At 71.2% G+C, this 55,800-nt stretch carries 51 protein-coding genes and 1 pseudogene (1 of these 52 only partly in view); 23 read left to right on the top strand and 29 right to left on the bottom strand.

All coding sequences use genetic code 11. The features are described from left to right. A partial coding sequence (locus VFV21_RS07190; RefSeq protein ID WP_329668752.1) for a LysR family transcriptional regulator substrate-binding protein occupies positions 1 to 577 on the top strand: 577 nt, incomplete at its 5' end. Positions 578 to 660: 83 nt separating this feature from the next. On the opposite strand, the gene VFV21_RS07195 is transcribed toward VFV21_RS07190, so the two are convergent. After that, the gene (locus tag VFV21_RS07195) at positions 661 to 1,230 is read right to left on the bottom strand and encodes a lysophospholipid acyltransferase family protein (RefSeq protein ID WP_329668753.1); all 570 of its coding nucleotides are present in this window, start codon (positions 1,228 to 1,230) and stop codon (positions 661 to 663) included. Positions 1,231 to 1,244: 14 nt separating this feature from the next. Beyond that, positions 1,245 to 1,670, bottom strand: coding sequence for an alternative ribosome rescue aminoacyl-tRNA hydrolase ArfB (gene arfB / locus VFV21_RS07200; protein WP_329668754.1), 426 nt, complete (start codon positions 1,668 to 1,670; stop codon positions 1,245 to 1,247). A 125-nt stretch (positions 1,671 to 1,795) separates the two neighbouring features. On the opposite strand from arfB, the gene VFV21_RS07205 reads away from it, so the two are divergent. The 5 genes from VFV21_RS07205 to plsB all read left to right on the top strand — a co-directional run bounded on the left by VFV21_RS07205 (position 1,796) and on the right by plsB (position 9,218). Continuing rightward, complete coding sequence (locus VFV21_RS07205) at positions 1,796 to 3,778, top strand: UvrD-helicase domain-containing protein (protein ID WP_329668755.1); 1,983 nt, start codon at positions 1,796 to 1,798, stop codon at positions 3,776 to 3,778. Positions 3,779 to 3,989: 211 nt separating this feature from the next. After that, entirely contained in the window at positions 3,990 to 4,907 is a 918-nt protein-coding gene (locus VFV21_RS07210; protein WP_329668756.1) for a 5'-nucleotidase, lipoprotein e(P4) family, read from the top strand. Positions 4,908 to 4,917: 10 nt separating this feature from the next. Further along, on the top strand, positions 4,918 to 5,619 hold the full coding sequence (pyrF, locus tag VFV21_RS07215) for an orotidine-5'-phosphate decarboxylase (protein ID WP_329668757.1): 702 nt from the start codon (positions 4,918 to 4,920) through the stop codon (positions 5,617 to 5,619). 93 nt (positions 5,620 to 5,712) lie between these two features. Continuing rightward, entirely contained in the window at positions 5,713 to 6,645 is a 933-nt protein-coding gene (locus VFV21_RS07220) for a hypothetical protein (protein ID WP_329668758.1), read from the top strand. Positions 6,646 to 6,659: 14 nt separating this feature from the next. Beyond that, the gene (gene plsB, locus VFV21_RS07225; RefSeq protein WP_414638510.1) at positions 6,660 to 9,218 is read left to right on the top strand and encodes a glycerol-3-phosphate 1-O-acyltransferase PlsB; all 2,559 of its coding nucleotides are present in this window, start codon (positions 6,660 to 6,662) and stop codon (positions 9,216 to 9,218) included. A 9-nt stretch (positions 9,219 to 9,227) separates the two neighbouring features. Here plsB and VFV21_RS07230 read toward each other — a convergent pair whose 3' ends face one another. Further along, a complete protein-coding gene (locus VFV21_RS07230; protein WP_329668759.1) occupies positions 9,228 to 9,434 on the bottom strand; it encodes a YdcH family protein in 207 nt (68 codons plus the stop codon). A gap of 63 nt (positions 9,435 to 9,497) precedes the next feature. Here VFV21_RS07230 and ttcA point away from each other — a divergent pair, with 63 nt between their 5' ends. From ttcA to VFV21_RS07250, 4 genes are all read left to right on the top strand, one after another. After that, a complete protein-coding gene (ttcA, locus tag VFV21_RS07235; protein ID WP_414638511.1) occupies positions 9,498 to 10,379 on the top strand; it encodes a tRNA 2-thiocytidine(32) synthetase TtcA in 882 nt (293 codons plus the stop codon). Positions 10,380 to 10,484: 105 nt separating this feature from the next. Next, positions 10,485 to 11,396, top strand: a complete 912-nt coding sequence (locus VFV21_RS07240) for a recombination-associated protein RdgC (RefSeq protein ID WP_329668761.1) — start codon at positions 10,485 to 10,487, stop codon at positions 11,394 to 11,396. 107 nt (positions 11,397 to 11,503) lie between these two features. Beyond that, the gene (locus VFV21_RS07245) at positions 11,504 to 12,268 is read left to right on the top strand and encodes a SprT family zinc-dependent metalloprotease (protein WP_329668762.1); all 765 of its coding nucleotides are present in this window, start codon (positions 11,504 to 11,506) and stop codon (positions 12,266 to 12,268) included. Positions 12,269 to 12,306: 38 nt separating this feature from the next. Further along, entirely contained in the window at positions 12,307 to 12,822 is a 516-nt protein-coding gene (locus VFV21_RS07250) for a hypothetical protein (protein WP_329668763.1), read from the top strand. On the opposite strand, the gene VFV21_RS07255 is transcribed toward VFV21_RS07250, so the two are convergent. Together VFV21_RS07255 and hemH are read right to left on the bottom strand one after the other, a co-directional pair. Then, a complete protein-coding gene (locus VFV21_RS07255) occupies positions 12,819 to 13,676 on the bottom strand; it encodes an alpha/beta hydrolase (RefSeq protein WP_329668764.1) in 858 nt (285 codons plus the stop codon). The genes VFV21_RS07250 and VFV21_RS07255 overlap by 4 nt on opposite strands. Then, positions 13,676 to 14,686, bottom strand: a complete 1,011-nt coding sequence (hemH, locus tag VFV21_RS07260) for a ferrochelatase (RefSeq protein WP_329668765.1) — start codon at positions 14,684 to 14,686, stop codon at positions 13,676 to 13,678. The genes VFV21_RS07255 and hemH overlap by 1 nt, the downstream gene beginning before the upstream one ends. Before the next feature lie 118 nt (positions 14,687 to 14,804). On the opposite strand from hemH, the pseudogene VFV21_RS07265 reads away from it, so the two are divergent. The 5 genes and pseudogenes from VFV21_RS07265 to VFV21_RS07285 form a co-directional block, all read left to right on the top strand. Beyond that, positions 14,805 to 15,482 (top strand): annotated as a pseudogene (locus tag VFV21_RS07265) (lipid-binding SYLF domain-containing protein); the annotation flags it as partial. An 84-nt stretch (positions 15,483 to 15,566) separates the two neighbouring features. Next, positions 15,567 to 15,794, top strand: a complete 228-nt coding sequence (gene tatA, locus VFV21_RS07270; protein ID WP_034212134.1) for a Sec-independent protein translocase subunit TatA — start codon at positions 15,567 to 15,569, stop codon at positions 15,792 to 15,794. Positions 15,795 to 15,822: 28 nt separating this feature from the next. Next, a complete protein-coding gene (gene tatB, locus VFV21_RS07275; protein WP_329668766.1) occupies positions 15,823 to 16,362 on the top strand; it encodes a Sec-independent protein translocase protein TatB in 540 nt (179 codons plus the stop codon). Beyond that, positions 16,359 to 17,099, top strand: coding sequence for a twin-arginine translocase subunit TatC (gene tatC / locus VFV21_RS07280; protein WP_329668767.1), 741 nt, complete (start codon positions 16,359 to 16,361; stop codon positions 17,097 to 17,099). The genes tatB and tatC overlap by 4 nt, the downstream gene beginning before the upstream one ends. Before the next feature lie 4 nt (positions 17,100 to 17,103). Beyond that, complete coding sequence (locus VFV21_RS07285) at positions 17,104 to 17,793, top strand: RDD family protein (RefSeq protein WP_329668768.1); 690 nt, start codon at positions 17,104 to 17,106, stop codon at positions 17,791 to 17,793. 10 nt (positions 17,794 to 17,803) lie between these two features. On the opposite strand, the gene VFV21_RS07290 is transcribed toward VFV21_RS07285, so the two are convergent. Both VFV21_RS07290 and VFV21_RS07295 read right to left on the bottom strand, forming a co-directional pair. After that, positions 17,804 to 18,709 (bottom strand): hypothetical protein, encoded by a 906-nt coding sequence (locus tag VFV21_RS07290; RefSeq protein WP_329668769.1) that lies wholly within the window; start codon positions 18,707 to 18,709, stop codon positions 17,804 to 17,806. After that, positions 18,706 to 19,437, bottom strand: a complete 732-nt coding sequence (locus tag VFV21_RS07295; RefSeq protein ID WP_329668770.1) for a glutamine amidotransferase — start codon at positions 19,435 to 19,437, stop codon at positions 18,706 to 18,708. Before VFV21_RS07295 ends, VFV21_RS07290 begins: the two co-directional genes overlap by 4 nt. Positions 19,438 to 19,507: 70 nt before the next feature. Here VFV21_RS07295 and glyQ point away from each other — a divergent pair, with 70 nt between their 5' ends. Both glyQ and glyS read left to right on the top strand, forming a co-directional pair. Next, on the top strand, positions 19,508 to 20,416 hold the full coding sequence (gene glyQ / locus VFV21_RS07300; RefSeq protein WP_329668771.1) for a glycine--tRNA ligase subunit alpha: 909 nt from the start codon (positions 19,508 to 19,510) through the stop codon (positions 20,414 to 20,416). Continuing rightward, positions 20,409 to 22,496, top strand: coding sequence for a glycine--tRNA ligase subunit beta (gene glyS / locus VFV21_RS07305; RefSeq protein ID WP_329668772.1), 2,088 nt, complete (start codon positions 20,409 to 20,411; stop codon positions 22,494 to 22,496). The genes glyQ and glyS overlap by 8 nt, the downstream gene beginning before the upstream one ends. Here glyS and VFV21_RS07310 read toward each other — a convergent pair. The 3 genes from VFV21_RS07310 to VFV21_RS07320 are packed head-to-tail and all read right to left on the bottom strand — an operon-like array spanning position 22,485 to position 26,778. Next, positions 22,485 to 23,663: a PepSY-associated TM helix domain-containing protein gene (locus VFV21_RS07310; RefSeq protein WP_329668773.1), complete on the bottom strand. Its 1,179-nt coding sequence runs from the start codon at positions 23,661 to 23,663 to the stop codon at positions 22,485 to 22,487. The genes glyS and VFV21_RS07310 overlap by 12 nt on opposite strands. A gap of 9 nt (positions 23,664 to 23,672) precedes the next feature. Next, positions 23,673 to 24,362 (bottom strand): Fe2+-dependent dioxygenase, encoded by a 690-nt coding sequence (locus VFV21_RS07315; protein WP_329668774.1) that lies wholly within the window; start codon positions 24,360 to 24,362, stop codon positions 23,673 to 23,675. A 49-nt stretch (positions 24,363 to 24,411) separates the two neighbouring features. Beyond that, positions 24,412 to 26,778, bottom strand: coding sequence for a TonB-dependent receptor (locus VFV21_RS07320; RefSeq protein ID WP_329668775.1), 2,367 nt, complete (start codon positions 26,776 to 26,778; stop codon positions 24,412 to 24,414). Positions 26,779 to 26,916: 138 nt separating this feature from the next. Here VFV21_RS07320 and VFV21_RS07325 point away from each other — a divergent pair, with 138 nt between their 5' ends. Both VFV21_RS07325 and VFV21_RS07330 read left to right on the top strand, forming a co-directional pair. After that, on the top strand, positions 26,917 to 28,707 hold the full coding sequence (locus VFV21_RS07325; RefSeq protein ID WP_329668776.1) for an autotransporter assembly complex family protein: 1,791 nt from the start codon (positions 26,917 to 26,919) through the stop codon (positions 28,705 to 28,707). Positions 28,708 to 28,757: 50 nt separating this feature from the next. After that, a complete protein-coding gene (locus VFV21_RS07330) occupies positions 28,758 to 32,465 on the top strand; it encodes a translocation/assembly module TamB domain-containing protein (RefSeq protein ID WP_329668777.1) in 3,708 nt (1,235 codons plus the stop codon). A gap of 474 nt (positions 32,466 to 32,939) precedes the next feature. On the opposite strand, the gene VFV21_RS07335 is transcribed toward VFV21_RS07330, so the two are convergent. From VFV21_RS07335 to VFV21_RS07355, 5 genes are all read right to left on the bottom strand, one after another. Further along, positions 32,940 to 34,778, bottom strand: a complete 1,839-nt coding sequence (locus VFV21_RS07335; protein ID WP_329668778.1) for an autotransporter domain-containing protein — start codon at positions 34,776 to 34,778, stop codon at positions 32,940 to 32,942. A gap of 195 nt (positions 34,779 to 34,973) precedes the next feature. Further along, a complete protein-coding gene (locus VFV21_RS07340; protein WP_329668779.1) occupies positions 34,974 to 36,176 on the bottom strand; it encodes a sialidase family protein in 1,203 nt (400 codons plus the stop codon). 31 nt (positions 36,177 to 36,207) lie between these two features. Next, positions 36,208 to 36,789, bottom strand: a complete 582-nt coding sequence (locus tag VFV21_RS07345; protein ID WP_329668780.1) for a DUF2062 domain-containing protein — start codon at positions 36,787 to 36,789, stop codon at positions 36,208 to 36,210. A gap of 6 nt (positions 36,790 to 36,795) precedes the next feature. Beyond that, positions 36,796 to 38,673 (bottom strand): tRNA uridine-5-carboxymethylaminomethyl(34) synthesis enzyme MnmG, encoded by a 1,878-nt coding sequence (gene mnmG, locus VFV21_RS07350; protein ID WP_329668781.1) that lies wholly within the window; start codon positions 38,671 to 38,673, stop codon positions 36,796 to 36,798. A 445-nt stretch (positions 38,674 to 39,118) separates the two neighbouring features. Next, positions 39,119 to 40,237 carry a hypothetical protein gene (locus VFV21_RS07355; RefSeq protein ID WP_329668782.1) on the bottom strand — a complete coding sequence of 373 codons (1,119 nt, stop codon included), beginning with the start codon at positions 40,235 to 40,237 and terminating at the stop codon, positions 39,119 to 39,121. Between the two features lie 79 nt (positions 40,238 to 40,316). Here VFV21_RS07355 and VFV21_RS07360 point away from each other — a divergent pair, with 79 nt between their 5' ends. Continuing rightward, entirely contained in the window at positions 40,317 to 41,282 is a 966-nt protein-coding gene (locus VFV21_RS07360; RefSeq protein ID WP_329668783.1) for a DMT family transporter, read from the top strand. Positions 41,283 to 41,300: 18 nt separating this feature from the next. On the opposite strand, the gene VFV21_RS07365 is transcribed toward VFV21_RS07360, so the two are convergent. The 6 genes from VFV21_RS07365 to pepN all read right to left on the bottom strand — a co-directional run bounded on the left by VFV21_RS07365 (position 41,301) and on the right by pepN (position 48,584). Next, positions 41,301 to 42,287, bottom strand: a complete 987-nt coding sequence (locus VFV21_RS07365) for a hypothetical protein (protein WP_329668784.1) — start codon at positions 42,285 to 42,287, stop codon at positions 41,301 to 41,303. 76 nt (positions 42,288 to 42,363) lie between these two features. Further along, positions 42,364 to 42,633, bottom strand: coding sequence for a hypothetical protein (locus VFV21_RS07370; RefSeq protein ID WP_329668785.1), 270 nt, complete (start codon positions 42,631 to 42,633; stop codon positions 42,364 to 42,366). Between the two features lie 37 nt (positions 42,634 to 42,670). Further along, complete coding sequence (locus tag VFV21_RS07375; RefSeq protein WP_329668786.1) at positions 42,671 to 43,648, bottom strand: hypothetical protein; 978 nt, start codon at positions 43,646 to 43,648, stop codon at positions 42,671 to 42,673. 113 nt (positions 43,649 to 43,761) lie between these two features. Continuing rightward, positions 43,762 to 44,739: a hypothetical protein gene (locus VFV21_RS07380; protein ID WP_329668787.1), complete on the bottom strand. Its 978-nt coding sequence runs from the start codon at positions 44,737 to 44,739 to the stop codon at positions 43,762 to 43,764. 159 nt (positions 44,740 to 44,898) lie between these two features. Continuing rightward, positions 44,899 to 45,882 carry a hypothetical protein gene (locus VFV21_RS07385; protein WP_329668788.1) on the bottom strand — a complete coding sequence of 328 codons (984 nt, stop codon included), beginning with the start codon at positions 45,880 to 45,882 and terminating at the stop codon, positions 44,899 to 44,901. Between the two features lie 95 nt (positions 45,883 to 45,977). After that, a complete protein-coding gene (pepN, locus tag VFV21_RS07390) occupies positions 45,978 to 48,584 on the bottom strand; it encodes an aminopeptidase N (RefSeq protein ID WP_329668789.1) in 2,607 nt (868 codons plus the stop codon). Between the two features lie 70 nt (positions 48,585 to 48,654). Here pepN and VFV21_RS07395 point away from each other — a divergent pair, with 70 nt between their 5' ends. Genes VFV21_RS07395 through VFV21_RS07405 form a run of 3 tightly spaced genes read left to right on the top strand, consistent with a single transcriptional unit; the run spans position 48,655 to position 50,506 of the window. Further along, positions 48,655 to 49,593, top strand: coding sequence for a pyridoxal-phosphate dependent enzyme (locus VFV21_RS07395; protein ID WP_329668790.1), 939 nt, complete (start codon positions 48,655 to 48,657; stop codon positions 49,591 to 49,593). Positions 49,594 to 49,610: 17 nt separating this feature from the next. Then, positions 49,611 to 50,039 (top strand): ketosteroid isomerase-related protein, encoded by a 429-nt coding sequence (locus VFV21_RS07400; protein ID WP_329668791.1) that lies wholly within the window; start codon positions 49,611 to 49,613, stop codon positions 50,037 to 50,039. Positions 50,040 to 50,056: 17 nt separating this feature from the next. Next, entirely contained in the window at positions 50,057 to 50,506 is a 450-nt protein-coding gene (locus VFV21_RS07405; protein WP_329668792.1) for a PH domain-containing protein, read from the top strand. Positions 50,507 to 50,593: 87 nt separating this feature from the next. On the opposite strand, the gene VFV21_RS07410 is transcribed toward VFV21_RS07405, so the two are convergent. From VFV21_RS07410 to bioF, 8 genes are all read right to left on the bottom strand, one after another. Beyond that, positions 50,594 to 50,989, bottom strand: coding sequence for a hypothetical protein (locus VFV21_RS07410; RefSeq protein ID WP_329668793.1), 396 nt, complete (start codon positions 50,987 to 50,989; stop codon positions 50,594 to 50,596). Between the two features lie 10 nt (positions 50,990 to 50,999). Further along, positions 51,000 to 51,662, bottom strand: coding sequence for a hypothetical protein (locus VFV21_RS07415; protein WP_329668794.1), 663 nt, complete (start codon positions 51,660 to 51,662; stop codon positions 51,000 to 51,002). After that, the gene (locus tag VFV21_RS07420; RefSeq protein ID WP_329668795.1) at positions 51,659 to 51,844 is read right to left on the bottom strand and encodes a hypothetical protein; all 186 of its coding nucleotides are present in this window, start codon (positions 51,842 to 51,844) and stop codon (positions 51,659 to 51,661) included. The genes VFV21_RS07415 and VFV21_RS07420 overlap by 4 nt, the downstream gene beginning before the upstream one ends. A 43-nt stretch (positions 51,845 to 51,887) precedes the next feature. Beyond that, positions 51,888 to 52,532, bottom strand: a complete 645-nt coding sequence (locus tag VFV21_RS07425; protein ID WP_329668796.1) for a hypothetical protein — start codon at positions 52,530 to 52,532, stop codon at positions 51,888 to 51,890. 146 nt (positions 52,533 to 52,678) lie between these two features. Beyond that, a complete protein-coding gene (locus tag VFV21_RS07430) occupies positions 52,679 to 53,398 on the bottom strand; it encodes an META and DUF4377 domain-containing protein (RefSeq protein WP_329668797.1) in 720 nt (239 codons plus the stop codon). 31 nt (positions 53,399 to 53,429) lie between these two features. Continuing rightward, positions 53,430 to 54,305, bottom strand: a complete 876-nt coding sequence (gene bioC, locus VFV21_RS07435; RefSeq protein ID WP_329668798.1) for a malonyl-ACP O-methyltransferase BioC — start codon at positions 54,303 to 54,305, stop codon at positions 53,430 to 53,432. Further along, on the bottom strand, positions 54,302 to 55,072 hold the full coding sequence (bioH, locus tag VFV21_RS07440; RefSeq protein WP_329668850.1) for a pimeloyl-ACP methyl ester esterase BioH: 771 nt from the start codon (positions 55,070 to 55,072) through the stop codon (positions 54,302 to 54,304). Before bioH ends, bioC begins: the two co-directional genes overlap by 4 nt. 2 nt (positions 55,073 to 55,074) lie before the next feature. Then, positions 55,075 to 55,800, bottom strand: the 3' portion of a protein-coding gene (gene bioF, locus VFV21_RS07445; protein ID WP_329668799.1) for an 8-amino-7-oxononanoate synthase. Its footprint extends 468 nt past the window's final position; only the last 726 of its 1,194 coding nucleotides appear in the window; the start codon falls outside the window, past its right edge; its stop codon occupies positions 55,075 to 55,077.

Here is a 55,800-nt window from a genome sequence, read left to right on the forward strand (position 1 = left end):
CGACTGCCCGGACATCCGCCTGATCCTGCACAACGTCACCGGCGCGCGCGGGCTCAACCTGCTGCGCGACGACGGCGCGGACCTCGCGGTGGGTTCGATGCTCGACGTGCCGGGCGACCTCGCCTGGCAGCCCGTCGTGGCCTACGACCCGATGCTGATCACGCCGGTCGACCATCCGCTGGCCGCGCGCCCCGCCATCGCGCTGGCCGACCTCTCGCCCTACGGCCTGATCCTGCCGCCGCAGCGGCAGACGACCTACCGCATGGTCGACCTCGTCTTCCAGCGTGCGCACGTGCCCTATACCGTCGCGCTCGAGGTCGGCGGCTGGGAGGTGATCAAGCAGTACGTGGCGATGGGCCTGGGCATCTCGATCGTCACCAGCATCTGCCTGACCGAGTCCGACGAACAGCGGCTGGTGGCGCGCAACCTCGGCGACTACTTCCCGCCGCGCAGCTACGGCGTGGTGATGCGCAAGGGCAAATACCTCAGCCCGCAGGCGCGCGCCTTCATCGACCTGGTGAAGCCGGGCCTGTTCGAGCGCCGCGACTACTTCGACGCCGGCCACTCCGAGCGCTGAGCGACCTGTAGGAGGGCCTTCAGGCCCGAAGCTTTTCGGCGAACAGCTTCGGGCCTGAAGGCCCTCCTACACGAAGCTCGGGGTTACAGGGTGTCGCGGTTCTTGCCCATGTGCGGGCGGTAGATTTCGCGGATGCGGGCCATGTCGGCCTCGTAGTCATCGCCGGGATGGAACAGCTGGTCGAGCAGGATCTGCTTGGACGGGTAGTGGAAGGCGGCGCAGAACACCGGCACGCCGGCCTGGCGCGCGATCTTCCAGAAGCCGGGCTTCCAGCGCTCGACGCGCTTTCGCGTGCCCTCGGGCGCGAGCACGAACCACATGCGTTCGGCGCCGCGGATCTCGGCCGCGGTCTGCTCCACGATGCCGCCGGGCGCACTGCGATCCACCGGGTGCCCGCCGAATTTCCGCAGCAGCCAGCCCAGCGGGCCGCGGAACAGCTCGGCCTTGGCAATGAAGGTGATGTCCACGCCCATGGCCAGCTTGGCGGCGAGGCCCCAGACCGCGTCCCAACCCGAGGAGTGCGGGGCGACGATGACCACGATCTTGGGCAGGTCGGGCCAGTCGCCTTCGATGCTCCAGCCGCCCAGGCGCAGCAGGCTGCGGCCCAGCCAGCGGCCGAAGGCGCTGCCGTTCCGGGGCGCGGAGGGGGGCATCACCGGGATGCGGGTCATTCCTTGTCCCAGCCGCTGCTGCGGCGCTGCTTCTTGACGGTGGATCGCTCGCGCTTGGCGCCGAGCCGGCGCTCCTTCGAGCCCTTGGTGGGTTTGGTGGCGATGCGCTTCTTGGGCGGCACCAGCACCGCGGCGATCAGCGCGGCGAGGCGCTCGCGCGCGTCCTCGCGGTTGCGGTCCTGGGTGCGGAAACGCTGGGCGCTGAGCACCAGCACGCCTTCGTCGGTCAGGCGGCGGTCGCGGCGGGCCAGCAGCCGCGCGCGCACGGGCTCGGGCAGCGAGGGCGAGTTGACCACGTCGAAGCGCAGCTCCACCGCCGTGGCCACCTTGTTCACGTTCTGCCCGCCCGGCCCGCTCGAGCGCACGAAGCGCTCGACGAGTTCGTCGTCGGGGATGGACACGGTGGGGCCGATCGTCAACATGCCCCGCGATTCTACCTTTCCGCCCCCTGCAGGAGGGCCTTCAGGCCCGAAGCTGTTCGCGGAAAAGCGTCGGGCCTGAAGGCCCTCCTACAGGGGTCGGCCGGGCCGGTACAATCCCGGCCCTCATGCACGGCCTCAACCCCCCCCAGAAAGAAGCGGTCGCCTACGTCGGCGGCCCCCTGCTCGTGCTGGCCGGCGCGGGCAGCGGCAAGACGCGGGTGATCACCGAGAAGATCGCCCACCTGATCGCCACCGGGCGCCACGAGGCGCGGCACATCGCGGCCATCACCTTCACCAACAAGGCCGCGCGGGAAATGCGCGAGCGCGTCGCCAAGCGCGTGAAGGGCGAGGCCGCCGAAGGCCTGATGGTGACGACTTTCCACTCCCTGGGCCTGCGCTTCCTGCAGATCGAGCACGAGCGCGCCAAACTGCGCCGCGGCTTCTCGATCTTCGACGGCGACGACCAGATGGCGATCATCAAGGACCTGGCCACGCCGGGCCTGAAGAACGACGCCCTGTATTCGATCCAGAACCTGATCAGCGCCGCCAAGAACAACGCCCTCTCGCCCGAGCAGGCCGCAGAAGCCGCACGCTCGGCCCGCGAGCGCGAGGCCGCCGGCATCTACGCCCGCTACCAGGCCCGCCTGCAGGCCTTCAACGCGGTCGATTTCGACGACCTGATCCGGCTGCCGCTGACCCTGCTCGAAGCCGACCCCGACCTCGCCGCCGGCTGGCGCGAGCGCATCCGCTACCTGCTGGTGGACGAGTGCCAGGACACCAACGGCGCCCAGTACCGCCTGCTGCGCCAGCTCGCTGGCAGCAAGGGCAACATCACCTGCGTCGGCGACGACGACCAGAGCATCTACGCCTGGCGCGGCGCCCAGCCCGAGAACCTCGACCTGCTGGGCCAGGACTACCCGAACCTCAAGGTCATCAAGCTCGAGCAGAACTACCGCTGCACCAGCCGCATCCTGCGCTGCGCCAACACCCTGATCGCGAAGAACCCGCACGCCCACCTCAAGCAGCTCTGGAGCCAGCACGGCGACGGCGAGCCGGTGCGCGTGTGGGCCTGCACCAACAACGAACACGAGGCCGAGCGCGTCGCGGCCGAGATCCACTACCTGCACCAGGCCAAGGAAATCCCCTGGGGCGAGTTCGCCATCCTGTTCCGCGGCAACCACCAGTCGCGGCCGCTGGAAAAGGCGCTGCAGCTGCTGCGCATCCCCTACCACCTCACCGGCGGCACCAAGTTCCTCGACCGCGCCGAGGTGAAGGACGCGCTGTGCTGGCTGCAGGTGCTGGCCAACCCCGACAACGACGCCGCCTTCCTGCGCGCGATCGCCTCGCCCAAGCGCGAGGTCGGCGCGACCACGCTCGAGAAGCTCGCCGCGATGGCGCAGCAGGCCGGCCTGCCGATGTCGGTGGCGGCCGGACAGATCGGTTTCCTGAAACAGCTGACCCCGCGCGCGGCCGCCGGCCTCGACGAGTTCAGCCGCATCGTCGACCGCCTGCGCGACGCCGCCGAGAAAGTCACGCCGGCCGAACTGGTGCCGATGCTGGCCGAGCAGAGCGGTCTGTTGGCGATGGTGCGCAGCCAGTGCAAGGACGAGGCCAGCTACCTGCGCCGCAAGGCCAACCTCGAGGAACTGGCGTCGTGGTTCGAAGGCGCCCGCGGCGGCGGCCCGGGTGAACTGGCCGCGCAGCTGGCCCTGCTCTCGAATGCCGACCGCGGCGAGCCCGGCAACGCCGTGCGCCTGATGAGCCTGCACGCGGCCAAGGGCCTGGAGTTCCGCGCCGTGTTCGTGGTCGGCTGCGAAGACGGCAACCTGCCGCACGAGGCCAGCCTCGAGGAGAACCGCCTCGAGGAAGAGCGCCGCCTGATGTACGTCGGCATCACCCGCGCCAAGGAGCGCCTGTACCTCTCGCACAGCGCCGAGATCAAGCGCTGGGGCAGCGTCGACCACCTGCTGCCCAGCCGCTTCCTCGACGAACTCCCGCAGGGCGACCTGCTGCGCGACGGCGCCGATCCCGAGCGCGAGACCGCGGAGAAGAAGCAGCGCGGGCGGGCGCATATGGACGCGATTGCCGCGCTCTTTGGCGACGGCTGAGGGCGGCAGGCAGGAACTAGTGATTAGGAGGTAGGAGGTAGGAGGTAGTGAAGAGCAGCTGACAAGCCGTAAAGCAGTGAGGCAGCAGCAGAGCCAGCTTTTCACTACCTCCTACCTCCTACCTCCTAATCCCTATTTCCTATCCCCGCTGTCATGACCCCACCCCCCGACCCCCGGTAAACTCCGCGCCATCACGAACGGACGCTCGCCCATGACCCTGACCAAGACCCTCGCCGTCTCCGCCCTCGCCCTCGCCCTGGCCGCCTGCCAGGCGATGCCCGTGCGCGAGGCGCCGGTCGCGGCGCCGGCCACGCCGGCCCCGGCCGCCCAGCCCGCCGCGCCCGCCGCCGGCCCGGGCCACCACGACAACCTCAACGCCGTCGCCTGGGTACAGGCGTCGCTGGAATACCGCCTGCTGGCCGGCCAGACCTACCGCAGCGCGCTCTACCAGCTCGACCGCGCGCTGAAGACGCCGGACTGGGATGCGCTGACGCCCGACGAGCGACTGGCCCCGGTCGACGGCCTGCCGCCCGCGGTGATCGTGGACATCGACGAGACCGTGCTCGACAACTCGCCCTACCAGGCCCGCCTGGTCCGCGACGGCGCCGCCTACGACGAAGTGACCTGGGACGCCTGGGTGCGCGAAGAGAAGGCCAAGCCGGTGCCGGGCGCGCTCGAGTTCGCCCAGGCCGCGGCCGCCCGCGGCGTCACCGTGTTCTACCTGAGCAACCGCGCGGCCCACCTGGAAGAGCCGACCCTGGTGAACCTGCGCGCGCTCGGCTTCCCGGTCGAATCCGGCACGCAGTTCCTGGGCCTGGGCTTCTTCGTCGAAGGCTGCGAGCAGGAGGGCTCCGAAAAGGGCTGCCGCCGCAAGCACGTCTCCCGGACCCACCGGGTGCTGATGCAGTTCGGCGACCAGATCGGCGACATGGTGACCATCAGCGCCAACACCCCCGCCGGCCGCGAGCAGGCGATGGCGCCCTACGCCGCGTGGATCGGCGAGCGCTGGTTCGTGCTGCCCAACCCGACCTACGGCAGCTGGGAGCCGGCGCTGTTCAACAACGCCTGGACCCTGCCCGAGGCCGAGCGCCGCCAGATGAAGCTCGACGCCCTGGACTACGCCGAGTAAGCCGACGCCCATGCCCGCCGTCCGCGATCGCCTGATCTTCGCCCTCGATGTTTCCACCGCCGCCGAGGCCCGCGCCTGGATGGACCGGCTGGGCGACAGCGTGTCCTTCTACAAGATCGGCATGGAGTTGCTGACCAGCGGCGACTACTTCCGGGTGCTGGAGGAGCTGGCGGGACGAGGCAAGCAGGTGTTCGTGGACCTGAAGTTCCACGACGTGCCGGCCACCGTCGGCGCCACGATCAGGGGCCTGGCCCGTTATCCGGTTTCGTTTTGCACCATCCACGGCCAACATGACGGCATGATGCGCGCCGCTTCGCAGGAGAAGGGCGACATCAAGCTCCTGGCGGTGACCGTGCTCACCTCGATGGATCGCAGCGATCTTCGCCAATTGGGCATCGATCGTGACCCCTCCGAGGTGGTTCTGGAGCGCGCGGCCGCGGCCCGGGCCGCCGGCTGCGACGGCGTCATCGCCTCGGGCCAGGAGGCCGCCGCGCTGCGCCAGGCCAACGGCCCCGGCTTCCTGATCGTCTGCCCGGGCATCCGCCCGGCGGGCCCGGCCGGCGACGACCAGAAGCGCACCGTGGACGTGCCGCAGGCCTTCGCGGCGGGCGCCGACCACATCGTCGTGGGCCGCCCGATCCGCCAGGCCGCCGATCCGGCAGCGGCGGCCGAGGCCATCCAGGCCCAGATCGCCCGGGTCTTCGCGCCCTGAAGCCGGGCTGGCCGGGAAACCGGCCGGACCCCGGGCCGAGGGCCCCGATCTGCTAGATTCAGCGCCCCAGACCCGTCCAAGACGCCTGACCGCATGACCCCACGACTGCCCCTGCGGGCCCTGCTCGCCCTGCTGTTGTTCGCCCTGGCGTTGGTCGCCTGCAAGCGCGAGACCCCGGCCGACCAGGCGCGCGCGCCCGGCGACCCGGTCGAGGCCGTCGAGACCATGGCCGCCGCCCTGCGCCAGAACGACCTGGTGCGCTACGGCCACCTCAGCCTGCCGCCCGACCTGCACGCCCGCAGCGCCGCCCTCTGGGACCGCCGCGCCGCCGAGGCCGAGCCGGCCTCGGACGAGGACGCCGAGAAGTACGACCGCCTGATGGCCCGCCTGCTCGCCCCGAACGCCGAGGAGGACCTGGCCCGCGACCTGGACCAGCAGCTGGCCCGGCTCGAACAGGAGATCGGCGGCCAGTGGCCGCTGATGCAGGCCACCGCCACCATCTTCCTGACGGCCGCCATCCAGGCCAACACCGAGCTGAGCGAGGACGAGAAGGCGCACGGCGCCGAAGTCGCCACCCAGCTGATCGACTGGGCCGACCCGGCCCTGTTCACCGACCGCGAGCGCGGCCGCCAGGCCATCGCCGTGGCCGTGGACACCGCCCGCGAGCTGCAGCTGCCCACGCTGGCCGAGGCCCGCGCGCTGACCCACGGCCCGGCCATGGAAAAGGCCGGCATCGCCCTGGCCGGCACCAAGTCGCTGCTGCGCGTCTACGGCCTGGACCTGGACGCCATGCTGGACGGCGTCAATGCCGAACTGGTCTCCGCCGAGGGCGACACCGCCACGGTGAAGGTCAGCTACCCGCTGCAGGGCAAGACGGTGGCCTTCGAGATGGAGATGCTGCGCCGCGACGGCGCCTGGTACGGCGCGAATGCCATCCGTGATGCCGAGGCCGAGCTGGCCGAGGCGGCCGCCGAAGTCGCCGACGCGGCCGCGCCGGCCACCGACGGCGACGGCGCCGCCCGCTGAGCTCCGGACCGCCCATGGACGCCATGCCTTCCCCGGCCGCCCCGCCGCCGCGCCCGACCGCGAAGCCGCCCCTGTGGGCGCGCTTCATGGAAAAACTGCTGCAGCCCTGGATCGAGATCCACCGCGAGCCGGCCACGCCGCCCTTCGACCTCGACCGGCCGATCTGCTACGTGATCGAGACCTACGGGCTGTCGAACACCCTGATCCTGGACCGCGCCTGCCGCGAGGCCGGCCTGCCCTCGCCGCTGGCGGCGCTGCCGGGCGATCCGCTCGGCCGCAAGCGCGCCTACGTGGCGCTTTCGCGCCGCCGCGCCGGCCTGTTCGGGCGGCCCAAGAACCGCAGCCATTCCGATGCGCTCTCGCGCCTGCTGATGGCACACCGCCTCTACCCCGACCAGGACGTGCAGCTGGTGCCGGTCTCGATCTTCGTCGGCCGCGCGCCGGCGCGGCAGTCGGGCTGGTTCTCGGTGCTGTTCTCGGAGAACTGGGCCCTGGTCGGCCGCTTCCGCCGCCTGCTGGCGATCCTGCTCAACGGCCGCGACACCGTGGTGCAGTTCTCGCCCGGCGTGCGCGTCTGGGAAATCCTCGGCGAGGAGCTGCCGCACGAGCGCCAGGTGCGCAAGGTCAGCCGCGTGCTGCGCGCGCACTTCCGCCGCATCAAGACCGCGGTCATCGGCCCCGACCTGTCCACCCGCCGCCTGCTGGTGGACCGCGTGCTCGACGCCGAGCCGGTGCGCAAATCGATCACCGACCAGGCCCGCAAGGACGGCACCGAGTACCTCGAGGCCTGGAAGAAGGCCCATCGATTCGCCTGGGAGATCGCCGCCGACTATTCCAACCCGGTGGTGCGCTCGGCCTCGTTCGCGCTCACGGGCTTCTGGAACCGCATCTACGACGGCGTCAACGTCAACCACCTCGACACGCTCAAGCAGGTCGCGCCCGGGCACGAAGTGGTCTACGTGCCCTGCCACCGCAGCCACATGGACTACCTGCTGCTGAGCTACCTGCTGTACACGCGCGGCATCGTGCCGCCGCACATCGTGGCCGGCATCAACCTCAACATGCCGGTGATCGGGCCGATCCTGCGCCGCGGCGGCGCCTTCTTCATCCGCCGCTCGATCAAGGGCAACGCGCTCTACGCGGCGGTGCTGGGCGAATACGTCGCGCAGCTGGTCGGCGAAGGCTTCTCGCTCGAGTACTTCATCGAGGGCGGGCGCTCGCGCACCGGCCGCCTGCTGCAGCCCAAGGGCGGCATGATCGTGATGACCATCAAGGCCTTCCTGCGCGCGCCGCGGCGGCCGGTGGTGTTCCAGCCGGTGTACATCGGCTACGAGAAGCTGATCGAGGGCAAGAGCTACCTCGACGAGCTGACCGGCCAACCCAAGGAAAAGGAAACCATCTGGGCCCTGCTCAAGGCCGGCGCCGGCATCCTGCGCCAGCACTACGGCAAGGTGGCGGTGAACTTCGGCGAACCGATCTTCCTGGACGACGTGCTGGCCCGGCACGCGCCGGACTGGCGCGAGCGCAGCGCCGACCCCGAGGACAAGCCGACCTGGATCAACCCGGCCGTGGCCGAACTGGCCCAGAAGATCCAGGTCAACATCAACCGCGCCGCCGACGTGAACCCGGTGAACCTGCTGGCCCTGGCCCTGCTGGCCACGCCCAAGCACGCCATGTCCGAGGCCGACCTGCTGGCCCAGCTGGCGCTGTCGAAGAAGCTGTTGGCGAAGCTGCCGTACTCCGACCGCGTCACCGTCACCGCGATGGAGCCGGCCGAGATGATCGCCTACGGCGAGAAGATCGGCGTGCTGACCCGCACCGTGCACCCGCTGGGCGACGTGATCAGCATCGAGGGAGAGACCGCGGTGCTGCAGAGCTATTTCCGCAACAACGTGCTGCACCTGTTCGCGGCCGCGAGCTGGGTGGCGCTGTGCTTCCAGAACAACCGCCGCATGAGCCGCGCCGGCCTGCTGCGGCTGGGGCGCACGATCTATCCGTTCGTGCAGGACGAGCTGTTCCTGCCGTGGACGCCGGAGGAGTTCGCCGAGCGCCTGGACGCCACGCTGGACCTGTTCGTGGCCGAGGGCCTGCTCAGCGTCGCCAGCGAGGACGAAGGCGGCTACCTGACGCGCGGCCCGGGCCAGACCGACGAAGTGTTCCGCCTGCGCGTGATCTCGCACAGCCTGCAGCAGGCGTTCGAGCGCTACTTCATCGCCATCACCACGCTGGTGAAGAACGGGCCGCGCACGCTCAGCGCCGGCGAGCTCGAGACCCTGTGCCAGCTGACCGCCCAGCGCCTGAGCCTGCTGTACGCGCCGGCGGCGCCGGAGTTCTTCGACAAGTCGCTGTTCCGCGGCTTCATCCAGAAGCTGCGCGAGTTGAAACTGGTCTGGATCTGCCCGGACGGGAAGCTCGACTTCGACGAGACCATGATGGTCTGGGAGAAGGACGCGAAGGTGGTGCTGGGCCGCGACCTGCGCCACACCATCTCCAAGCTGTCGCCCGAGGCGGTGAGCCGGGCCACCGGCACCCAGAAGGCGCTGCCGGCGAAGACGGGCTCGACCGAGGCCTGAGCCCGCGGCTCAGGCGTCGAGGTCGGGGATCAGGCGGCTCTCGAGCGCGGCGATCATGTCCTTGATCTTGAGCTTGCGCTTCTTCAGGCGCTTGATGGCCAGCTCGTCGGCCTCGATGCTGGCGGCGAGCCGGCCGATCACCTCGTCGAGGTCGCGGTGCTCGACCTTCAGCTCGACCAACTGTGCGGTAATCCTGGCGAGATCTTCGTCGGCCATCGGCATCTCCGGTTCCCCTCCAGCTTAGCGCCTCCCACAGGGAAAGTGACTAAAATGGCGGCCATGACGCTTCCCCTCCACGACCCCCTGCCGCGCAAGGCCAGCCACGAGCGCCACAAGCTCGCCAAGCGGCTGCGCCGCCAGGTGGGCCAGGCCATCGCCGACTACGGGATGATCGAAGAGGGCGACAAGGTGATGGTGTGCCTGTCGGGCGGCAAGGACAGCTACACGATGCTCGACATCCTGCTGCAGCTGCAGAAGAAGGCGCCGGTGCGCTTCGAACTGGTGGCGGTGAACCTGGACCAGAAGCAGCCCGGTTTCCCGGAGCACGTGCTGCCCGACTACCTGCGCTCGATCGGCGTGGACTTCACCATCATCGAGCAGGACACCTACTCGGTGGTCAAGCGCGTGGTGCCCGAGGGCAAGACCATGTGCTCGCTGTGCTCGCGCCTGCGCCGCGGCGCGCTGTACCGGCACGCCAAGGAAAATGGCTTCACCAAGATCGCGCTCGGCCACCACCGCGACGACCTGGTGGCCACGTTCTTCATGAACCTGTTCCACCACGCCAAGCTGGCTTCGATGCCGCCCAAGCTGGCCAGCGACGACGGCGAGCACGTGGTGATCCGCCCGCTGATCACCTGCCGCGAAGCCGACCTGATCGAGTACGCCGACTGGAAGCAGTTCCCGATCATCCCCTGTACCCTCTGCGGCTCGCAGGAGAACCTGCAGCGCAAGCAGGTTGGACGGATGCTCGCCGCGTGGGAGAAGGAAAGCCCGGGCCGCATCGATACCATCGCCAAGGCGCTGGCCGACGTGCGACCCTCGCAGCTGGCCGACGCCAGCCTGTTCGACTTCGCCGCCCTCGGCCGCCGCAGCGACACCCCCCTCCCCGACGCCCACGCCTGGCTCGCCAGCGACCCCGACCAGGAAAAGGGGTCAGAGTAAATATTTGTTTGAAACCGAGGCGTCGGACGCCGGGCGCGAAGCTGCGTTTCAAACAAATATTTACTCTGACCCCTTTTTCCGCCCCACCCTGACTTTGGATATTTGATGTTCTTTCGCAATTTGACGTTCTTCCGCTTCCCGACCACCGTCGCCAAATCCCTCGCTGAACTCGATGCCCGCCTGGAGGAATGCCGGCTCAAGCCGGTCGGTCCGTCCGAGCTGATGTCGCGCGGCTTCATCCCGCCCTTCGGCCGCGACGCCGAGGCCATGAGCCACCGCGTCGGCGACGCGATCTGGATCACGCTGGGCGGCGAAGACCGCCTGCTGCCCGGCGCCGTGGTCAACGACGAGCTGGGCAAGCGCATCGCCGCGCTGGAGGAGAAGGAAGGCCGCAAGCTCGGCGGCCGCGCCCGCAAGCGCCTCAAGGAAGACCTGGTGATGGAGCTGCTGCCGCGCGCCTTCGTGCGCCCGGTGCAGACCAACGCCACGCTCGACCTGCAGCACGGCTTCATCGCCGTGGACGCGAGCTCGAAGAAGTCGGCCGAGTCGGTGGTGTCCGAGCTGCGCCACGCGCTCGGCAGCTTCCCGGCCCTGCCGCTGAACGCGGAAGTCTCGGCGCGCGCCGTGCTCACCGGCTGGATCGCCGGCGAACCGCTGCCGGCCGGACTGGTGCTGGGCGACGAGTGCGAGCTCAAGGACCCCATCGACGGCGGCGCCGTGGTGAAGTGCCAGCGCCAGGAGCTGCTCTGCGACGAGATCAAGAAGCACCTCGAGTCCGGCAAGCAGGTCAGCAAGCTGGCGCTGGTGCTCGACGACCACGTCAGCTTCGTGCTCGGCGACGACCTGGTGGTGCGCAAGCTCAAGTTCCTCGACGGCGTCGTCGACCAGCTCGAGGGCACCGAACGCGACGGCCTGCACGCCGAGCTCGACGCCCGCTACGCGCTGATGGCCGGTGAGCTCAAGCGCCTGTTCGCCGTGCTCGAGCCCGCGCTCAAGCTCAGCCCCGCCGAGGCCTGAGCCATGCCCCTGTAGGAGGGACTTCAGTCCCGAAGCTCCTCGGCGGAAAGCTTCGGGACTGAAGTCCCTCCTACATTTCTTCGGCGGCTTCCAGCTAAAGTCTGGGCATGTTCCTGAAGCTCACCCGCCCCGCCCCGCCCGCCGTCGAACTGCGCCCGCTCGCGCTCGCCGACGGCCGCGAGGTGGACGTGCGCTGGGTCCGCGACCCGCGCGCGCGCCGGCTGCGCCTGATCGTCACCGAGAAGGGCGCGCGCCTCACCCTGCCGCGCGGCGTGTCCGAGCGCCTGGCGCTGTCCTTCCTGCACGAACACCGCGACTGGCTGGCGGACCAGCTGGCGCGCCAGCCAGCGCTGGCCGAGGCCCCGCTGGTGCGCGGCGGCACCGACGCCCTGCCCCTGCGCGGCGGCGAGGTGCCGGTGCACTGGCGCGAAGGCCGCTATGTCCGCGCCACGCTCGAAGACGACGGCATCGTGCTGCAGCTGCCCGAACGGGCCAGCGATGCCCAGCTCAAGGCCAGCCTCCGCGATTTCTACCAGCAGCAGGCGCGCCAGGACCTTGGCGCCTGGCTGCCGCGCTACCTGCCGGGGCTGCCGCGCGCGCCGCGCCAGTTCACCCTGCGGCCGCTGTCCTCGCTCTGGGGTTCGCTCAGCCCCAGCGACGAACTCAAGCTCGACCTGAGCCTGGTGCTGGGCCGCCCCGCGGCCTTCGAGTACGTGCTGGTGCACGAGCTCTGCCACCTGGTCCACGCCAATCACTCCCGCGCCTTCTGGCGCGAAGTCGAGGCCCGCTGGCCCGGCTGGCGGGAAGAACGCGACTACCTGCGCGGCGACGGCTTGGCCTTGAAGGGACGGCTTGCACGTTTGATCCGCTGAAAGGTCCCCGCGCGGGGCCGCCCCGTCCGGAGCCGACCATGTCCAGCCAACGCACCCTGCTGTCCGCCGCCCTGCTCGCCCTGCTGGTGTCGGGCTGCGGCAAGTCCGAGGAAGCCGCCTCCGAGGCGCTGGCCGAACAGGCCCTGGAAGCCAGCACCGGCGCCGACGTGGATATCGAGAACGAAGACGGCGTGCACCGCGTCACGGCCCAGACCGAGCAGGGCGAGCTGGTCCACAGCAGCGGCGAGAACGTGCCGCTGCCCGACGGGTTCCCGACCGACATCACGCTGCCGGCCAGCTACCAGGTGATGTCGGTGATGACGATGGGCCCCGCCACCTCGGTGGTGCTGCGCAGCCCCGAGCCCGCCTCGGAAATTTTTTCCCAGCTGCGCAAAGGCCAGTCCGGCGCCGGCTGGAAGGAAACGATGTCCATGCAGGGCGCCGACGGCTCGATGCTGGGCTTCGAGAAGGACGGCCGCAGCCTGCTGGTGAACCTGCGCGACGACCTCGACGGCCAGTCGGTGGTGTCGCTGAGCCTGCAGGCCGCCGACTAAGCCGCCAGGAACCGCCGCAGCGGTACCGCCACCCGCGCCGCCTGCTCCATGTGCAGGTGGTGCCCGCCCGGGATCACCTCCAGCGCGCCGTCGGCCAGGCAGGCCAGGCGCTGCGTGCGTACGTCCGGGCTGAAGTAAGGCGGCGACGGATCGGCCGCCACCACCAGCACCGGCGCCTCGATCGCGCGCAGCATCGCCTGCACCGTTTCCTCGGTCAGGCGCAGCTGGCTGGGCAGCGTGAGGCGCGGGTCGCTGCGCCAGGCATGGCCGCCCTCGACCCGGCGCAGGTTGCGTTCGACGATCAGGCGCGCGGCCTCCGGCGTCATGCGGCTGGCCGCGAGGCGGGCCGCCACCGCGGTGTCGATGTCGGGGATGACCCGCGGCGCGCGGGCGGCCAGCGCGCGGCGCGCCGACACCGCCTCGCGCAGGCGGGTGCCGGCCGCGGCCGGATCGCCGGCGATCGGGCCCAGCGCTTCGACCAGGGCCAGGCGCCGCACCCGCGACGGCGCCGCCGCGGCCACCGCGCAGGCGATCGCGCCGCCCATCGAATGGCCGAGCAGGTCGGCGCGGTCCCAGCCGAGCCCGTCGAGCGCGTCGAGCACGTCGTGGATCCAGTCGGCGAAGGCGTAATCGTGGCCCGGCGCGCGGTGCGCGGAAGCACCGTGGCCCGGCAGGTCCAGCGCCACCAGGTCGAACTCGGCGAGTTCCGGCGCCAACGGCAGGAAGCTGGCGGCGTTGTCGAGCCACCCGTGCAGGCACAGCAGGCGCGGGCCGCCGGCGGTGCCGCCGCGGAGCGCCGCCAGTTCGCCGCGCGGGGATTCGAGCCGGATCTCGCGCAGCCCGCCGCCCGGCATCAGTGCGGCCAGCCCTGCAGGTGGCGGCGGGCCAGCGCGGCGAGCGCGGCCACGTGGCCGGGCTCTTCGTTCAATGCGCTGATGTAGCGCAGCTGCTTTCCGCCCGCGTGGCGGAAGACCTCGTCGTTCTCGACCGCGATCTCCTCCAGCGTCTCCAGGCAGTCGGCCGCGAAGCCCGGGCAGACCACGTCCACCGTGCCCAGCCCGTCCTTGCCCCATTGCTCGAGCGTCTTGTCGGTGTAGGGCTGCAGCCATTCCTCGCGGCCGAAGCGCGACTGGTAGGTCAGGAACCATTCGTTCTCCGACAGCCCCAGGCGCTGGGCCAGCAGGCGCGCGCCGGCCTCGCACTGGCGCGGGTAGGGGTCGCCCGCGCGCTCGAAGCGCTTGGGCAGGCCGTGGAAGGAGAACAGCAGCTTGTCGGCGCGGCCGCGCAGGTCCCAGTGCGCGCGGATGCGGGCCTCCATCGCGTCGAGCCAGCCGGCGTCGTCGTGGTAATCCGCGATGAAGCGCAGCTCGGGCACCCGGCGCCAGGTCGAGATCTCCTTGTTCACCGCATCGAGCACGGTCGCGCTGGTGCTGGCCGAATACTGCGGGTACAGCGGCAGCACCAGCAGCCGGGTCATGCCCTCGGCCTCGAGCTGGCGCAGCACGGACGGGATGGACGGGTTGCCGTAGCGCATCGCCATCCGCACGGGCAGGTCGGGCATCGAGTGCTGCATCGCCTTGGCCAGGCGCTGGGTGTGCACCAGCAGCGGCGAGCCGCCCTCCATCCAGATCGACGCGTACTTCTTCGCCACCTTGCCCGAGCGCAGCGGCAGGATGATGAAGTGCAGGATCGGGCACCACAGCCAGCGGGTCAGTTCGACCACGCGGTGGTCGTGCAGGAACTGCGCCAAGTAGCGCTTCACCGCCGGCCGGGTGGCGGCGTCGGGCGTGCCCAGGTTGACCAGCAGCACGGCGGTCTTGCCGGGGCCGGTGGCGGCGGGGGCATCGCGATAGGGCGGGGTCATGCGTCGCTGTCCGGGTCGGGGGAACACAAACTATCATCGCCGGAATGAAGGCCCGGCTCACGCCCGGTTCATGGCGCGAAGCCATACTCGTCCCGTCGTTTCCTCCCGGAGGTCCCCCATGAACCGCCTGCTGGCCCCGCTCGCCGCCGCCCTCGCCCTGCTGCTCGCCTTCGCCGCCCCGGCCCACGCCGGCGAGAAGGAAGACGCCAAGGCCAACGACGCCGCCCGCGTGCTCGGCGAGATCATGCGCATCCCGGAAACCGCGGTGCCCGAGAAGATGTTCACCGAAGCCCACGCCATCGCCGTCATCCCCGACGTGGTCAAGGCCGGCCTGGTGCTGGGCGGGCGCGGCGGCAAGGGCCTGATCTCGGTGCGCAGCCCGGACGGCACCTGGTCCAACCCCAGCTTCATCACGCTCGGCGGCGGCAGCATCGGCTTCCAGGCCGGCGTGCAGTCGTCCGACGTCATCCTGGTCTTCCGCAGCCCGCGCGGCGTGGACAACATCGTCAACGGCAAGTTCACCCTCGGCGCCGACGCCAGCGTAGCCGCCGGCCCGGTCGGCCGCACGGCCCAGGCCGCCACCGACGAGCAGCTCAAGGCCGAGATCTACAGCTACTCGCGCGCCCGCGGCCTGTTCGCTGGCGTCGCCCTGGACGGCACCGTGCTGCGCATCGACCACCGCGCCAACCAGCGCGCCTATGGCCCCGACACCACCCCGCGGGCCATCTTCGAGGGCCGCGCCAATGCCGCCCCGGACGCGCTGGTGCTGTTCCGCGACCGCCTGGAAGAAAACACCCTCGCCCAGTGACCAACGGGGCAGCGCAGCCGCGGGCCGGCTGCGCTATCCTTCCCGGCATCGGATCAACGCAGGGAAACCCCCATGGGCAGCTTCAGCATCTGGCACTGGCTCATCGTTCTGGTCGTGGTGGTGCTGGTCTTCGGCACCAAGAAGCTCAAGGGCGTCGGCAAGGACCTGGGCGAAGGCATCCAGGGCTTCAAGGAAGGCCTGAAGGGCAAGGACGAGCCGCCGTCGCAGATCGGCAGCGAGAAGCGCGACATGCCGTCCGACGAAACCTCGCGCCAGGACAGCCAGCGCAAGGACTCCTGAGTCCCGGCCCCGCGCCGGCACCCTTGCCATGTTCGACATCGGCTTCAGCGAACTGCTGATCATCGCGGTCGTGGCCCTGGTCGTGCTCGGTCCCGAGCGGCTGCCCAAGGCGGCGCGCTACACCGGGCTGTGGGTGCGCAAGGCGCGGGCGCAGTGGTATTCGGTCAAGGCCGAGTTCGAGCGCGAGATGGCCGCCGACGAGCTCAAGCGCAGCGTCGGCAACCCGGCGCAGGACCTGCGGCAGGAACTCGACGCGGTCGGCAAGGAAGTCAGCGCCGCCGCGCAGGCCGCCGGCGAAGGCGTGCGTGACGCCGAGGCGCTGGCCCGGGCCGACGCCGACACCGCCATCCAGGACATCCCGCCCAGCACGGGATCAGGCTCGGCGTCCCCGACCGATCCGTCGATCGCGGCCGCACGCGAACCGGGAACCGAACCTGACCCCGTTCCTGCTCCCGAGGCCGGGCCGGACTTCGAGTTCTACAGCGATCCCGAGCCGTTCAAGCTCACGCCCGACGATGTGCCGGCCGAAGCCGACGCGCCCAAGCGCCCCGGGGCATCGACGCCATGAGCGGCCCCGACGCACCCGCCGACGAGTCGCTGATGGGCCACCTGCTGGAACTGCGCGCCCGCCTGATGCGCGGCGTGGCGGCGGTGCTGGTGGTCTTCCTGGCGCTGATGCCGTTCGCCAAGGAGCTCTACAACCTGTTCGCGCAGCCGCTGGTGGCCAAGCTGCCCACCGGCGGCACGCTGCAGGCCATCGACGTGGCGGGCGGCTTCTTCATCCCGATCAAGCTCGCGTTCTTCGTGGCCGTGCTGGCATCGATGCCGTGGCTGCTCTACCAGGCCTGGGCCTTCGTGGCGCCGGGCCTGTACCAGAACGAAAAGCGCCTGGCGCGGCCGATCCTGCTCGCCGCGGTGCTGCTGTTCTACATCGGCTGCGCGTTCGCCTGGTTCCTGGTGCTGCCGACGGTGTTCGGCTTCCTGGCCATGTTCACGCCGGACACGGTGGCGATGGCGCCCGATGTCTCGCGCTACCTCGATTTCGTGCTGGTGATCCTGCTCGCCTTCGGCCTGAGCTTCGAATTGCCGGTGGCCGTGGTGGTACTGGTGCTGCTGGGCGTGGTGACGCCGGCGCAGCTGCGCGAAGCGCGCGGCTACGTGATCGTGGGCGTGTTCATCCTGGCCGCGATCATCACCCCGCCCGACGTGGTGTCGCAGCTGATGCTGGCGATCCCGATGTGCCTGCTCTACGAGCTGGGCATCCTGGCCGGCGCCATGCTGCGCCCGACCCGGACCGCCGGCTGAGCGCATGAACCCGCCGGCCGGCTTCTGGCGCCGCTACGCGGCCTACAGCGCCGACGCCAGCGCGATCAGCCTGCTGGCGCTGCCGCTGCTGTGGTCGCGGCTGCAGGACGCCTGGTTCGTGTTCGACGAAGGCCTGCCGACGCTGCAGTCCCGGATCTGGGAGCTGCTGGATCTTTCGCTGGCGCGCGAAGACGCGCCGCTGCGCATGCTGGGCCTCTTCACCGGCGACGAGGTGCTGCGCGCGGGCATGGCGGGCCTCGTGGTCGAGCTGCTGTGGCTGGCGCTGGCCGTATCGCTGGTGCTGTTCGCGGTCGCGGCCGCGTGGTTCATTTCGTTCGAAAGTTCGCGCTGGCAGGCCAGCCCGGGCAAGCGCCTGCTGGGCCTGCGCGTCACCGACGTCCACGGCGCGCGCTGCGGACCGGGCCGGATCGCCCTGCGCGTCGTCGCCGGCATCCCCAGTTGGTTCGCGCTGCACCTGGGCCATGCGCTGGCGGCCTGGTCGCCCGGCAAGCGGGCGCTGCACGACTACCTCGCCGGCACCCGCGTCGAACTGGCGCCCGGCGCGCCGGCGGCGATGCCGCCCGGCGGCCGCAGCTGGCTGCTGCTGCAGGCCGCGCTGTTCTTCGGCGCGGTCGGTTTCATCGGGCTGCGCTACGTGCAGCTGATCGTCGAGGTCGCACGGGGCGGCCTCTGAGGCACGCGGATCAGGCTTCCAGCGCGTCCAACGGCGCCTCGGCGGGCTCGCCGAAGATCTCGCGCCAGGCGTGGTAGTAGAAGCCGAACATCACCACGTAGGCCACCAGCATCAGGGCCAGGTAGAGCGGCGCGATCACGACCATCGCCAGCACCGGGCTGACCAGGCTCAGCACCGTGACCACCAGGCCGACCACGACGGCGAAGATCATCACCAGCACGAAGCCCACGACCATGGCGACGAGGAAGAAGCCCACCAGCGGCAGCAGGTTGCGCAGCGTCGCCGCGAGGCCGCCGCCCACCGCGCCCAGCGCGCCGTGGCCGGCCATCGCGGCGTGCGCGAAGGCCAGCATGTAGGCATTGCCCAGCACCACCAGGAAGGCCGACGCCGCCAGCAGCCACAGCAGGAAGCTGGGCGGCAGCGGCGGCATGCCGGTCATGTCGGGCTGTCCACCGGGCGGCGTGGCGGCCGCGCGCGCGAACAGCTCGGTGAAGAACTCCTTGCCCGGCACCACCGTGAACAGCAGGGCGAACACCGCGAGGTAGGCCAGCAGCAACAGCATCGCGGTCAGCACCATCCGCACGGCGAACGCGCGATCGCGATAGCCGTTGAAAATATCGGTCGCAGCGGCGGGCCGGCCGGTCTCGCAGTCGTGCAGCAGGCGGAACGCCGCGCCGCTCAGCGGCGGCATCAGCACCAGGCTCAGGCCGATCACCGCGCCATAGACCACCATCAGCAGCCCCGGCGAAGACGGGAACAGTGCCTGCGCCACCAGCTGCAGCACGGTCGGGACCATGCCCACCGCCAGCAGCAGCGCGAAGCCGCCGAACAGCGCCCGCGGCTGGCGCCGCCCGGCATCCAGGGCCTTCATCAGCCAGCGGAACGGGGCGGCCATGCTTACGGAACGTGCGGTCATGCGGACTTCCTGTTGCGGGCGCGGGCGTGCGCCACGTGGATGAAACGGCGGAGCACCCGGCGCGCCAGCGGGGCGGGCTTCACCGCCGCCAGCAGCTGGCGATGGCAGCTGCCCTCCGCGGCCAGCGCGTCGGCGCGGGCCTGGATGTAGCCGCGCATCATGTGGGTGCTGAATTCAGGGTGGAACTGCACGCCCCAGGCGGCCTCGCCCCAGCGGAAGGCCTGGCAGTCGTCGCGGCCCGAGCGGGCCAGCACCTCGGCGGCGGGCGGCGGCGCGGTGACGGTCTGGAGGTGGGTGGTCTGGGCGTCGAACTCGCCCAGCCCGGTGAACAGCGGGTCGGCCGCGGCGGCGGCCGAGGTGGCCACCGGCACCGTGCCCATCTCGCGGCCGCGCGGGTTGTAGTCGACGGTACCGCCCAGGGCATGCGCGATCAGCTGGTGCCCGTAGCAGATGCCGAACAGCGGCTGGCCGGCGTGGGCGGCGTCGCGCAGCCAGTCGGCGGTGCGCTCGCTCCAGTCCAGGCGCTCGGTGACCATGGCGCCCGAGCCGGTGACCAGCACGCCGGCGTAGTCGGCCGCGTCGGGCAGCGCCTCGCCGTCGAGCACGTGGCAGTGGCGGACGTCGCGGGCATGCAGCCCGGCGGCGACCCGGATCCAGTGGCCGAAGCCGCCGTGCCGGCGCAGCTGCGGCAGGGGCCGCCCGGTCTCGAGGATCAGGAAGGGTTTCATCGGGCGTGGCGCGGGCCGTGCGGGGGTTCGCCGCTATACTAGCGCGCTGAATCGACAGGGCGAATCCGCGATGAGCGCACCCACCTTCCAGGAACTGATCCTGAGGCTCAACCAGTATTGGGCCGACCAGGGCTGCGTCCTGGTCCAGCCGCTCGACCTCGAGGTCGGCGCCGGCACGTTCCACCCCGCCACCTTCCTGCGCGCGCTGGGCCCCGAGCCCTGGCGCGCCGCCTACGTGCAGCCCTGCCGCCGCCCCACCGACGGCCGCTACGGCGAGAACCCGAACCGCCTGCAGCGCTACTACCAGTACCAGGTGGTGCTCAAGCCGAACCCGGACGACATCCTCGACCTGTACATCGGCTCGCTCAAGGCGCTGGGCATCGACCCGCTGGTGCACGACCTGCGCTTCGTCGAGGACAACTGGGAGTCGCCGACGCTGGGCGCCTGGGGCCTGGGCTGGGAAGTCTGGCTCAACGGCATGGAAGTCACGCAGTTCACCTACTTCCAGCAGGCCGGCGGCCTGGAGTGCCGGCCGGTGACGGGCGAGATCACCTACGGCCTCGAGCGCCTGTGCATGTACCTGCAGAACGTGGACAACGTCTTCGACCTGGTCTGGACCCGCGGCCCGCAGGGCGACGTCACCTACCGCGACGTCTACCACCAGAACGAAGTCGAGCAGAGCACCTACAACTTCGAGCACGCCGACGTGGCCGAGCTGTTCCACCGCTTCGACGCCTGCGAAGCCGAGGCGCTGAAGCTGGTCGAGGCCGGGCTGCCGCTGCCCGCCTACGAGCAGGTCTGCAAGGCCTCGCATTCGTTCAACCTGCTCGACGCCCGCCGCGCGATCTCGGTCACCGAGCGCCAGCGCTACATCCTGCGCGTGCGCACGCTGTCGCGCGCCTGCGCCGAAGCCTATTACGCCCAGCGCGAGAAGCTCGGCTTCCCTGGCCTCAAGACCCCGGAGGCCGCGAATGGCTGACCATCTGCCGCTGCTGATCGAACTGGGTACCGAGGAGCTGCCGCCCAAGGCCCTGCCCGACCTGGCGCAGGCCTTCTACGACGGCGTGCTCAAGGGCCTGGCCGCGCGCCGCATCGACGTGCGCACCGACGCCAGCGACCTGCGCGCCGGCCCGCTGTATTCGCCGCGCCGCCTGGCCGTGTTCCTGCCGGCCGTGGCCGTGCAGCAGCCGCAGCAGCAGAGCGAAGTGCAGGGCCCGTACCTGAACATCGGCCTGGATGCCGACGGCAAGCCGACGCCGGCGCTGCTGGGCTTCGCGCAGAAGAACGGCCTGCCGTGGGAAAAGCTCGACCGCGTCACCGACGCCAAGGGCATGCGCTTCGTCGCCCGCAGCTCGCGCCCCGGCGCGGCCACGGCCGACCTGCTCGCCGAGATTACCGCCGAGGCGCTCAAGGGCCTGCCGATCCCGAAGCCGATGCGCTGGGGCAGCCGCGACATCGCCTTCGTTCGCCCGGTGCACTGGCTGGTGATCCTGCTCGGCCGCGACGTCGCGCCCGGCGAAGTGCTGGGCCTGAAGGCCGACCGCATGAGCCGCGGCCACCGCTTCCACCACGGAAAGGGCGTCTGGCTCAACGACGCCGGCGAGTACCTGCAGGCGCTGCGCGAGGCGCACGTGCTGGCCGACCCGCGCGAGCGTCGCGAGCGCGTGCGCGCCGAGATCGCCGCCGCCGCGCGCGAGGCCGGCGGCCAGGCCCGCGTGCCGGCCGAGCTGCTGGAGGAAGTGAACTGCCTGGTCGAGTGGCCCAAGGCCATCCTGTGCAGCTTCGAGCCCGGCTTCCTGCGCGTGCCGCACGAAGCGCTGGTCTCCACCATGGAGGCGAACCAGAAGTTCTTCCCGGTGCACGGCGCCGACGGCAAGCTCAGCGAGAAGTTCATCGGCATCGCCAACCTCGACAGCAAGGACCCGGCCGAGATCCGCAAGGGCTACGAGCGCGTGATCCGCCCGCGCTTCGCCGACGCGCAGTTCTTCTTCGACGAAGACCTCAGGCAGGGCCTGGCGGCGATGGCCGAGGGCCTGGCCACCGTGACCTACCAGCAGAAGCTCGGCACCCTGGCCGACAAGACCGCGCGCGTGGCCGAACTGGCCGCCGCGCTGGCGAAAGCGCTGGGCATGGACGAGGCCGCCGCCCGCCGCGCCGCCGCGCTGGCCAAGGCCGACCTGCAGAGCCGCATGGTCGGCGAGTTCCCCGAGCTGCAGGGCATCGCCGGCCGCTACTACGCCACCGCCGCGGGCGAGCCCGAGGCCGTGGCCAGGGCAATCGACGAGGCCTACCAGCCGCGCTTCGCCGGCGACGCCATCGCCTACTCGCCGCTGGGCCGCGTGCTGGCCATCGCCGAGCGCCTGGACACGCTGGCCGGCGGCTTCGCCGCGGGCCTCAAGCCCACCGGCAACAAGGACCCGTTCGCCCTGCGCCGCAATGCGCTGGGCCTGGCGCGCACGATCATCGAGGGCGGGCTGGAGCTCGACCTGCCGGCGCTGGTCGCGATCGCCGCGAAGTCGCTGCCGGCGGGCGTCTCGCTGGACGCGAAGGAGCTGGAGGACTTCATCCTTGACCGCCTGCGCGGCTACTACGCCGACCAGGGCGTGCCGGGCACGCAGTTCGACGCGGTGGCCGACGTGCGGCCGGCCTCGCTGCTCGACTTCGACAAGCGCCTGAAGGCGATCGCCGGCTTCGCGCGCCTGCGCGAGGCCAGCTCGCTGGCGGCCGCGAACAAGCGCATCCGCAACATCTTGCGCAAGGTCGAGACCACGATCCCGGCCGCCGTGGATCCGGCGCGCCTGGTCGAGCCCGCCGAGCAGTCGCTGCACGGCGCGCTGGCCAAGGCCCTCGCCGACACCGACCCGCTGTTGGCCCAGCGCGACTACGTCGGCACGCTCAAGCGCCTGGCCGAGCTGCAGGGCCCGGTCGACAACTTCTTCGACCGGGTGATGGTGATGGCCGACGACGCCGCGGTGCGCGACAACCGCCTCGCACTGCTCAAGCTGATCGCCGACCGCTTCGCCAAGGTCGCGGCGGTGGAGCAGCTGTCAGCCAGCTGACGGCGCGCGGGTGCGCGCCTGCTCGCGTTCGCGCCGGCGCGCCAGGCCGGCGCGCTTCTTCGCGCGGCGGTCGAGGTAGAGCTGCAGGCCGGTGACGGCGAACAGCGGCATCGCCAGGCTGGCCACACAGAACACGAACAGCCCGATCCCGCCGAACCAGCTGCCGCTGTGCAGCGGGAAGATGCCCGCCATCAGCCGTTGGCCCAGCGGCTTGTCGCGATAGCGCTCGTGCGCGCTCACCGCCAGCGTTGCGGGGTCGAGCGCCAACCGGTTGTTCGCTCGTTCGTGCGGCGGCGCGGGGTCCTGGTAGCTCCACTCGAGCGGCTGGCCGGGCGCAGTTGGCAGCCGCAGCGTCACCGTCGACCAGCCGGGCACGACGCCTTCGAACACCGCGAAGGCCGCCGCCACGTCCACTTCCGGCGCCTCGCCCTCGCCGGGGCCCACGGCGGCCGGCGGTCCGCGCTGCGCGCTGACCGGCGCGCCGCTCAGCGCCAACAGGCCATCGCGGTACCAGCCGTAGGACCAGTACAGCCCGCTCAGCGCCATCACCAGATAGGGCACCAGCAGCCAGGTGGCCACCACCGAATGCAGGTGCCACAGGAAGCGCCGGCCGGTCAGCGCGGTGTCGAGGTGCAGCCACGCCCGCGGGCTGCGCCAGCGCCGCGGCCAGCGCAGGTACAGGCCCGAGAGGCAGAAGAACACCAGCGCCAGGGTCGATGCGCCGACGACCTGCTTGCCCACCTCGCCCGCAGCCAGCCAGCGGTGCAGCTGCATCGTGGTGCGGAAAAAGCCTTCGCCGCGCGGCTTGGCCAGCAGCTCGCCGGTGTAGGGATCGAGGTAGCGGGTCTGGCCGCGCACCCGGCCGCCCGGCGCCGCGACCGCACCCGGCGGTGGCGCGAAGGCGACGCGCGCCGACCGCGCCGGATCCGCGTACAGCGTGAGCGACTGCGGCACACCGCCGCCCCGGGCGCGGACGCGAGCCAACAGCACGTCCGGCGCCAGCGCCTGCCGGCCGTCGTCGGACACGGTCATCACGCCGGGATTGAGCGCCCGCAGCAGCGGCTGCTCGTAGGACAGCAGCGCGCCGGTCACGCCCACCAGCGCCAACACCAGGCCGGCGGTGATGCCGAGCAGCCAATGGGTCTGGAACAGGATCTTTCGCAACATCGTTCGGCCTCAGGCGTCCGACCAGCGGCGCAGCAGGTTGTGGTAGACGCCGGTGAGCTGCACCAGCGCGGGATCGCCCGGCGCGACGACGGTGAGCCGCTGGATCGCGCGGTCGAGTTCGAACAGTTCGCGCCGCTGGCCGGCGTCGCGCACCAGGCTCTGGGTCCAGAAGAAGCTGGCGAGGCGCACGCCGCGCGTCACCGGCGTCACCTCGTGCAGGCTGGTGCCCGGGTAGACGACCAGGTCGCCGGCGGGCAGCTTCACGCGCTGGGTGCCGTAGGTGTCATGGATCACCAGCTCGCCGCCGTCGTAGTCGTCGGGTGCACTCAGGAACAGCGTGGTCGAGACGTCGGTGCGCACCGGCACCTGCGCGCCGTTGGCGCCACGCTCGTAGCGGATGGCGTTGTCGACGTGGAAGCCGAACGACTGCCCGCCCGCGTAGCGGTTGAACAGGGGCGGGAAGATCCGCCGCGGCAGCACCGCGCTGAAGAACAGCGGGCTGCGGCCCAGTGCATCGAGCACGCGGCCGCCCAGCTCGCGCGCCACCGGGTCGGCATCGGGCAGCTGGGCATTGTCCTTGGCCTGCGCCGACTGGTAGCCGGCGGTGAGTTTGCCATCGGCCCAGCCGGCCCCCGCCAGCTGGTTTCGGAAGTACGCCACCTCGTCGGCGGAAAGGACGTTCGGGATATGCAGCAGCATGTTCAGGCTCCGGGTGGGCCCGCGTCGCCGCGGACCTGCCGTGGATGGATCAGAAGGCGAGGTGGGCGGTCAGCACCAGCGAGCGCGCTTCGCCGGGCGTGGCCCAGCCGTTGTTGCGCACGCGGGTGAAGTACGGCTTGTCGAAGAGGTTGTTGGCGTTGAGCTGCAGCGCCAGGGTGTCGTTCACCGCCCACGACAGCATCGCGCGGTGCGTGGTGTGGCTCTTGACGTCCGGCAGTCTGGCGATGCGGCCGGCGTCGAAGCCGCCCTGGTAGGTGATGCCGTAGCCCACCGACCAGTCGGGCGCGAAGGCGTAGGTCGTCCAGGCGCTCGCTGATTTCTCGGGCGTGTTGATGATGCGCTGGCCGCGCTGCGGGTCCGGGTCGGCGGGCGTGTTGGGGCAGCCGTTGAGGCCGGGGTTGGCCAGGCAGTAGTCGGACACCGACTGCAGCACTTCGCTGTCGAGCAGGGTGGCGTTGGCGAACACCGACCACTTGTCAGTGAGTTCGCCGGCGATGCCCAGCGACACGCCGTCCACGCGCGCCTGGCCATCGAGCTGCTGCTCGCCGGTCGGGTTGGCGGGGTCGAAGTCGGCCACGCGGTAGTTGGTGCGCTCGTTCCGGAACACCGCCGCGCTCAGCGCCAGCCGGCCGCCGAGCACGTCCCACTTGGTGCCCAGCTCGAGGTTGCGTGCCTCCTCCGGATCCACGCCGCAGGTGGCGGCGGTGCAGGCGGCGCTCACCGAGGCCTTCGAGGGCGTGTTGCTGTTGGCGTAGCTCAGGTACACGCTGCCGTTCTCCGCCGGCTTGTAGACGACGCCGGCGCGCCAGGAGAACAGGTCCTCGTCATTGCGGAAGTCGGGACCCCGCGCGACCAACGCACCCAGCCCGGTGTTGTCGGCGCCCGCGGCGGCGGAATAGGTCTTCACCGTCCAGCTGTGGTTGGCGCCTTCGTTGCGCTCGTAGCGGGCGCCCAGGTTCAGCCGCCAGCGCTCGCCGAAGCCGAGCGTGTCGAAGACGTAGATCGCCCGGTTGTCCAGCGTGCCGGACGACTTGCCGGTACGCACGTAGTTCACCGGGCCGGTCCAGCGCGAGTCGGGTGCGCCGAGGTCCATCACCGGCAGCGTCGCCGGGCTGCCGTCGGCGTTGCGCAGCACGTTGCCGGTGTCGAGCTCGAAGGTTTCGCGGGTGAAGGCCACGCCGGCGACCAGGGCATGCGTGACGGCGCCCGTGTCGAAGCGCGCGGTCAGGTCGGTCTGGCTGGCGAACAGGCGATTGCCGGTGTCGCGCAGCAGGCCGCGCGGCCCGCTGGGCTGGTACGTGCCGGGATCCGGGCAGGCGGCACCGGTGGCCGGGTTGATGCCGCTGTCCAGGCACCAGGTGCCCTGCACCGCGTTCACCACGGTGGTCTGGTCGACCCGCTGGTAGCGGGCGAGGCTTCGCAGCCCGATGTCGTCGCTGAGGTCATGCTCAAGCACCGCCGTCACGGTGTCGTTGGCGATCTCCTGGCGGTCGACGTTGTGGTAGCCGTAGTAGCCCTCGCGGTCGGCGCCGGGGAGCAGGCCGCCGTAGGCCGGGAAATAGGGCACGCCGTACTGCGGGATGTTGTCGTCGCGCTGCACCAGCGCGCTGAGCATCAGCCGCGTGCCGGAGTCGAGGCCAAGGCCCAGCGAGGGCGCGAAGCCCCAGCGCTCGAAGCGCTCGAAGTCGCGGCCCGGCACGTCGTTTTGGTGGACCATCGCGTTCAGGCGCAGCGCGCTGCCCTCGCCGAGCCGGTGGTTGCTGTCGGCGGTCAGCCGGCCGTAGCCGTCGGTGCCCGCGCCCGCGGAGAACGCGCTGGCGTCCTCCAGTCTCGCCACCTTGCTGACCAGGTTGATGTTGCCGCCGACCGAACCCGCGCCGGAATACACCGAGTTGGCGCCGTTCACCAGCTCCAGCGACTCGAGGTTGAAGTTGTCCGAGCGCGTGTACTGGGCGCTGTCGCGCACGCCGTCCACGGTCAGGTCGGCGTTGGCGCTGAAGCCGCGCAGGGTGATGCTGTCGCCGTAGCCGCCCCCGCCCTCGCCGGCCCCGAAGGTGATGCCGGGCAGCGTGGTCAGGATTTCACGCAGGGTGACCAGGCCCTGCTGGTCCATCGTCGCCTTGTCCACGACGGTGAGGGTCTGCGGGGTATCGACCAGGGCCTCCGTGTACTTGGGCGACGCGGCCTTCTCCAGTCGCTCGCCGGTGACCTCGACGCCGTCGAGCCGGGTGGCGCCGTCGGCACCGTCGGGCAGGGCCGGGGTCTCGCTGCCCGGGTCCCCGGCGGCGGCGGCGGCCAGGGCCAGGGGAGCGGCGGTGGCCAGCACCGAGGCGATGGCAAGCGAAACGAGGCGCGGCGCCGGCACGCGGCCGGCCGACGGGGTCGGGGTGGACATCGATGGGGTTCCTGCGGAAATGAGGCTGGCTTGGCCGTTGCGGCTAGCTAATGCGAATCAATCTTATTTGCATCTAAAGCGGAACGCAAGCCGTTCCTCGCGAAGCACGAACACAGCCTGCGGGTATTCTTGGCCCACATGCCAAACGCGCGCCGCCTCCCCCCGCTCCTGCCGCCCGCCCTGCTTGCCTGCGCCCTGCTGCTGCCCGCTCCCGGTTCGGCGCTGGAGCTGCGCGCGGTCGAGGTGCGCGGGCTGGCCGACGAGGAGATGCGCGACAACGTGGACGACGCGCTGTCGCTGCAGCGGCTCAACCCCAACCGCCGCAAGTCGCTGAGCGAAAGCCGGCTGTCCTACCTGCTGCGCCAGGTTCCGCGCGAGACCCGGCAGGCGCTGGAGCCCTTCGGCCATTACGACCCCAAGGTCGTCACCGAGCTCGTGCGGGAGGGTGACGCGGTCACCGTGGTCGTGCAGGTGGATCCGGGCGAGCCGGTGCGCGTGCGCCAGCGCGACGTGCGCATCGACGGCCCGGCCGGCGAGGACCGGGCGATCCTGCGGCGGCTGCAGCGGCTGCGCCCGCGCGAAGGCCAGCCCTTCGACCACGGCGTGTACGAAGCCGGCAAGGCGCAGATCGACGCCGGGCTCGCGGCGCGCGGCTATTTCGACGCCGTGCTCGAGACCCACCGCGTCGAAGTCAGCCGCGCCCAGCGCAGCGCCGACATCACCCTGGCCTGGCGCAGCGGCGAGCGCCACCGCTTCGGCGAGGCGCGCTTCGAGGGACATCAGTTCCGACCGGGGCTGCTGGAGAACCTGGTGCCGTGGGAGCCCGGCGATCCCTACCAGCAGTCGGAGCTGCTGGCGCTGCAGGCCTCGCTGGCCGAGCTCGACTACTTCAGCGCCATCGACATCCAGCCCGAGCCGGCAGAAGGCGACGACCTCACCGTGCCGGTGGAAGTGGCGCTGGCGCCGGCCAAGCGCAGCGTCTATTCGGCCGGCGTGCGCTACGGCACCGACACCGGCGCCGGCGTCACCGCCGGGCTCGAGCGGCGCTGGGTGAACAACCGCGGCCACAAGCTGCGCAGCCAGGTCAGCCTGGCCGAGCGCCGCAACGACCTCACGGTGCAGTACCGCATCCCGGCCTTCGCCTGGCTCGACGGCTGGTACACGGTGGCCGCCAGCGTGCGCGAGGAGCCCTTCGACTTCATCGACAGCGAGCTGATCGAACTGGTGGGCAGCCGCAGCGGACGGATCGGCAACTGGGAGCTGGTGGCCGGCTTGAACTACCGCCGCGAGCGCTTCGATGACTCGCTGACCGGCGAGAACCGCAGCTACAGCAGCCTGGTCTATCCCTCGCTGTGGGCAAAGTGGGGCGACCGGGAGAACGCGCTCTACCCGCGCAGCGCGCAGTCGCTTGAACTCGAGCTGCGCGCCGGCAGCACCGCGCTGGGTTCGGACATCGACTTCCTGCAGCTGCGCGCGGAAGGCCGGATGGTGCGCAGCTTCGGCCGCCGCAACCGCGTGCTGCTGCGCGCCGAGGCCGGCACCACGGTCAGCGACGACTTCGCCGATTTCCCGCCGTCGCTGCGCTTCTACGCCGGCGGCGACCGCAGCGTGCGTGGCTACGGCTACCAGGAGATCGGCCAGTACTTCGAGGGCGCGGACGGCCGACGCCTGGTGTTCGGCGGCAAGCACCTGATGGTGGTGAGCGCCGAGGTGGAGCGGATGTTCAACCGCACCTGGGGCGCGGCCGTGTTCGTGGACGCGGGCGATGCCTTCGACGACTTCAACGCCTACGACTGGGAGATCGGCGCCGGCGTCGGCCTGCGCTGGCGCTCGCCCGTGGGGCCGGTGCGGCTGGACGTGGCACACGGCTTTGGCGACGCGGCGCAGCAGTCGGTGCGGCTGCACCTCAACATCGGGCCGGACCTGTGACGGCGGCGCCGCGACCGCCGCGCTCCTCCGCCCGGCGCTGGGGCCGGCGCGTGGGCGGGGGCGGCGTGCTGCTGGTGCTGGCGGCCGGCGTGCTGGTGTTCTGGCTGCTGGCCACCGGCGGCGGCCGCGATGAACTGCTGGGCCGGGTGCTGCGCGCGCTGCCGCCCGATGCGCTGCAGTATTCGCGCGCCGAGGGCACGGTGTCCGGGCCGCTGGTGCTGCATGACGTGGTGTACCGGCAGGAGGGCCTGGAATTCCGGGCGCGCCGGGTACTGCTCGACGCGCGCGTGCTGCCGGTGCTGGGCCGGCGGCTGCAGCTCGAGGCGCTGGAGGTCGATGGCGCCGAACTGATCCTCGCGCACGAGGATGACGCGCCCTTCGCGCTGCCGGAGTGGCCGGAGGTATTGCCGCGGCTGGCGGTGCCGCTGGACCTGCGCGCCCGCCGCTTCACGATCGATGGCTTCGTGCTGCGCCAGGGCGAGTCCGCGCCGTGGACGCTGGCGCGCGCCGAGGGCAGCGACCTGCGCCTGGTGGACGGCGGCCTTCGGGTCGGGGCGCTCGAGGCCACGCACGCGGGCGGACGGCTGACGCTGGCGGGCGAATACCTGCCCGACCGGAATTTCCGCACGCAGTTGAAAGGCCGGCTCGACTTGCCGGCGACCGACGCGCTGCCCGCCGCGAGCCTGGCGTTCGACGGCGAGGGCGACCTCGACCGCTTTGCGCTCGAGGCCGCGGGCACGCTGCCCGAACGCACCTCGCTGTCGCTGGCGTTCGAGGACGGCGGCGGCGCGGCGCCGGCCTGGACGCTGTCGGCGGAATCGGCCGGCCTGCTGCCGGCGCGGCTCGGGCTGGGCGACGGCGACGCGGTGGCGTTCAAGCTCGACGCGCGCGGCGAAGGCGGCGTGGCCGAGGTCGAAGGCCGGTTCGCGCAGGGCGAACTCGCGCTCGACGTGCTTCCGTCGAAACTGACGCTCGCCGACGGTCGCCTGCAGGCGGATCCACTGCGCGTGGTGCACGAGAATGGCGAAGTGGTGGTGACCGGCGAGCTCGAGGTCGAGGGCGAATCGCCGCGCTTCGACCTGCGGCTGGCCACCGAGCGCTGGCGCCAGCTGCCGACCAGCACCGCGGCCGACGCCGTGCCGGTGGAAGTTTCCGGTGCGGTCACCGCCCGTGGTCGCTTCGAAGCCTGGGAGATCGCCGGTGACGTGACGCTGGTGCGCGCCGGCGAACAGGCCGAGGTCACGCTGGCCGGTCGCGGCGACGCGCGGCAGCTCGCGCTGGACACGCTGCGGGTGCGCACGCCCGGCGGCCGGCTCGACGGCAGCGGCCAGGTCGCGTGGTCACCCGGCCTGGCGGTGCAGCTCGACGCCGCGCTCGCCGGTTTCGATCCCGGCTATTTCCTGCCCGATTATCCGGGCGCGGTAAGCGGCCAGCTGGTGCTCGACGCCACGCAGTCCGACGACGGCGCCTGGCAGGGCCGCGCCTCCCTCGATGGCCTCGCGGGCCAGCTGCGCGGTCGCGCGCTGGGCGGCCGCGTGCGCGCCGACTGGAACGGCCAGCGCGGCGAACTCGAGGCCGCGCTGCGCATCGGCGACAGCCAGATCGACGCGCGCGGCGGCTTCGGCGATCGCTACGACCTGCAGGCGCGCTTCGCCCCGCTGCAGCTGGCCGACCTGGTGGCGGACGGCCGCGGCCGGATCGAAGGCACGCTGTCGGTGCGCGGTCCCGCGGCGGCACCCGACATCGACGCCGAACTCGCGGGCCGCGACCTGGCTTGGAGCGGCGCCACCGCCGACACCATGTCGCTGTCGGGCCGCCTGCCCGCGCGCGGCACCGGCGGCGACCTGAAGCTGCAGGTCGCGGGCTTCGGCCTCGCCAACCTGGTCGCCGACACGCTGCACCTGCACGCCCGCGGCAGCCAGGCCGCGTTCGCGCTCGACGCCCGCGCGGCCGGGCCCGATGGCGACGTCGCGCTCGCCGGAGACATCACGCGCGCGGGTTCCGAATGGCGCGCGCAGGTGGACCAGCTTGAACTGACGCCAAAACCCGGCCCCAAGCTGTCGCTGCAGGGCGGCGCCGACCTGCGCTACGGTCCGGCCGGCGTTCGCCTGGCGCGCAGCTGCCTGGTCGCCGACGCCGGCGGCCGGCTCTGCGCCAGCGCCACCGGCGATCGCTTCGACCTCGAGGGCGAGGCGCTACCGCTTGCCCTCGCCCAGCCCTGGCTGCCGCAGGACGACGCGCTGCCGCTGTTCGCCGACGGCACGCTCGACCTGCGCGCGAACGGCCAGCGCGGCCGTGACGGCCGCTGGCGCGGCGAAGCGCGCGTGGATTCCGAGCGCGGCAGCCTGCGCCTGAGCCCGCAGGCGCAACGCGAAGTGTTCGGCTACACCGCGCTGTCGCTGCAGGCCACGCTCGAAGGCAACCAGCTCGACGCCCGCCTCGAGGCCACGCTGGCCGACGACGGTCGCGTCACGGCCACGCTGCGCAGCGGCCTCGATGCAAGCGCCACGATGAACGGCCAGCTGGTACTCGACGTGCGCGACCTCGCCTGGCTCGAGCTGTTCTCGCCCGACCTTGCTTCCCCGGTCGGTCGCCTGCAGGGCCGGCTGGCGCTCGCGGGCCGGCGCGATGCGCCGGAGATTTCCGGCCAGGCACGCCTCGGTGGCTTCGCGGCGGAACTGCCGGGCCTGGGCCTGAAGCTGGCGGACGGCGAGTTCACCCTGGTCGGCGACGTCGACGGCAGCGCGCGCCTGGACGGCAGCCTGCGCTCCGGCGAGGGCCTGCTGCGCTTCGACGGCAGCCTGAACTTCCGCGACCGCGCCGCGCCGCTGCAGCTGGTGCTGCAGGGCGAGCGCGTCACGCTGGCCAGCACCGCCGAGTTTTACGTCATCGCCAGCCCCGACCTCACGCTGCGCCTGCAGGACAAGCAGCTCGAGCTGCGCGGACGCATGGACGTGCCCGAGGCGCGCATGGACCTGGAGGCGCTCGACAGCAGCGCCACCGTGTCCGACGACGTGGTCGTGCTCGACCCGATCGACGGGCCGCGCGAGCGCCGGACGCCGCTGGACATGCGCTTCACCGTGGCCCTGGGCGACGACGTGCGCCTGAAGGGCTTCGGCCTCGACGGCCGCATGCGCGGCTCGCTGGCGCTGCGCGAACGCCCCGGCCGCCCCGCCACCGCCACCGGCACGCTCGACGTCAGCGGCGGCTACCGCGCCTACGGCCAGTCGCTGCAGATCCAGCGCGCCCGACTGGGCTTCGCCAACTCGCCGTACGACAACCCCACGCTCGACATACGCGCCGAACGCGACTTCGACCGCGTCACCGTCGGCGTGCAGGTGCGCGGCACCGCGCGCCGCCCGCAGACCACGGTGGTGTCGAACCCGGCGATGGACACCAGCGAGGCGCTGTCGTGGCTGGTCTTCGGCCGCCCGCTCAGCACCACCACCGGCAACGAGGGCCAGCAGCTCAACGCCGCCGCGATGGCGCTGGGCGCCGGCGGCAACCTGGTGGCGCAGCAGATCGGCGCGCAGCTGGGCCTGGACGAAGCCGGCGTCACCGATTCGCGCAACCTCGGCGGCGCCACCTTCACCGTCGGCAAATACGTCTCGCCGCGCCTGTTCCTGAGCTACGGCGTCTCGCTGATCGGCACCGGCCAGGTGGTCACGCTCAAATACCTGCTCACCCGCGGCTTCGACGTCAGCATCGAATCCGGCAACGAAAACGCCGCCTCCCTCAACTGGCGCCTGGAACGCTAAGGCCGCCACCCGCTGCGCGAGGAACTTCAGTCCCGGCGCGTGCACCTTGGGCACGTGCCGCCGCACACCAGAACGCCCCAGCAGCGCCGCCCTGCAACGATAGGGATTGCCGCACACCGGACCAAAGTCAGAAGCGAAAAGCGGGCCACGCACCCGCCGCGACCGCGGCAAGCCGGTCGCCGCGAAGCGCCATTGCTGTTGCTGGCGCATTTGCACTTGATCTCCATCCGGTGTGCGACCTACTTCCGGGGCGACGTCGCACACAGACATAGGTCTGCGGAAGTGGAGGCAGGAGGCCGGAACGGCCGACATCAGTGGTCAGGATGACGCTCCTGAGTCGGGCCGCAGACCTATGTCTGTGGGCGGCGGCGCTGCGCGGAAGCCAAGGCGTGCGGCTATTCGTGCACAAGGTGCACGCGCGAAAAAGAAAGGCCGCCCGGAGGCGGCCTTTCGGGTGGTGCGAGGTGTCTGGGATCAGAACGTGGTGCGCAGGCCCAGGCCGAAGGTGTTGCGGTCCTGCAGGTCGTCCGCGAAGCGGCCGTTGTAGGAGAGGTAGGCCGTGGTGGACTCGCCGACCATGAACTGCACGCCGACGTCGGCGCTGATCCAGTCCTGCGACGGCGTGAAGCCGCCGAGGGTGAAGCGGCCCGGCATCGAGTTGGAGCCCGCGTTCACGCGGACCTGGTCGTCCTCGCCTTCCTCGTTGAACGCCACGCGCGCGAACGGACGGATCGCACGCTCGCTGTCGCCGAGGTTGCCCATCAGCTGGTAGCCGACGCGCGTGACCAGCGAATCGCGGTCGAACTCGGAGAAGTTCATCGAGGTGGCCGAACCGCTGCTCTCGGCGTAACCGTCGACGGTCTGCTGCACCCACTGCGCGCCGATGAACGGACCGTGCTGCAGGCCCTCGGCCGAACCGAACAGCCAGCCCAGGCCCAGCTCCGCGCCGTACTGGCTGGCGTTGGTGGTGCCGGATTCCTCGCGGACCGTGGCGCCCATCTCGATGAAGCGCGAGATCTCGACGTCGGTGCTGCCGCCGCTGACGCTACCGTGCACGTAACCGCCGCCACCGAAGCGCAGCGCGCCGCCGATCGAGCCGATCACCGAGTTGCTGTCGATGTCGGCGCTGGCGACGCTGTTGTCGTGGTTGCCGAGCGTGATGCCCACGCCCCAGTAGGCGTTGTCGCTGATGCGGTGGTTGGCGCCCAGGGTCAGCGACAGCGCATCGGCGTCGCCGCCGAGGATGTTGGTGCTGGCGTTGTCCTCGTACTCATGCTGGCCGAAGTTCACGGTCGCGAAGCCGCGGACCGAGCCCACCTCGCGGTTGAGCTGGAAGTCCGACATCAGCTCGTCGTTGATGGCGCGGCCGTGGTCGGCGGCGGCCTGCAGGCCGCCTTCACCGGCGTAGGACACCTGGATCGGCGCGGCGATGGTGGACAGCACCACGTTGGCCAGGATGCGGTGCGCGGCGCCGGTCGGGTGCACGCCGTCGGCGAACAGGTAGGTGTCGTTGGTGCCCGGCGCGTACGTCGCCGGCAGGCCCGAGCCCGACGGACCGCAGGCCACGGACGAGCCGGTGCAGGCGACGCCGGTGACGTTGGTGAAGCCGTACAGGCCCGGGTTGGCGACGATCTCGGCGATCAGGCCGAAGGTGTTGATGGCGATGATGCCGTCGCCCAGCGAAGCCAGGCCGGTGTTGAGCGCCGAGTTGTAGACCACGGTGATCTGCGACACCGACGACGCGGTGGTCGGGCTGGCGCCGAACTGCGGCGTGGCGCCGAGGTTGGGCAGGTTGTAGACCACGATGTAGCGCGCGCCGGCGGCCTGGAGGCGACCGATCTGCTGCACGTACGACGTGGCCGCGGCGACCGTGTTGGCCTGCGCGGTGGCCGGGTTGCCCAGCGAGGCGAAGATGTCGTTGGCGCCGCCCCAGACGCTGTACAGCGCGTTCGGATCGGCGCGACCGCCGGTGGCGGTGAGGTACTGCGTGATCTGGGTCGGGATGCGCGGGACCGCGTTCAGGCAGGGACCGGTCGCGGTGACGCAGGCGCCGCCCCAGGCGAAGTTCGGGCCGCCAGCCAGCGAGTTGGTGGAGGGCAGGCCGAAGTAGCGGGCAATGATTTCAGCGGCGACCGGATCCGGATTGGTGGTGAAGCTGTTGCCGGGCGGCAGGCCCGAGATGGCGGCGACATTGCCGGCGTCGCTCAGGCTGTCGCCGAACACGAAGAAGCCAGTGAAATTCTGCGCCTGGGCGGCGCCGGCGCAACCGAGCGCGAGCGCAACGGCGCCGGCCAAACGATGGAAACGGGGCATGGGAAACTCCTGTCGGACTGTAGTTAAGTGCGTGACCACGCGCCCAGGGTCTCCTCAAGGTGCCGCGCGGCGCATGCGCCGGCTGCACTCCCTCCCCTTGAGCCGCTGCCTCCGCCCCCGGTTGGCCGGAGGCGTCGCTGCACCTTAATCCAAAGCCTGAATCCGTACCACTAGGTACAGTCGGGCCGTTCCCGTTCAGGGTTGGACACGGGCGCCGCGCAGGCGGGGCTGGCCGTCCACGACCTCGGTCCAGGCCAGCCAGGCCTGGCCATCGCGCAGCTGCATCCGGGGGAAACCGGTGCCCCGGCCGCGGCCGGTGACGTCGGCGACCTTGGCCCGGAAATGCTCGGCCTCGAGCGCGGGGCTGAAGCGGGCCACCCACAGCGATTGCCGGCCGCCGGTTTCCTGCACCCAGCTCATCCAGACGCCGCCGGCGTCGGCCGCCAGGTCCACGCGGCCCTGCTGGGCCTCGCCCACCGCCACTTCGCGCATGCCGCCGAAGGTGTCGCCGCCGTCGGTCGAGCGCGCCAGCCGCACCGAGGGCGCGGCGCCGGCGCCGGTGTACCAGGCCACCCAGGCGTCGTTGCCGCGGGCGGCGATGGCCGGACCGTTGACCGGGCAGGCCGGCATGAACCACTGGTCGGCGTGCACGCGCACCGGCCCCGTCCAGGCCTTGCCGTCGAAGCGGCTGACGCGGATGTCGCGGATCTCGCCCTCGGCGCGATCGCGGTAGGCCAGCAGCACGCCGCGCGCGCCGATCGCAGTGTCGGTCTGGCAGCAGTCGCAGGTCATGGCGTCCACTTCGGACTCGCCGCGCTTGCCGCCGTCGGCGCCGAAGCGGGCGCTGCGCAGCGTCATCGCGCCACCGTGCCCGTCGTGTCCGCCCCCGTGGCCACCGGCGCTGTGCCGGCCGTCGAGCCAGGCGATGCCGACTTCGTCCTTCGACTGCGGCCAAAGCGTGGCAAAGCCGTGCTCGGTCGGCGTGCCGTCGTCGTGCACCGCGCCGAGGGAGCGCCAGGTCCCGCCACCGTCGCTTGACACCTGCAGGCGCACGTCGTAGGCGTAGGTGGCGGTGCCATTCTTGACCAGCGTATGCGCCCACAGGCTGCCGTCGGGCAAGGCCTGCAGCGCGGGGAAATCGGCCCAATTGACGAACCAGTCGTCGCCTTGCGCGATGGTGCGCACCGGCGACCACGCCGCTGCGCCGGTGCTGCGCGCAAAGCGCAGGCGATGGCCGCCCCCGGGGCGGCGCTCGATCCAGCTCAGCAGCAAGTCGCCGCCGGGCGCCACCGACAGGTTCGGCTGCGACGCGCCGGCCGGCGCGGGCAGCGACCAGGGCGAGACGGAGGCGGCCGCGGCGAGGCCGGGGGCGAGCAGCAGGGCGAACAGGATTTTCATGCCGGCAATCTAGTCAAGCCGGCGCCGCCTGTCACTTCTCCGCGGGCGGCGGTGGGTCCGCCGGCGCATGCAGGCGGTGCAGCGCGCGCAGCTGCGCGCTGAAATGGCGGGCTTCCCAGGCGAGCAGTCGCCAGCCCACGTCCAGCACCACGGCCAGCCCCAGCCCCGCCACCAGGCCACCCACCACCAGCGCATTGACGCGCGTGCCGATCTCGCCGACGCCTTCGCCGTAGCCGGTGAGCGCGATCAGCCACTGCCCCAGCGCATGCGTACCGAGGTAGATCGGGCCGAGCGTGAGCGGGTTGGTGATCATCTGCAGCGCGATCATCACCGTGAGGTTGCCGCGCACCAGGATCGCCAGCGCCAGGCCGATCGCCACCTGTAGGCCGTACACCGGCATCAGCGCGAGCACCGCGCCGACGTAGAGCGAGGGCATCACCTGCGCGCGCTTGAACGACCACAGGTAGGGCCGCTTGCGCGCGGCGGCCGCGAACCACTTGATGACCGGATAGCGCGCGACGTTTGCGCGCCGGGGCAGCGGCCGCAGCCAGCGCCGCAGCCGGCGACGGCGGGCCAGCCACTGCCGGTGCAGCGGGTGCGAGCGGACCGGCATCGTGGATCAGGCCACGCGGCGACCGCGGCGCTTGGCCAGGCAAACCAGCAGCAGGGAAATCGCGGCCGGCGTCATGCCGGGGATGCGCTGGGCCTGGCCGATGGTTTCCGGGCGCACGGCGGCGAGCTTCGCCTGCAGTTCAGCCGAGAGGCCGGGGATGCCGGCGTAGTCGAAACCTTCCGGCAGCTTCGTGTCCTCGTTGCGGCGGCTGCGGGCGATCTCGTCGTGCTGGCGCTCGAGGTAGCCCGCGTACTTCACGCCGATCTCGACCTGTTCGGCCACGGCGGCGTCATCGACGCCGGGCGCCAGCGAAGGCAGCGCGGCGATGGCGGCGTAGTCCAGCTCGGGCCGCTTCATCAGGTCGAGCGCGGTGCACTCGCGGCTCAGGGTGACGCCGGTGGCGTCGGCCAGCTCGCGGGCCAGCGTACCGCCGGGCGTGGCCCACACCGCCTGCAGGCGCGCGCGCTCGCGTTCGACCGCCTCGGCCTTGCGCGAGAACGCCGCCCAGCGCGCCTCGTCCACCACGCCGAGCTCGCGCCCGACCGGCGTCAGGCGCGCGTCGGCGTTGTCCTCGCGCAACTGCAGCCGGTACTCGGCGCGGCTGGTGAACATGCGATAGGGCTCGGTGGTGCCGTGCGTCACCAGGTCGTCCACCAGCACGCCGAGGTAAGCCTGGTCGCGGCGCGGCGACCAGGCCTCGCGGCCCTGCACCTGGCGCGCGGCGTTGAGCCCGGCCAACAGGCCCTGCGCCGCGGCCTCCTCGTAGCCGGTGGTGCCGTTGATCTGGCCGGCGAAGAACAGGCCGTCGACGAGCTTGGTCTCGAGCGAGGCCTTCAGCCCGCGCGGGTCGAAGTAGTCGTACTCGATGGCATAGCCCGGGCGCGTGATGTGCGCGTTCTCGAAGCCCTTGATCGAGCGCACCAGCGCCACCTGCACTTCGTACGGCAAGGACGTGGAGATGCCGTTGGGATAGACCTCGTGCGTGTCCAGGCCCTCGGGCTCGATGAACACCTGGTGCGAGGCCTTGTCGGCGAAGCGGACGACCTTGTCTTCGATGCTGGGGCAATAGCGCGGGCCCACGCCTTCGATCACGCCGGCGTACATCGGCGACTGGTCGAGCCCGCCGCGGATGATCTCGTGCGTGCGTTCGGAGGTGTGCGTGATCCAGCAGCTGACCTGGCGCGGGTGGTCGGCGGCGCTGCCGAGGAAGGAGAACACCGGCACCGGCGTATCGCCCGGCTGCTCGGCCAGGCCGGTGTAATCGATGCTGCGGCCGTCGATGCGCGGCGGCGTACCGGTCTTGAGCCGGTCCACCGCGAACGGGCGCTCGCGCAGGCGCTGCGCCAGCGTGGTGGCGGGCGGGTCGCCGGCGCGGCCGCCGGGGTAGTTCACCAGCCCGACGTGGATGCGGCCGGCCAGGAAGGTGCCGGCGGTCAGCACCACCGCGCGCGCATCAAAGCGCAGGCCGCTCTGGGTGATCACGCCGGTGACGCGGTCGCCTTCGATCACCAGGTCGTCGACGGCCTGCTGGAACAGCGAGAGGTTGGGCTGGTTCTCGACGAGGCTGCGGATCGCCTGCCGGTACAGCACGCGGTCGGCCTGGGCGCGGGTGGCGCGCACGGCCGGGCCCTTGCTGGCGTTGAGGGTGCGCCACTGGATGCCGGCGAGGTCTGCGGCGCGGGCCATCGCCCCACCCAGCGCGTCGATCTCACGGACCAGATGGCCCTTGCCGATGCCGCCGATGGCCGGATTGCAGCTCATCTGGCCCACCGTCTCGAGGCTGTGGGTGAGCAGCAGCGTGCGCGCGCCGACGCGGGCCGAAGCCAGGGCGGCTTCGGTGCCCGCGTGTCCGCCGCCGATGACGATGACGTCGTAGCTGTGCATCCGCTTTTCCGAGGGTCCGCGGTCCGGGCCGCGAGTGGGGCGCGGATTATCCCGCGGGCCGTGCCAACCTGCACACGACAGGGTTGGCACGCTTCCTGCTTAATCCCAATGGCACCTGCCGCGGCCAACGCCGGGGGGCGTCGACCAGACTGAACAGGGGCTGGTCAGGCGCGCGACAGGGATGCCAGGGTCGGGAACTCCCGGGGGGGAGTTCCCGACCCTTTTTTTTTGCGGTTTTGAAAGAAGGACGCGATTTCGCGGTCCTGGAAGAAAGTCGGCGCCCGGCGGGTCTTGGAACAGGGGGAATCCAGGGGACCTGGTGCCGGGCGCCGAACAGGCGATGCGGGGGCATGCATGAGCGTCACCATGTGACGCTCCGGGTCAGTCAGCGGCCACAGGATGCGCCGGCCAGTCGGTCGGTGCAACGTCACCGGGGCCGAAAATCCTATTGTTCGTCGACGCGTCCTTCGTTTTGTGACGAACTTCTCGTTTCCGGCGGGGCCGGCCGCTCGCGCGGCGCCGGCGGGTCCGGACGGGCCGCTGGCTCCGGGCGGTAGGCCGGCGACGGCGCAGGCCGATACATCTCTCGCGGCTCCGGGCGCGGGGCCGGACGCATCTGCGGCATCTCGCGCTGCGCCGGGCGCATGTCCGGCGCCGGGCGCGGGCGCGGCGCATACGCCGGCTCCTCGCGCGGCGACGGCAAGCGGCGGTACTCCGGCTCCGGGCGCGGCGACTCGCGGTACTCGGGTCGCGGCGACTCGCGGTACTCCGGACGGGGCGACTCCCGGTACTCCGGACGCGGCGGCTCGCGGTACTCCGGGCGCGGCGCCGGCTCCGACCAGCGCGGCTCGGTGCGAACCGGCGACGGCCGACCCACCTCCCGGTCGCCCGGGTTCTTGCGCGAGGACTCGCGGAAATCCGGACGCGGCATCGGCCGCGCTTCGCCCTCCCCGCGGACAGGCGGCGGGTTGCTGCCGCCCGGGCGGCCCGGACGACCCTCGGGGTCGACGATGACGGGGTTGCCGATGCGGTTGCGCGGGAAATCGGGGCGCGGCATCGGCGTCGGCCGCACCGTGCCCGGATCATCGCCCCCGGATGAACCCGGCGGCGGGCCGGGCGGCGGGCCAGGTGGCAGACCCGGCGGCGGCACCGGGCGCCCGCCGTGGTCCGGACGCGGGCGCGGATAGTGCGGGCGGTAGTAATACGGGTCGTACCAAGGCGACCAGTAGCCGCCATAGCCGTAACTGCTGCCGAAGCCCCAGTAGCTGCCGATGCCGATGCTCCAGCCCGAATACGACGGCCGGTAGTGGCGGCTCCAGAACGGCGAGCAGCCGTACCAGCTGATGCAGGCGTAGCGATCCCAGCTCCACGACGAGTAACCGTAGGGATCGTCGTAGTAATAATCCGGCGCTTCGTAGTAGTCGCCGTACCCGTCGTCGGCCGGGTAGTAGTAGCCGCCGTCCTGGTAGTAGCGGTCCCGGGCGGGATAGTACTCGCCGTAGCTGACGCAGCCGGTGAGTCCGAGCCCGAGCAGCACGGCGAGCAAAAGGTTGCGGCGCGACATATGGCGTTCCCCCCGGAAGTCGGGCCAGTCTCGGCGCCGGGCGGTGAATCCGTGCTTAACCCTGCCGGCCCTTCCCCGCATGCTACTGTTCGCCGCCTTCACGCCCACGGGACCCACCCACATGTCGCTGCACCAGGCTTCGGGACGATGGCGCTTGGGGCTGCTGCTGGCGCTGGTGACGGCCGCGTGCTGGGCCACGCTGCCGGTGGCGCTGAAGATCACGCTCGAGCAGGTCGATCCCTACACGCTCACCTGGTTCCGCTTCCTGCTGGCGGCCGTACTCATGTTCGCGTGGCTCGCGGCGCGGCGCGGCCTGGGCGGCTTCGCCACGCTCGACCGCAAGCGCTGGGGCATGCTGCTGGCGGCCGCGCTGCTCCTGATCGGCAACTACGTCTTCTACCTGCTGGGCGTGCAGCAGACCTCGCCCGCCAACGCGCAGCTGCTGATCCAGCTGGCGCCGCTGCTGATGGCGCTGGGCGGCATCTTCGTCTTCCGCGAACGCTTCAACGGCTGGCAGTGGCTGGGCCTGGCCACGATCGTGGGCGGCCTCGGCCTGTTCTTCCGCGACCAGCTCGATGGCGGCAGCGCCGGCTACCTGTTCGGCTCGGCGCTGGTGGTGCTGGCCGCGGTGGTCTGGGCCGGCTACGCATTGCTGCAGAAGCAGCTGCTGCTGCGGCTGTCGTCGCCGGCGATGCTGCTCTTCATCTATGTCGTCGCCAGCGTGGTGCTGCTGCCGCTGGCGCGCCCGGCCACGCTGCTGCAGCTCGACGGGCTGCACTGGGCGCTGCTGCTGTATTGCGCGCTGAACACGCTGGTGGCCTACGGCGCCTTCGCCGAAGCGCTGGCGCACTGGGAAGCCTCGCGCGTCTCGGCCATCCTCGCCACCACGCCCCTGCTCTGCCTGGGCGCGGTGGCGGCGACGCAGGCGATCTGGCCGGGCAGCCTGGCACCCGAACAGGTCGGTGTCGCCGGCTACGCCGGCGCCGTGCTGGTGGTCGTGGGTTCGGCGCTGGCCAGCTTGATGGGACAGCGGCCCGGGCGCTGAGGCCCGGGCCGCGGGCGATCAGCCGCCCGGGATGCGACAGCAACGAGCCGACGCGAACCCTTGGACGGACCGGGTGTCTTCGTTCCAAAAAGAACAGAAGTGGCTGGTGTTGCCCGTGCGGCTGGTGATCAGTCGGCCAGTCATGGCCGACATGCTGCAGCCACCGCCCGTGATGGTGAACCCCGCGCCGCACACCGGGCTCGTCGAAGTCACTACCTGCCCCAACGGCATGTTCACGGGCAAGGCGCTCAGCGTCTCGCATTCCAGCGCAGTGACCCGAGGCGCCGAGAAATAACCGACCACATCGCCGACCAGATGGGTCCGGGCAAAGCTGTAAACGCTCAGGTCCTGCGGCCCCGCGCTGCGGTCCAACTTGACCATGACCTCGTTGCCGACGATGTCGCCGGTGTCGTAATTGAGGCTGGACGCCAGTGGCTGGGCGGCGTTGAACGGGTAGGCAGTGATGTAGCCGGGAGCGGAAGGCATGACCACGGTCAGGTTGATGACCGCCGCCGCGAAGTTTCCCTCGGTGCCGATGCCGCAGGGGTTGGCGGCGCCACCTTGGACGGAGTAATCGGACGCGATGGTGATGTTGAAGTGGCGCACTGACTCGGCTTCGATCGGGCCACCCGCCAGACGGGTATCGAACAACCGGCAGGGCGTGACGGGGTAATACGACAGCTCCTGGTCCTGGTTGCCGAGTCCCTGGATGCCGCTGCGCGGCTTGGCGCCGAGCAGGAAGGTGCTCATGTCGTCGAAGTCGGAGGCGCCGGCCGCAGCGCGCAACTCCTCCAGCGAGGCTTCGGCGAAGGCAGGCGCCATTTCGACCGCCCATGCATGCGCGCCAATAGCGTAGGTCTGGCCCACGTAGCCCGACCACTTGGCCACGATGCGGCTCGTGAGTTCCTCACGGGATGGCGTGGCCTCCGGCACGCCGCTGGCGGCAGTAACAGCAGCAGCGGCGCATGCAAGCGCGGCGGCCAGGGAGATCGCTCGAAATCGCATTGCCGTCCTTTCACCAACTGGCACCAAGCGTGCCGCGCGCAAGGGTGACACACTTCGCCGAAGCCGCACGTCGAGTTCAGGCCACTGGCCGAGAAAAAGTCTCGCCACACGCTTCCTCGGCCTCGAATGACACCAGGCGCGTCGCGTAGCTGTTCGAAGTGCAGCCGCCGCGCGGCGGCAGGCCCGGCAGCCGCGTGTTCATGTCCTCGAACGTGGTGGCGGCAGCGGCGGCGGCGAGTTCTTCCCGCGAAGCCTCGGCGAAGGCCGGGGCCATCTCGGCCGACCAGGCCTCGACGCCCTCCGGAAAGGAATCGGCGCAGGCGCGAAGGCCTGCGTCGGTCCCCACCTTTAGGGAGCGGAGGCGCGAACCGTGCCGCGCCGGCTCAGGGGATGGTCACGCGGCAGCAGGTTCGGCCGGCGCGCAGCTCCCGGACGGCGCTGCTGTTGTTCCTGGCCGAACATGTACCCGAGTCCATGTACACCAGCGGCATGTCGAAGCTGCCGGTCTGGCAACGAGTCGAGGTCTCGGTGTAGCCCGCCGGGCAGTTGGGTCCGAAGGCATTGCCGCCAGCACCCGGGTCCACGTTGATGATGGTGAACGCCGTGTTCACGCATTCCGTCACCGGTTGGGATGCATTGCGGAAATATCCGACGATGTCCGCCACCAAGTGGGTCTGGGCAAAGGTGTACACCGACATCTCGTTCGCCGGGATACCCTGGTCGAGCCGGACCACCGCCAGGTTGCCGACGACGCTGCCGGGGGCGTAGTTGAGCGTGGAAGCCATGGGCTGCGATACCCCGACCGGATAGGCCGTGATGAATCCGGCCGCACTCGGATTCACCACGGTGAAGTTGATCACGGCCGCCGCAAAGGAGCCCTGGTCACCGACGCCACAGTTCGTTCCGGAGCCACCCTGCCCGGCGTAGCTGGAGACCGAGGTGACATCGAAGCCGCGGGCGCTGTTGGCAAGGATCTGGCCGCCGGCGACGCGGGTGTCCAGTATCCGGCAGGGCGTCACGGGCACGTACAGCAGGTCGGTGTCGATATCGCCGAAGCCCTGCGTCGATCCGCCGTCGCCTTCGGGCGTGGCCTTGCCCAACAGCGCATCGTTCATGCCCTCGAAGCTCGACGAGGCCGCGGCTGCGCGCAGCTGCGCCATCGGCACGGCCTGCAGCAGCGGCGCCATTTCACCCGACCACTGGGCGCCCGGCTGCTCGTGGGCCTCCTCGACATGAGGGCTCCAGCGCTCCACCAGCTGCCGGCTGAGGCGCTTGCGTTCGTCGGCGTCACCGGCCGTCGCGTCCGAAGCGCAGAGGGACGCGGCGAGCGCCAGGAACAGTACGAAAGAACGAACCTTCATGCGTGTTGCCTCCAGGGGCTAAAAAAGGATCGGCTGCGGCGCGCAACGCTTCGAGCGAGACGTCGGCGTATCGACGCGTTCATCAAGCGGGGACGCGAGCGCGCCGCAAGGGCTCAGGGGATGGTCGTGCGGCAGCAGGTGCGGCTGGAACGCAAGGTGGCGGCCGACGCGCCGCTGTTGCGTGCCGAGCACGTGCCCGACTTGAAGTACACGATCGCCATGTCCCAACTGCTCGATTCGCAATTGGTGGACGACTGCGCGTAGCCCGCCGCGCACACCGGGGCCACGGAGTTGGCGGTCCCGCCCGCGGCGACCGGCGTATCGGTGGTGGCCGTGACGATGCATTCGGTCTGAGGAAGCGACGGGTTGCGGAAGTAGCCGATGATGTCGCCGACGACGTGCGTCTGGGCGAAGGTATAGATGCTGATCTCGTTGGCCGAGGCGCCCTGGTCCAGCTTCACCGTGGCCACGTTGCCGCGGACGTCGCCGGCGGCGTAATTGACCGTGGCCGCCAGCGGCTGCGGGGCGCCGAACGGGAAGGCGGTGATGTAGCCGGCCGCCGAAGGCGTGACGACGGTGAAGTTGATGACCGCCGCCGCGAATGAACCCTGGTTGCCGACACCGCAGTTCGAGGCGTTGCCGCCCTGGAAGGTGTAGTCGGAGACCGCCGTGACGTCGAAGCCGCGGGAGGTATTGGCCGCGATCGCGCCACCCGCGACGCGGGTGTCGAACAGGCGGCACGGGGTGACCGGGACGAACAGCAGGTCGGTATCCACATCACCGAAGGCCTGGGTCGAACCGCCGTCGCCCTCGGGCGCGGCCTTGGCCAACAGGGCCGAGTTCATGTCGTCGAAGCTGGACGCCGCGGCGGCATCGCGCAGGTCGTCCATCGGCACGACCTCGAGCAGCGGCGCCATTTCCTGCGCCCACTGGCCGCCGGGCTGTTTGTGCGCCTCTTCCACGTGGCCACTCCAGCGGTCGAGCAGCTGGCGGCTCAGGGCGGCGCGGTCTTCGGCTTCGCCGGCCATCGCAGCCGACGCCGCCAGTGTCCCGGCGAGCGCCAGGACCAGTGCGGAGCGATTGAGTTTCATGGTGGATCTCCCAGGGATGCGAGCGGTCCGCCGGCCCTTGGCCAACGGATCCATTCCTAGGAACGTGAAAAATGCCTCCCGCCAGCCACGTCAATGGCTCTTTTTCGCTGGCCGGTTGACACCCGGGCTGCCGTTATCGCGGCCTGGTCGAGCCCCGGCTCAGCGCCCCGGGATCCGGCAGCAGCGGGAGTAGGCGATCCCTTCCATCGTGCCGGCGCCCTCGTTGCGGAAAGCGCAGAAATGAGTGCTGGCCAGGGTCCTGGTCGTCACCAAGCGGCCATCGAAGCTCGAGCTGGAGCAGCCGCCGCCGGTGATGGTGTAGCCGGCATCGCAGGCGGGCGTCGAAACCGCTCCCGACGTGCCCGCCAGGATGCTGGCCGTGGTGGCAGTCTTCTCCTGGCACTGCAGCGCCGTGGCGCGCGGCGCGGCGAAATAACCCACCACGTCGCCCACCACGTGCGTCTGCGCGAAGCTGTAAACCGTGATGTCGTTGATCGAATACCCTTGCTCGAGCTTGACGATGACTTCGTTGCCCACGACCTGGCCCGCGGCATAATTCAGGCTGGCGGCCAGGGGCCGAGCCGCACCGCGGGGGTAGGCCGTCAGGTAGCCCGCGGCGCCGGGCGCGACCACGGTGAAGTTGATCACCGCGGCGGCGAAGCTGCCCGCCAGGCCCACGCCACAATCGCCGTCCTCGCCCCCCTGGTAGGCGTAGCTGATGACGGTGGAGATGTCGAAGTCGCGCGCCGAATTCGCGGCTATGGGGCCACCGGCGAGTCGCGTGTCCAGGATGCGGCAAGGCGCGACCGGCACGAACACGAGGTCGGCCGCCGCGTCGCCAAGCGCCTCGGTGGCGTCGCGCGGGGACTCGCCCAGCAGGATGCGATTCATGTCCCCGAAGCTGCGGGCACCGGCGGCCGCCTGCAGCTCCCCGGGCGTGGCGTCAGCGAACGCGGGCGCCATTTCGGCCGCCCATGTGTCCACGCCGATGGCGAAGTGGCGGTCAACGTGACCCGACCATTTGTCGACGATTTGCCGTGCCAGGCTCTCGCGCAACGATTCGTCGCCGGATGGCGCCTGGGCCGCGGCGGCGGCGTGCAGCAGGCAAAGCGCGGCGGCCAGTGCCAGGGGCGTACGGTTCATGCGGACTCCTCGTCAGTGGGCAGGGCCGGCCCGGGTCGGCTCTCTCATGAACCTGCAGACGGGAAAACCGGCGACCCGGGGCCGCCGGATGCCGCTTAATCCACCAGCAGCCGCGCCAGCAGGTCCCGGCAGTCGGGCGAGTGCAGCTGGCCCTCGAGCCCCGCCAGGGTCGCCCTGGCGACGGCACGAAGCGGCGGGTGCAGGCGACGCCAGCCTTCGAAGCCGCCCAACAGCCGGGCAGCGACCTGCGGGTTGGTCGCGTCCAGGCCGGGCAACTGGCCGGCCACCAGCCGGAAGCCTTCACCATCGGCGCGATGGAAGGCGCGCGGGTTGCCGCGCTGGAAGCTGCCGAGCACCGCGCGCACGCGGTTGGGGTTGGCGGGCTTCCACCATTCCGATGCCAGCAGTTCGGTGACCGCTTGCGTGGCCGAGGCGTGCGGGCGGGTCGCAAGCCAGCCGATCCACTTGTCGGTCACCAGCGGATCGTGGGCGAACTGGCCACGGAACGCCGCCAGCGCGGCCGCGGCGCCCGGTGCGTCGAAGTGCAGCAGGCAGCGCAGGGCGGCGCCGCGCTCGGTCATGTTGCGCGCGCGGTCGAACTGCCGCTGCGCCAGCACCGCCGCCGGGTCCACGCGGGTAAGCCAGCCCAGGCAGGCATTGCGCAGCGCACGCGCCGCCATCGCGGGGCCATCGAGGCCCTGCGCGGCCGCCGCTTCCATGGCGTCGTAGCGCGCCTGCAGCGGCGCGGCCAGCGCGCGCGACAGCCGGTCCAGCAGCGCATCGCGCGCATCCAGCAGCGCCTCCGGATCCACCGGGTCCATGGCATCGGCCAAGGTGTCGAAGTCCGGCAGCGCCAGGCATTCGGCGACGAAGGCGGGGTCGGCAGCGGGATCGGTGAGCAGGTCCTGCAGTGCGGCCTCCAGGGCATCGGCCGCCAGCACGTCATGCTGCAGGATCGCCCGCGTCGCCAGCTGCTGCAGGCCGTCCCAGCGGTAAACCTCGTCGCGCTCGACGCGCACGCTGCGCGCGAGATCGGCCGGCGACTGCGAAAACGCGATCTTCACCGGCGCCGCGAAGCCCTGGTTGAAGGTGGCCAGAGGCTTGCCGGCGAGGCCGCGCCAGCGCAGCACGTGGCGCGCGGCCACCAGCTCGACGAGGTCGCCGTTGCGCGCCGCGTCGGTTTCCGGCGCAGCGGTGATGGCCGTGCCGTCGTCGGCATAAAGCGCCAGCCGCAGCGGCACCAGCATGGGCTGCTTCACCGGCTGGCCCGGCGTGGGCGGCACGTGCTGGTCGACGGTGAGCGTGTAGTCGCCGGTGGCGGTATCGAAGTGCTCGGTGATGGCCAGCTCCGGCGTGCCCGCCTGCGAATACCAAAGCGCGAACTGCGTGAGGTCGCGGCCGCTGGCGGCGGCGTGCGCGGCCAGGAAATCCTCGATCGTCGCCGCGCGGCCGTCGTTGTCGGCGAAATAGCGGTCCATGCCGGCGCGGAACACGTCCTCGCCCAGCAGCGTGTGCAGCAGGCGGATGACCTCGGCGCCTTTCTCGTAGATGGTCAGCGTGTAGAAGTTGCTGATCTCGCGGTAGCGGTCGGGCCGCACCGGGTGCGCCAGCGCGCCCGAATCCTCGGCGAACTGGCGGCCGCGCAGCACCCGCACCGCCTCGATGCGCTTGATCGCGCGCGAGTGCAGGTCGGCGCTGAACTCGCTGTCGCGGAACACCGTCAGGCCCTCCTTGAGCGAGAGCTGGAACCAGTCGCGCAGCGTGACGCGGTTGCCGGACCAGTTGTGCAGGTACTCGTGCGCGACCACCGATTCGATGGCGAGGAAGTCGGCGTCGGTGGCCGTGGCCTCGTCGGCCAGGATGTAGCGGGCGTTGAAGATGTTCAGGCCCTTGTTCTCCATCGCGCCCATGGTGAAGTCCTGGGCGGCGACCACGTTGAACACGTCGAGGTCGTAGCCGCGGCCGAAGCGGCGCTCGTCCCAGCGCAGGCTGCGCTCGACCGCGCCGAGCGCGTAGGCGCAGCGGGCGACGTCGGCGGGCTCGGCCCAGACGTTGAGCTCGACCTCGCGGCCCTCGGCGGTGCGCACCGAGTGCGTGACGCGATCGAGGTCGCCGGCGGCGATGGCGAACAGGTAGCAGGGCGTCGGGTGCGGGTTTTCCCAGGTCGATTCGTGGCGCCCGTCATCGAGTTCGCGGCGCGCGACCGGGTTGCCGTTGGCCAGCAGCACCGGGAACCGCTCGCGCGCGGCGCGCAGGGTGATGCGCCAGCGCGGCATCACGTCCGGGCGGTCGGTGAAGAAGGTGATGCGGCGGAAGCCCTCGGCCTCGCACTGGGTCAGCAGCAGGCGGCCGCTCTGGTACAGCCCCTCTAGCCGGGTGTTGCCGGCCGGGTGCACGCGCACGCGCGTCTCGAGTTCGCAGGCGCCGGCCAGGCCTTCGATGCGCAGCGTGTTGCCGTCGTAGGCATAGCGGTCGGCGGGCAGCGGCCGGCCGTCCACGGCGATCGCGAGCAAGGTCAGCGCCTCGCCATCGAGCACCAGCGGCTGGCGGGGCTGGTCCGGATCCGGCGCCAGCGACAGCCGGGCGTGCACCTCGGTGGCGTCCGGGTCGAGGTCGAAGGCGAGGTCGGCGTGGCGGATGCGCCAGGCGGGCGGGACGTAGTCGGCCAGGTGGACGTGGCCGTCGTCGCGGGGGAGGCTCATTCTGTGCGGGTTTCCGGGGGAGGCGTGCAGCGGTTTGCTAGGCTAGCACGCGACCCACGACGGACCGCCCATGACCCCCGACCTCCCCGGCTTCGACGACGTCCTCGCCGCCGCCGCGCGCATCGCCCCGCATGCGCACCGCACGCCGGTGCTGCACTCGCGCTCGCTGGACGCGCTGGCCGGCGCCGAGCTGCACTTCAAGTGCGAGAACTTCCAGCGCAGCGGCGCCTTCAAGTTCCGCGGCGCCTGCAACGCGGTGTGGTCGCTGGATGACGCCATCGCGCCCCGCGGCGTGGTCACGCACTCTTCGGGGAACCATGGCGCCGCGCTGGCGCTGGCGGCGCGCAGCCGCGGCATTCCCGCCCACGTGGTGGTGCCCGAAGGCGCGGTGCTCAGCAAGCTGGCGGCCATCGAAGCCTATGGCGCCGTGCTGCATCGCTGCGCGCCCACCATCGCCGCGCGTGAAGCCGCCGCGGCGCGCGTGCAGGCCGAGACCGGCGCCACGCTAGTGCATCCCTACACCGACCCGCGCGTGATCGCCGGCCAGGGCACGGCGGCACTGGAGCTGCTGGACGAAACCGGCCCGCTGGACGCCCTGCTGGCCCCGCTCGGCGGCGGTGGCCTGGCCTGCGGCACCCTGTTGGCCGCGCGCGGCACGCCGGTGTTCGGCGCCGAGCCGGCCGGGGCGGCCGAAACCTTCGAGTCGCTGCGCCAGCAGCGCCATGTCACCGACTTCGTGCCCGACACCGTGTGCGACGGGCTGCGCGGCACCGTCGGCGCCATCAACCTGGCCATCATGCGCCGCGACGGCCTGCAGGCCCTCGTGGTGACCGATGCCGAGACCGTGGCGGCCATGCGGCTGGTCTGGGAGCGCCTGAAGATCATCATCGAGCCCTCCTGCGCCACCGTGCTGGCGGCGGTGCTGCGTTACCCCGGGCCCTTCGCCGGCCGCCGGATCGGGCTTATCCTGTCGGGCGGCAACGTGGACCTGGCCGCCCTCCCCTGGTGATCCCCCCGAGGCAAGACATGATCGTCGACGGCAACCGCGCGGCCGACCGCGCCATCGAACTGGTGCTGGCCTACTACGCCGCCTTCAACCGCGGCGACTGGGAGGGCATGCTCGCGCGCCTGGACCCCGAGGTGGCGCACGACATCAACCAGGGCGCGCGCGAAACCGGCAAGGTCGCGTTCGCCGCCTTCCTGGCGCGGATGAACCGCTGCTACCGCGAACAGCTGCGCGACATCGTGGTGATGGCCAACCAGGAAGGCACCCGCGTCGCCGCCGAATACGTGGTGCACGGCGAGTACCTCGCCAACGACACCGGCCTGCCGCCCGCGCACGGGCAGAAGTACGTGCTGCCCGGCGGCGCCTTCTTCGACGTCGAGGACGGCGCCATCACCCGCATCACCAATTACTACAACCTCGAGGACTGGATCGCCCAGGTCTCGGCATGAACACCACCGGAGCAAGCATGGACACCGAACGCAGCGAATGGACCGGCACGCCCTCGCAGTGGCAGAACGCCGGCTGGTTCCTGGCCTGCCTGCTGCTGATCCCGATCCCGTGGGCGCTGTGGCGCTGGCTGGTGGTGCGCAACACGGTGTACACGCTGACCGACCAGCGGCTGTCGATCCGCCGCGGCGTCCTCAACCGCACCACCGAAGACCTCGAGCTCTACCGCGTGCGCGATACCCGGCTCGAGCAGACCTTCTTCGAGCGGATGTTCGGCCTGGGCGAAGTGGTGCTGTTCACCACCGACGCGTCCACGCCGGAGATCCACCTGCCCTGGCTGAAGGACGCCGCCTCGCTGCGCGAATCCATCCGCCGGCTGTCCGAGGCGCGGCGCGACGCCAAGCGCGTGCGCACGTTTGAATCCGGCGGTGGCCACGAGGACCTGGGCGGCCACGACGCGCTGCACTGACGCGCGCAGCGCAGGCCGGCGGCGATTGAGTCCTCTCTCCGGGGGGCAGCCGCCTCCCGGGCCCGGCAACCGGCCGAACCGCCGCCGTCAATGCGGATAGCGTCGCCGTAAGAACGGCAGGCGGCGGCCGTGGAAATGCCCGACCAGCCTGGCCAGGACGAAGTACAGCATCGCCACCATCGCGACGCCGATCGCGAAGTGGACGATCAGCTCGAACAGGAACACCCAGGGCGTGTCCGTGCCGCTGACCGTGCGGGTCAGCGAGGGCGAGCCGAAGCGCGTGCCGCTCCGCGAGCTGGTGACGTCGAGGCGCCCGCCCCGCGCGGCGAAGGCCAGTACCGCCGCCCAGGCCACGACCAGCAGCAGGCAGGCCGCCCGCAGCACGAGCAGCTTGCGGCGCAACCGGTCGGCGAGGCCGCTGGCCGGGGCTAGCGGCTTCGACGGGACAGGGCGGTGGTCGCGAGGCGTCATCGGGGTCGGCATGTCGGTGGGTCTAGCGCCGGGAACCGGCCGTGCCGGAGAGGGATTGATACCGGTCCACGACCACGCCTGCCTGCTGCCGGGCGTCACGCGCCACGGGAACGCGGAGCGTGCCGCCCGTGCGCACGCTGCCGGTCGTGACGCTGGACGTCTGGACCAGGGTATCGAGCACCGTACCGAACTCGATCGACGGCGGATCGGAAGCGACGTACCGCACGCTCTGGAGTCGTCGCCCGTCCAGGGTGGAGAGCGGGAAATAGCCGTCGCCAACCAGCACGCCCGATTCGGAGAAGATCACTTCGACGCCGCCGGCCGGCGTCTTCGCCGGCGGCCGGTAGAAGTTGGCCAGGATGCTGGCCGCGGGAATCCGCTGCTGTTCCTCGCGGAAACGATCGAATTCGTCCGCGGGCACCGTCCAGCGCGCGATCGCGCTCCGTCCGCTTCGCAGGTCGCGGAACACGCGGATGTGCTTCAAGTAATGGACCATGGCGATCGGGCAAAGCAGCGCTGGCAACAGCCCCAGCGCAAGCCATGGCGAGCCGGTCCGGCCGGTTTCGCGCATGTCCACCACGCCGACCCACACCAGCGCGATGCCCGCGAGCGCAGCCAGCGCGAATACCACCGCGTTCCTGGCGGGATGGCGGATGCCGCGGCTCCGGGCGCGCCGCTTGCTCATCCCGGGGCCTTGATTCGCGCGATGCTCCGAACGAAGAGGTAAACGCCGGCGGCGCAGATCAGCAGCTTCACAAGCAAGGGTGCGCCGAATCCGTTGGCTTGGAAGTTCAGGAAGGATTCGAGTCCGTAAAAGCCGGCGACGACCAGGCCGACGATGGCAAGCAGCAACGACTTCAACTTCATGCGCACTTCCTGCGGAGGGTGAAAGATTCCGTCGGCCAAGCCATCAACTGAAGGCACTGACCAGCCAGGCCAGCATAAGCCAGGCGAATCCGGTGATCGTGACGGGATGGACGCGCCGCTGGGTCTTCCAGTCGTACGCGGCCAGCGACAGGAAGAACCCGACCCACGCCACGACTAAGAACACCAGGAAGCCCACCTCGTCCACGCGCGCGGTGAAGGCCGGGGCCAGCGACTCCATCAACGGCACGACCAACGGATCGTACAAGCGCGAAAGCACCGGCCCCAGCATGAGGAAGCTGCCCGCGAGCACCAGCCGCTTGTGCCAGTCGGCGCGGCCACGCCGCAGCCAGGCCAGCAGCAGGAACAGCGCGAAGCCGGGCAGCAGCAGCCGGTTGGCGCGCACCTCGGGCGCCATGTTGTCCCAGCCCTTCCACAGCACGATGAAGAGGTAGAGGGTGCTTAGCGTCACGCCGAGGCCGACGAGCATCGTGGCGATGCCGAGCTTGCGGTGCAGGGCGAGGTTGCGCACGCGGACCAGGTTGGCCTGCACCACGAGCAGCACGTTCCAGGCCAGCCCGAACAATCCGTGCACCACCATCTTCGGGTCGCTGTTGCTGGGCTGGCGGATGTCCGTCAGCAGGTTGTCGGAAAACGCCGCCAGGCTGAGGAACAGCAGCAGTCCGCTCACCAGCGAAAAGTAAGACCCTCGCGATTGCTCCGCCATCACGTTCTCCGGGGGACACGACCCTTGGAACCGAACGGATGCGACTGCCTTGTCCGGACACACGGGTCCCGGGCATGCGCCGGCACCGGCTGGCCGGCGCCCGCGCCTGATCAGGGCTCGCTGCTGTCGAGCACTTCGATCAGCTGCCAGCGCCGCGCGCTGCCGTCGGCGGGCGGGTTGGCCACCGTGGTTTCGCGCACGCGCAGCACGTACTCCACGCCCATCTTCCAGTCGAAGCCCTCGATGTCGCCGTAGTGCAGCTCCCACGGCGCGCCCGGCTGGGTGCGCACCTGCAGGCACAGCTGCTGCGCGATGCCCGTGCACGGCGCGCGCTGGCCAGCGATCTGGACGATGCGTTCGCGCGGCGCGCTGGCGGCCGGCGGGCGGCTGTCGAAGCGCCAGGTGGCGCCATCGGCGGCGCGCAGCTGCAGGATCGGGCCGTCGAAACCGAGCGTCAGCGGCGCCGCCATCGCCTGCAGCAGCGCCGTTTCGCGCGCCATGATCTGCGGCGGGCACATGCGGCGGGTGCTGGCGATCGCGGCGCCTTCGCCGCCGAGCCGCAGCTGCAGGCCGTCGCGCGACCAGCCGCCGGTGTGGCTGTTGCAGGGGCCGCCCAACGAGAAGCGCTCGGACTCGAAGCGGAGCGTGGCGGCGCCGGGGCCCACGTCGGGCACCGAGGCCTCGCCGGGTGCGGCGACCAGGCGCCATTCGGTGCCCTCCAGCACGGCCGCGTCATCGGTGGACGCGATCTCGGTGCGCGTCGTGGCGCAGCCCGCGAGGCTGGCGGCCAGCGCCAGGACGAGCAGGCGCTCGGAGGAAAGACGGTTCATGGCGACTCCGGGTCGGGGGGACCCGCCGAGTCTACCGCCGCCGCACCGGAATGCGATCGGCCGGGAAACTGGCGAGGTCGGCGCCGCCCTCGCGCCGCGGCGCGCCCGGCGCCGGACCCCAGGCCTGGGCCGTGATCACTTCCCAGGTGCTGGGCAGCACGCCGTCGCGGCGCAGCGCTTCGTAGTGCGCGGTGACGCGCTGCAGCCGGCCGCGGCCGCCGAGCCCGCGCGGCCGGTCGCGGCGCGCATCGCCGGCGCCGATCGCGCGCAGCTCCTGCATCAGGCCGCGCAGGTCGGGATAGGTGAGCGTGTACTCGTCGCGCTCGAGCACCGGGTCCCTGAAGCCCGCCGCCAGCATCGCGTCGCCCACCTGCTGGATCTGCGCGAACGGCGACAGCGGCGGCACTTCGCCGCAGGCGAGGTAGGCATCGCGCAGCTCCGACAGCGTGGCCGGGCCGAAGGTCGACAGCAGCATCAGCCCGCCCGGGCGCAGCACGCGGCGGAATTCCGACAGGGTCGCGGGCAGGTCGTCCACCCACTGCAGGCACAGGCTGGAGAAGATGACGTCGGCGCACTGGTCGGCGAGCGGCAGCTGCGACACGTCGGCATTGATGCGCCGCACCGGCCGCCAGAAGCGGGTGTGCCGCGGCACTTCGCGCAGCATCGGCAGCGCGGCGTCGAGCGCGATCACTTCGGCCTTCGGCCAGCGCTTCTTCATCGCGCCCGCGGCGCGGCCGGGGCCGCAGCCGAGGTCGAGGATGCGCGCGGGCTGGCGGTCGTCGAGGTAATCGAGCTGTTCGAGCAGGCGCGCCTCGGCCTCGCGCTGCAGCGCGGCGACCGCGGCGTAGTTCGGCGCGGCGCGGCCGAAGGCGCGGCGCAGGTGGCGGCGGTCGAACAGGCCGCTCACGGCGGGCAATCCGCGGCAAAGGCCAGCAGCGCGTCGGCCACGTCACCGGCGTGGGTGAGGAAGGGGGCGTGGCCGCCGCTTTCCACCTGCACGAAGCGACCCTGCGGCGCCGCCTCCGACGCCGCGCGCATCGCCGCGGGCGACACCAGCCGGTCGCGCCGGCCCGCGAGCCAGAGGCTCGGCATCGCCAGCGAAGGCAGCGCGGCGCGCAGGTCGCTGTCCTCCAGCAAGCCCAGGCCATCGCAAAGGACGTCGGCGGCCGGCTCGCCGTGGGCGAAGACTTCGCTGCGCAGCAGCTTCAGTTCCTCGCGCACGTGGTCCGAGCCCTGCGCCTCAAGCATCAGGAAGCGGTCGAGCGTGCCGCGGTAGTCGCGGCCCAGCTCGCTCGCGAAATTACGGAAGACCGCGGCGTCCATGCCCGCCGCCCAGTCCTCGCCGCGCACGAAGCGCGGGCTCGCGGCCAGCATCACCAGCCCGCGCACCGCCTCGGGCCGCGCTGCCGCCTGCTGCAGCGCCACCAGCCCGCCCAGCGACCAGCCCAGCCACAGCGCACGCGCCGGCACCACCGCCGCCACTGCGTCGGCGGCATCCGCGAGCCGCAGCGGCAGCCCGGCGCCGGCGCTGCGGCCGTGGCCCGGCAGGTCGACCAGGTGCAGGGTGAAATGCGGTTCGAGCCGCGCCACCAGCGGCGCAAAGATGCCCGCGTGCATGGCCCAGCCATGCAGCAGCACCAGGTCCGGGCCCTGGCCGCGCACGTCGTGGAACAGGGTCATGCCGGGAGCGGGGATTTCAGCGTGCCGAGCGCCTCGGCCATGGCGGCCAGCAGGCCATCCACGTCGCGCTCGTTGTGTTCGCAGCTCAGCGTGATGCGCAGCCGCGCCTGCTGCTCGGGCACCGTCGGCGGCCGGATCGCGGTGACCAGGTAGCCCGCCTGCTCGAGCGCGGCCGACAGCGCCAGCGCGCGCGCGTTGTCGCCCAGCACGATCGGCTGGATCGGCGTGAACGATTCCTGCAGCGGCAGCCCCAGCGCCGACGCGCCGCGGCGGAAGCGCGCCACCAGGGAGGCCAGCTTGGCGCGCCGCCAGGGCTGGCTGCGGATGAGCTTCAGGCTCGCGCGCATCGCCGCGGCCATCGCCGGCGCCGGCGCGGTGGAATAGAGATACGGACGCGCGGTCTCGGCGATGTGGCCAACCACCGCATGGCTGCCCAGCAGCATCGCGCCCTGCCCGCCGAAGGCCTTGCCCAGCGGCACCAGCAGCAGCGGCACTTCGCGCGCGCCCAGGCCCGCGACGGCGAGGCTGCCGCGGCCTTCCGGCCCCAGCACGCCCACGCCGTGCGCATCATCCACGTACAGCAGCGCGTCCTGCGCGCGCGCCACCAGCGCCAGGTCGGCCAGCGGCGCCTGGTCGCCGTCCATGCTGAAGACGCCGTCGGTGGCGAGCAGGGCCACGCCGTCGCGGCGGGTCATCAGCTGGCGCATCGCGGCTTCCACGTC

Origin of the sequence: Arenimonas sp., from assembly GCF_036275555.1 — a bacterium.
Taxonomy (GTDB): Bacteria; Pseudomonadota; Gammaproteobacteria; order Xanthomonadales; family Xanthomonadaceae; genus Arenimonas.

Excerpts from the sequence above, each read along its gene's own strand:
- VFV21_RS07195 (WP_329668753.1), bottom strand. The coding sequence starts at position 1,230 with ATGCCCCCCTCCGCGCCCCGGAACGGCAGCGCCTTCGGCCGCTGGCTG.
- arfB (WP_329668754.1), bottom strand. The coding sequence starts at position 1,670 with ATGTTGACGATCGGCCCCACCGTGTCCATCCCCGACGACGAACTCGTC.
- VFV21_RS07205 (WP_329668755.1), top strand. The coding sequence starts at position 1,796 with ATGCACGGCCTCAACCCCCCCCAGAAAGAAGCGGTCGCCTACGTCGGC.
- VFV21_RS07210 (WP_329668756.1), top strand. The coding sequence starts at position 3,990 with ATGACCCTGACCAAGACCCTCGCCGTCTCCGCCCTCGCCCTCGCCCTG.
- pyrF (WP_329668757.1), top strand. The coding sequence starts at position 4,918 with ATGCCCGCCGTCCGCGATCGCCTGATCTTCGCCCTCGATGTTTCCACC.
- VFV21_RS07220 (WP_329668758.1), top strand. The coding sequence starts at position 5,713 with ATGACCCCACGACTGCCCCTGCGGGCCCTGCTCGCCCTGCTGTTGTTC.
- plsB (WP_414638510.1), top strand. The coding sequence starts at position 6,660 with ATGGACGCCATGCCTTCCCCGGCCGCCCCGCCGCCGCGCCCGACCGCG.
- VFV21_RS07230 (WP_329668759.1), bottom strand. The coding sequence starts at position 9,434 with ATGGCCGACGAAGATCTCGCCAGGATTACCGCACAGTTGGTCGAGCTG.
- ttcA (WP_414638511.1), top strand. The coding sequence starts at position 9,498 with ATGACGCTTCCCCTCCACGACCCCCTGCCGCGCAAGGCCAGCCACGAG.
- VFV21_RS07240 (WP_329668761.1), top strand. The coding sequence starts at position 10,485 with ATGTTCTTTCGCAATTTGACGTTCTTCCGCTTCCCGACCACCGTCGCC.
- VFV21_RS07245 (WP_329668762.1), top strand. The coding sequence starts at position 11,504 with ATGTTCCTGAAGCTCACCCGCCCCGCCCCGCCCGCCGTCGAACTGCGC.
- VFV21_RS07250 (WP_329668763.1), top strand. The coding sequence starts at position 12,307 with ATGTCCAGCCAACGCACCCTGCTGTCCGCCGCCCTGCTCGCCCTGCTG.
- VFV21_RS07255 (WP_329668764.1), bottom strand. The coding sequence starts at position 13,676 with ATGCCGGGCGGCGGGCTGCGCGAGATCCGGCTCGAATCCCCGCGCGGC.
- hemH (WP_329668765.1), bottom strand. The coding sequence starts at position 14,686 with ATGACCCCGCCCTATCGCGATGCCCCCGCCGCCACCGGCCCCGGCAAG.
- tatA (WP_034212134.1), top strand. The coding sequence starts at position 15,567 with ATGGGCAGCTTCAGCATCTGGCACTGGCTCATCGTTCTGGTCGTGGTG.
- tatB (WP_329668766.1), top strand. The coding sequence starts at position 15,823 with ATGTTCGACATCGGCTTCAGCGAACTGCTGATCATCGCGGTCGTGGCC.
- tatC (WP_329668767.1), top strand. The coding sequence starts at position 16,359 with ATGAGCGGCCCCGACGCACCCGCCGACGAGTCGCTGATGGGCCACCTG.
- VFV21_RS07285 (WP_329668768.1), top strand. The coding sequence starts at position 17,104 with ATGAACCCGCCGGCCGGCTTCTGGCGCCGCTACGCGGCCTACAGCGCC.
- VFV21_RS07290 (WP_329668769.1), bottom strand. The coding sequence starts at position 18,709 with ATGACCGCACGTTCCGTAAGCATGGCCGCCCCGTTCCGCTGGCTGATG.
- VFV21_RS07295 (WP_329668770.1), bottom strand. The coding sequence starts at position 19,437 with ATGAAACCCTTCCTGATCCTCGAGACCGGGCGGCCCCTGCCGCAGCTG.
- glyQ (WP_329668771.1), top strand. The coding sequence starts at position 19,508 with ATGAGCGCACCCACCTTCCAGGAACTGATCCTGAGGCTCAACCAGTAT.
- glyS (WP_329668772.1), top strand. The coding sequence starts at position 20,409 with ATGGCTGACCATCTGCCGCTGCTGATCGAACTGGGTACCGAGGAGCTG.
- VFV21_RS07310 (WP_329668773.1), bottom strand. The coding sequence starts at position 23,663 with ATGTTGCGAAAGATCCTGTTCCAGACCCATTGGCTGCTCGGCATCACC.
- VFV21_RS07315 (WP_329668774.1), bottom strand. The coding sequence starts at position 24,362 with ATGCTGCTGCATATCCCGAACGTCCTTTCCGCCGACGAGGTGGCGTAC.
- VFV21_RS07320 (WP_329668775.1), bottom strand. The coding sequence starts at position 26,778 with ATGTCCACCCCGACCCCGTCGGCCGGCCGCGTGCCGGCGCCGCGCCTC.
- VFV21_RS07325 (WP_329668776.1), top strand. The coding sequence starts at position 26,917 with ATGCCAAACGCGCGCCGCCTCCCCCCGCTCCTGCCGCCCGCCCTGCTT.
- VFV21_RS07335 (WP_329668778.1), bottom strand. The coding sequence starts at position 34,778 with ATGCCCCGTTTCCATCGTTTGGCCGGCGCCGTTGCGCTCGCGCTCGGT.
- VFV21_RS07340 (WP_329668779.1), bottom strand. The coding sequence starts at position 36,176 with ATGAAAATCCTGTTCGCCCTGCTGCTCGCCCCCGGCCTCGCCGCGGCC.
- VFV21_RS07345 (WP_329668780.1), bottom strand. The coding sequence starts at position 36,789 with ATGCCGGTCCGCTCGCACCCGCTGCACCGGCAGTGGCTGGCCCGCCGT.
- mnmG (WP_329668781.1), bottom strand. The coding sequence starts at position 38,673 with ATGCACAGCTACGACGTCATCGTCATCGGCGGCGGACACGCGGGCACC.
- VFV21_RS07355 (WP_329668782.1), bottom strand. The coding sequence starts at position 40,237 with ATGTCGCGCCGCAACCTTTTGCTCGCCGTGCTGCTCGGGCTCGGACTC.
- VFV21_RS07360 (WP_329668783.1), top strand. The coding sequence starts at position 40,317 with ATGCTACTGTTCGCCGCCTTCACGCCCACGGGACCCACCCACATGTCG.
- VFV21_RS07365 (WP_329668784.1), bottom strand. The coding sequence starts at position 42,287 with ATGCGATTTCGAGCGATCTCCCTGGCCGCCGCGCTTGCATGCGCCGCT.
- VFV21_RS07375 (WP_329668786.1), bottom strand. The coding sequence starts at position 43,648 with ATGAAGGTTCGTTCTTTCGTACTGTTCCTGGCGCTCGCCGCGTCCCTC.
- VFV21_RS07380 (WP_329668787.1), bottom strand. The coding sequence starts at position 44,739 with ATGAAACTCAATCGCTCCGCACTGGTCCTGGCGCTCGCCGGGACACTG.
- VFV21_RS07385 (WP_329668788.1), bottom strand. The coding sequence starts at position 45,882 with ATGAACCGTACGCCCCTGGCACTGGCCGCCGCGCTTTGCCTGCTGCAC.
- pepN (WP_329668789.1), bottom strand. The coding sequence starts at position 48,584 with ATGAGCCTCCCCCGCGACGACGGCCACGTCCACCTGGCCGACTACGTC.
- VFV21_RS07395 (WP_329668790.1), top strand. The coding sequence starts at position 48,655 with ATGACCCCCGACCTCCCCGGCTTCGACGACGTCCTCGCCGCCGCCGCG.
- VFV21_RS07400 (WP_329668791.1), top strand. The coding sequence starts at position 49,611 with ATGATCGTCGACGGCAACCGCGCGGCCGACCGCGCCATCGAACTGGTG.
- VFV21_RS07405 (WP_329668792.1), top strand. The coding sequence starts at position 50,057 with ATGGACACCGAACGCAGCGAATGGACCGGCACGCCCTCGCAGTGGCAG.
- VFV21_RS07410 (WP_329668793.1), bottom strand. The coding sequence starts at position 50,989 with ATGCCGACCCCGATGACGCCTCGCGACCACCGCCCTGTCCCGTCGAAG.
- VFV21_RS07415 (WP_329668794.1), bottom strand. The coding sequence starts at position 51,662 with ATGAGCAAGCGGCGCGCCCGGAGCCGCGGCATCCGCCATCCCGCCAGG.
- VFV21_RS07420 (WP_329668795.1), bottom strand. The coding sequence starts at position 51,844 with ATGAAGTTGAAGTCGTTGCTGCTTGCCATCGTCGGCCTGGTCGTCGCC.
- VFV21_RS07430 (WP_329668797.1), bottom strand. The coding sequence starts at position 53,398 with ATGAACCGTCTTTCCTCCGAGCGCCTGCTCGTCCTGGCGCTGGCCGCC.